Below are 42,436 nucleotides of genomic sequence, written 5' to 3'. Positions count from 1 at the left end.
CACACACCACGTGATCATTCCGGGGCCGTCGCCATGCCCGGAAGGCAGATCACGACCGTCACGCATCACGCATGATCAGCCACCCGACAGGCTCTGAGCCCCCGCCCCCTCCCTGTGCGCCCGTCCGACCGATTCAGCCCGATCCCCGACACCGAAGGATTCTCATGACGTCCGCGACCCACGCCGAAGTCGCCGCGCTCCTGGAGCGCGCCCACCGGATCGGCTCCGACGCCCGCAACACCAACTACGCAGGTGGCAACACATCGGTCAAGGCCTCCGGCACCGACCCGGTCACGGGCGGCGAGACCGAGCTGCTGTGGGTCAAGGGGTCCGGTGGTGATCTCGGCACGCTGACCGAGGCCGGTCTCGCCGTGCTGTGCCTGGACCGGGTGCGCGCGCTCAAGAACGTGTATCCGGGGGTGGAGCGCGAGGACGAGATGGTGTCGGCGTTCGACTACTGCCTGCATGGCAAAGGCGGCACCGCTCCGTCCATCGACACGGCGATGCACGCACTGGTCGAGGCCGCGCATGTCGATCATCTGCATCCGGACTCGGGGATCGCGCTGGCGTGCTCCACCGACGGTGAGAAGCTCACCGCGGAGTGTTTCGGCGACAAGGTGGCCTGGGTGGGCTGGCGCAGGCCCGGGTTCCAGCTCGGTCTGGACATCGCCGCGGTCAAGGAGTCAAACCCGCAGGCCGTCGGTGTGGTCCTCGGCGGCCATGGCATCACGGCCTGGGGCGAGACGTCCGAGGAGTGCGAGCACAACGCGCTCTGGATGATCCGCACCGCTGAGGCATTCCTTCAGGAGCAGGGCGAGGCGGAGCCGTTCGGCCCCGTGTGGACGGGCCGGGAGGCCCTCCCCGAGGAGCAGCGCGGGGAGCGCGCCGCCGCGCTCGCCCCGCTGATCCGCGGCCTGGCCTCAACCGACCGTCCGCAGGTGGGCCACTTCACCGACACGGAGCCTGTGCTGGACTTCCTCTCCCGTGCCGCACACCCGCGGCTCGCCTCGCTCGGCACCTCGTGCCCGGACCACTTCCTCCGTACGAAGGTCAGCCCGCTGGTCCTCGACCTGCCTGCGGACGCCACGCTGGACGAGGCGGCGGCACGCCTGAAGGAGCTGCACGGGGAGTACCGGGAGGCGTATCGCGCGTACTACGAGCGTCACGCGACCCCCGGCTCCCCCGCGATGCGCGGCGCGGACCCGGCGATCGTGCTGGTGCCCGGAGTCGGCATGTTCTCCTTCGGCAAGGACAAGCAGACTGCCCGGGTTGCCGGGGAGTTCTACCTCAACGCCATCAATGTGATGCGCGGCGCCGAGGCCGTCTCCTCGTACGCGCCGATCGAGGAGTCCGAGAAGTTCCGGATCGAGTACTGGGAGCTGGAGGAGGCCAAGCTGCGCCGGATGCCCGAGCCCAAGCCGCTGGCCACCCGGGTGGCGCTCGTCACCGGTGCGGGGTCCGGTATCGGCAAGGCCATCGCCCACCGACTGGTCGCGGAGGGAGCGTGTGTCGTCGTCGCGGACCTGAACGCGGAGAACGCCGCCTCGGTGGCGCAGGAGCTCGGCGGGCCCGACAAGGCTGTCGCGGTGACGGTCGATGTGACCAGTGAGGAGCAGATCGCCGGGGCGTTCAAGGCGGCGGTGCTCGCGTTCGGCGGTGTGGATCTCGTCGTGAACAATGCCGGAATCTCGATCTCGAAGCCGCTGCTCGAAACCACGGCCGGGGACTGGGATCGTCAGCACGACATCATGGCGCGTGGCTCGTTCCTGGTCTCGCGTGAGGCCGCCAGAGTGATGCGGGCGCAGAACCTCGGCGGCGACATCGTCTACATCGCGTCGAAGAACGCGGTGTTCGCAGGCCCGAACAACATCGCCTACTCGGCGACCAAGGCCGATCAGGCTCACCAGGTTCGGCTGCTGGCAGCCGAGTTGGGCGAGCACGGGATCCGGGTCAATGGCATCAACCCCGACGGAGTGGTGCGTGGTTCGGGGATCTTCGCGGCCGGCTGGGGGGCCCAGCGTGCGGCGACGTATGGAATCGAGGAGGAGAAGCTCGGCGAGTTCTACGCCCAGCGGACCCTCCTCAAGCGCGAGGTGCTCCCGGAGCATGTCGCGAACGCCGTCTTCGCGCTGACCGGCGGGGACCTCACGCACACGACCGGTCTTCACATTCCCGTCGACGCCGGTGTGGCGGCGGCGTTCCTGCGATGACCCGGATGAGAGTTCCATGTCTGTGACGTCACGAAGCGACGCGGTCTTCGCGGCCGTGGACCTCGGTGCCGGCAGCGGCCGGGTGATCACCGGCCGGGCCGGGCCCGGGAAGCTCGTGCTGACCGAGGCGCATCGCTTCCCCAATATCCCGGTCCGGCTGCCGGACGGGCTGCGATGGGACGTGCTCGCTCTGTACCAGGGGATGCTGGACGGTCTTCGGACCGCTGCGCGCAGTGGTCCGATCGCTTCGGTCGGCATCGATACCTGGGCGGTCGACTACGGCCTTCTCGATGCCGACGGGGCACTGCTCGGGCTGCCGTTCCACTACCGTGACAGCCGTAACGGCAAGGCGGCCGAGCAGGTGCTGGCCGAATGCGGGGCTCGGGAGCTGTATGCCATCAGCGGGTTGCAGCATCTTCCGTTCAATACGGTGTTCCAACTCGCCGCGCATCGTGCGAGTGCCCAGTGGGGGGCGGCACGGACAATGCTGTTGATCCCTGATCTGCTGGTGCGCTGGCTGACCGGCACGGTCGGCGCGGAGATCACCAACGCGTCGACGACCGGTCTGTTCGATGCATCTGCCGGGACCTGGTCCGATGCGCTGATCGGCCGGCTGGGTCTGGAGCGTTCCTGGTTTCCGCCGTTGCGTGAGCCGGGTGACGCGGCCGGGACGCTGTTGCCGCATGTCGCGGCGTACACCGGGCTGCCGGCCGGGACACCGGTGACGACCGTCGCCTCGCACGACACGGCGTCGGCGGTCGTCTCGGTGCCCGCGGCCGAGCCCGGATTCGCTTATGTGTCCTGTGGTACCTGGTCGTTGGCCGGGCTGGAGCTGACGGCTCCGGTACTGACGGAGGAGTCCCGGGCGGCGAACTTCACCAATGAGCGCGGGGTGGACGGCACCGTCCGCTATCTCCGCAACATCATGGGCATGTGGCTGCTGGAGGAGTGCCGCCGTGCCTGGAGCCGGAAGGGAACGGCTCCGGTCCTGGCCGGACTGCTCGCAGAGGCGGCCCGTGCCCGGCCGTTCGCTGCGGTGATCGACCCCGACGACGAATCGTTCCTTGCGCCGGGTGACATGCCGTCGCGCATCGACGCCCATCTTGTCCGCACCGGACAGAAACCGCCCGACACTCCCGGCGGGTACGTGCGATGTGTGCTGGAGAGCCTGGCGCTGGCGCATCGCAGGACGCTGCGGGAGGCCGCCCGTCTTGCGGGGCGGGAGCTGACCCGGATCCACCTCGTCGGCGGGGGTTCACGCAACGAGCTGTTGTGCCAGTGGACCGCGGATGCCACCGGCCTCCCGGTCACGGCCGGTCCCGCCGAGGCGACCGCGCTCGGGAACATCCTTCTGCAGGCACGCGCCCATGGCCTGGTGGGCGACCTCATGGACATGCGACGACTCGTCGCGCAGACGCAGGAATTGCGCCACTACACCCCTCAGGGAGATCAGCGGGCCTGGGACCGGGCTGTCGCAAGGCTGGAGCCGGCCTGAGTCCTGGACACCCCGACCGGGAGCCCGGGCCCCTTTGTGGAAGCCCGGGTACTCAATGGATGACGAAGGAAGGATTCCCAATGACGTTGTCAACCCCCCGTCGGTGACGCCTTGTGACTGGGTCATGCCGCTGTGGCGGCGGGGCTGGCGGTGACGGCCTCGAAGGTCCGGTGGTCGCGTATCAGGGCCCAGAGCGCGTTCAGGCGGCGTCTGGCCAGCGCGAGGACGGCCTGCTTGTGGGACTTTCCCTCGGCGCGTTTGCGCTGGTAGAAGGTCTTGGACTGGGGGCAGTGCACCGCGGCGACCTGGGCGGAGAGGTAGAACATCCGCAGGAGTCGGCGGCTGTAGCGTCTGGGCCTGCGCAGGTTGCCGCTGACCTTGCCCGAGTCGCGGGGGACGGGAGCGAGTCCAGCGACGCCGGCGAGCCGTCGCAGGATGCCGGGCGGCCAATCCTTCCAAGCCACGAACGCGGCACCCGCATGACAGCCACACCCGGCATCCCTGGGTGTCCCGATCTTACGAATGACCGCGATCAACCCACGAAGAAAGGTATGGAAACTCATGACTGATGTCTCTCCCACCGTGCTCGACGGCGTGCTCGCCCGCACAACGCGTCGCCGTACCCGTGTCGGCCTGGTCTCCGGTGGACTCGGTGCGTACTGGCCGCAGTTCCCCGGTCTCCTCGACCAGTTGCAGGAATCTGCGCGCTTCGTGACCGGGCGGTTCGAGGAGATGGGCTGCAAGGTCGTCGACGCCGGCTTCATCTCCGACCCGCAGGAGGCCGCCAAGGCGGCGGAACAGCTGCGCAGGGCCGACTGCGACATCGTCGTGACGTTCCTGACGACGTACCTCACGGCCTCGATGGTCCTGCCGATCGCCCAGCGCACCCGCACTCCGGTACTGGTCATCGACCTCCAGCCGACCGAGGCGATGGACCACCCGAACACCGACACGGGCAAGTGGCTGGCGTACTGCGGACAGTGCCCGCTGCCGGAGGTCGCCAACGTGTTCCGGCGCAGCGGTATCCCCTTCCGCTCCGTCTCCGGCCATCTGCACGACGAGAACGCCTGGAACCGGATCCGCCGCTGGGTCTCCGCGGCGCAGGTGCGCGGCGTGATGCGCCATGGCCGGCACGGGCTGATGGGGCATCTTTACCCAGGGATGCTCGATGTCTCCACCGATATGACGCTGATCTCCACCCAGTTCGGCGGACACGTCGAAGTCCTCGAATTCGACGACCTGCGGGTCCGTGTCGCCGCCGTGACGGACGAGGAGGCCGGCGAACGCGTTGCGCTCACTCGTACGGTCTTCACCCTCGACGACTCCGTCGACGAGGACGATCTCGCCTGGGCCGCCCGGGTGTCGGTCGGACTGGACCGGCTCGTCGAGGACTTCGAGCTCGACAGCCTCGCTTACTACCACCGCGGACTTGAGGGCGAGATCCATGAGCGGCTCGGCGCGGGCATGATCCTCGGCGCGTCGCTGCTGACCGCCCGAGGCATCCCGATGGCCGGGGAGTACGAGCTGCGCACCAGCCTCGCCATGCTGATCGCCGACACCATCGGCGCCGGCGGCTCCTTCACCGAGCTCCAGGCCCTCAACTTCCGCGACCGGGTGGTCGAGATGGGCCACGACGGCCCCGCCCACCTCGCGATCGGCGCCAAGGATCCGTTGCTGCGCGGGCTGGGCGTGTACCACGGCAAACGCGGGTGGGGCGTCAGCGTCGAGTTCGACGTCAAGCATGGTCCGGTCACCACGTTCGGTATCGGTCAGGAGGCGGACGGCACCTTTACGTTCATCGCCTCCGAGGGCGAAGTCGTCCCGGGACCCCTGCTGGAGATCGGTAACACCACCTCCCGCGTCGACTTCGGCTTCGACCCCGGCGAGTGGACCGACGCCTGGTCCGCGACCGGCATCGGCCACCACTGGACTCTCTGCACCGGCCACCGCGCCAAGGATCTCAAGGCCGCGGCCAACCTCCTCGGCATCCCGTTCCGTACCGTCACCGGCCCCAACGATCTCTGAACCGGTCTCCGCAGTCCCGGTCCGTCTCAGTTCCGTCTCCATCCGCCTCGGCCTGCATCGGTCCGTCTTCGTCCGCTCAGTCCGTCGTCCGGAAACCGGAAGCCAGACCGAGTTCTCGGTCGCCCAGCGGGGCGAAGAAGAGCGCCACATCGGCCTCGGAGACCTCGGCCAGATCCGCCGGACTCCACCGCGGATTGCGGTCCTTGTCGATGATCTGGGCACGCACGCCTTCCACAAGGTCGGGCCTGGTGAAAGCGGTGCACGAAGTCCGGTACTCCTGATCGAGCACCGCCTCGAGACTGTCGAGCCTGCGGGCCCTGCGCAGGGCGGAGAGTGTCACCTTGAGCGCGGTGGGCGACTTGGCCAGGATCGTCTCGGCAGCCTGCTTGGCGGCGGGGACACCGCTGTTGTCGAGGCGATCGAGGATCTCCTCGACAGAATCGGCCCGGTAGCACGAATCGATCCACTCGCTGTGCGCCGCCAGTTCACCGTTCGGCGCGGGTGAGGCGTACCGCCGTACCGTCTCCTCGATCTCGGCAGCCTTACCGCAGGCGGCGAGGGCCGTGGTGAGCTCGGCAAGGAGCTGCGACGGTACGAAGTGGTCGGCGAGCCCGCACAGCAGCGCATCACCCGCGCCGACCGCATCCGCTGTGAGCGCCAGATGAGTGCCGAGCTCACCGGGCGCGGCACCGAGCAGGTATGTCCCGCCCACATCGGGGACGAAGCCGATGCCGGTCTCGGGCATGGCGATGCGCGAGCGTTCGGTGACGATACGGACGTCGCCGTGGGCCGAGACACCGACGCCACCGCCCATCACGATACCGTCCATGATCGCGACATACGGCTTGGGGAATCGGGCGATACGGGCGTTGAGCCGGTACTCGTCACGCCAGAAGTCCATTGATGTGCCGCCGCCCGCGCGGGCGTCCTCGTGGATCGAGCGGATATCGCCGCCTGCACAGAGGCCGCGCTCCCCCGCACCGGTGATGAGGACCGCGGTGACGGTGTCGTCGAGCTCGGCCTCGGCGAGTGCTTCGTCGATGCGCAGCACCATGGCGTGGTTCAGCGCGTTCAGGGCGCGCGGGCGGTTGAGCGTGATGTGTCGGATGCGTCCCTCGGTGTGCAGCAGGACGGGATCCTCGTGGTTCATGAATGCGCTCCGGTCAGCCCCTGTGCCGTATCGCCCGCCGATCGCGGACGATCTTCCGCTGCCATTCTGCGGGGCGGGTCCCGGGCTCGGGCAGCAGGGGTACAGAGGCCACCCGGACCGGCCCTCGGCCCGGATTTTGCCGGACGTCCGCTGTGGCAGCCTGCCGGAACCGGTTCGACAATTGAGACACTCCGTACGGGCCGCGCCGCCCGGCTGCCCCGTCGGAAGACCTCCGGAGCAGGAATGACCGATCACGACCGGCAACCGAGTACACCCGTCCCGTCCCGCCCGCTGATCGAGAAGACGCGCAACGGCGAGACCGCGACGGCGCAGCGGCTTGCCATGAATCGGACGGGCAGTTTCGAGTGGGACATGGATGCCCACACGCTCGACATCGACGAAGCGGGCCTGCTGGTCTTCGGCCTGGACCCACTGACCTTCGACTCACGGCCCGAAGCCCTGGTGGAACGGCTCGAACCTTCGGAGCGGACCCGACTCAATGCGGCTGTCGACGAGGCGATCGAGGGCGGGCGCAACTCGTACAGTGTTCACTTCCGGGTACCGCTCGACGACGGCAGGGACCAGTGGACTCATGTCCAGGCGCGGATACTGCGCGGCGATGACGGCCGGGCGCACCGGGTCGTCGGGGTGGTACGGGACGCGACGGCGGAGGTCACCCATTCGACCTTCGTGCTGGACCTGGAAAAACGGCGACAGCGCCAGACCAGCATTGTTGAACGCACAACGAGTGCTTTGTCGCGTGCGGTGACCGTGGATGATGTGACCGCCGCACTCACCGGACCGGGTGGGCTGGACCGGCTCGGCGCGGATGGCCTCGCACTCGGCCTGATCGAGAACGCCAAGCTGAACGTCATCGTCCTGAGCGGCGACCCACTGGAGGCGATCGACGAGCTCGGATCCGCGGGGCTGGACCGGAGGTACCCTCTGGCCGACACAATTCTCAGCGGCCGCCCCCGGTTCCTGACCTCGGTCCCGGGACTCGTCCGCCGCTATCCCGTGCTGACTCCCTACGCAGGGCGGCTGGAATTCCGTGCGGCCGCCTACCTGCCGCTCGTCGCCCAGGCGCGTTCCCTCGGCACCCTGGCACTCTTCTACCGCGAGAACACGATTTTCAACGCTGATGAGCGCAATCTGTGTCTGGGGCTGGCTGCCATCGTGGCCCAGTCCCTGCAGCGGGCGACGCTCTTCGACGAGGAGCGCGAATTCGCCACCGGCCTTCAGTCGGCCATGCTGCCGCGGCGGATCCAGGAGATCGAGGGCGGCGAGATAGCCGTGCGCTATCACGCGGCCTGGAGCGGACGCCAGGTCGGCGGTGACTGGTACGACGTGATCGCGCTGCCGATGACTCGCTTCGGTATCGTCGTGGGTGACGTGCAGGGCCATGACACGCATGCCGCCGCCATCATGGGCCAGTTGCGCATCGCCCTGCGCGCGTACGCCGGCGAGGGGCATCCTCCGGCGACGGTGCTGGCCCGGGCTTCGCGCTTCCTCGCCGAGCTGGACACGGAACGCTTCGCAACGTGTACGTACGCCCAGGTCGATCTCGCCTCGGGAACCGTGCGTGTGGTGCGCGCCGGGCACTTCGGACCGCTGATCCGGCACATGGACGGCCGGGTCAGCAACCCCCAGGTGCGGGGCGGTCTCCCCCTGGGCATTTCGACCGACTTCGAGGACGAGGAGTTTCCGGAGACCCGTCTCGACCTGGTACCGGGCGAAACCCTTGTCCTGTACACCGATGGACTTGTGGAAGAACCGGGAGTCGATGTCGATACAGGCGTGCAGGATCTGATAAACGAGGTCAGCGCGGGGCCCGTGGGCGCCCAGGCACTGGCTGATCATCTGTCGGACCGGTTGTGGGAGCGTTGGGGTTCGGGAGACGATGTCGCCCTGCTGGTACTGCGGCGCAGCCCGGAACCTGGGTCCCCTCGGGCTCCGCGGTTGCACCAGTACGTCCACCAGGCGGACCCGGAGGGGCTGTCCGACGCCCGCACCATAGTGCGTCAGGCCCTCACCGACTGGGACATGGCCGAATTCGCCGACGACGCCGAGCTGGTGACCGGGGAACTGCTGGTAAATGTGCTTCTGCACACGGAAGGTGGGGCGGTACTCACTCTGGAGGTGCTGCCCGAGCCCGTCCGGCGGGTCCGGCTGTCGGTTCAGGACCGCTCGAGCGTGTGGCCGAGACGTCGCAGCCCGGGCGAGACCGCGACATCGGGGCGAGGTCTGCTGCTCCTGGATGCCGTCGCCGCCCGTTGGGGCATCGAGCCTCACGGCGAAGGGAAAGCCGTCTGGTGCGAAATCGGGCCGTCGGGGCCGCCCACCCCCACTCCCCCGTTGCCGCCCGCGGAGCAGGGGCAGGAGCAGGTGTGACGAGAACACAGAAGGGCGTGTCGCTGCGCGCGGGGCGACACACCCCTCGACCGGTGGTTCTGGCACATTCCTGCGCCAGGACCACTGGTCTATGTCAGTGGTGTGCGGTACGACGCTCGCGCACGGACCACATGATGCCGCCGCCGGCCAGCAGGTCGGCCACAGCCGCTCCTCCGATGACCGGGGTGGCGGACGAGGACCCCGTCTCGGCCAGGTCCGGCGCGATGGAGCTCCGGGACGCCGCGGCGGGGGCGGACTTTGAAGCTGCCTCGCTGGGCGTGGCGCTCTCCGCGGGCGCCTTCGACGGCGTGGCCTCGGACGGCGCGGGCGACGGGGGGTGCCCGCGCACCCGCCCCAGCACACGAAGTCACAACTGGACCCGCATAACCAATGGTTGAGCCATGACGAACAGTGCGGATGTCACAGAGGGCGGTACATGATGTGCAGTCCGACGAAGCCCTGATTCGGATGATTGAACCCCTCGGGCAGGGTTCCCAGAATTTCGAAGCCGAGCGCGCGGTAGAGCCGGACAGCGTAGGTGTTCGTCTCCACCACGGCATTGAACTGCATGGCTCGGAACCCCGATGAGCGAGCCCATTCCAGCGTGTGCACGCACAGAGCCCGGCCCACACCCTGCCCGGAACGCTTGGGGTCGACCATGTAGCTGGCGCTGGCGATGTGCGCGCCGTTGCCCATGTGGTTGTTGTTCATCTTTGCCGTGCCGAGGATGGTCCCGTCGTCGTCGACTGCGACGATCGTGCGGTTCGGTGACTTGAGGAACCACCAGGAGCGGGCGTCGCTCTCACCGAGATCGAGCGGGTAGGTGAAGGTCTCGCCCGCGGCAACGATTTCGTGGAAGAACGGCCAGATGGCGGGCCAGTCCTCGGCAGTGGCTTCCCTGATCAGCATGTAGGTCAGGATGCCGGTGCCGTTCTCCGCGCGCGAGTTGTTTAACGGCAAGGACGCCGGGATGCGCGCCTGCGCAGACCGAGCCGGGCAAACAGCCCAAGTGCGGCTTCCGGCACCGCTGTCGGCACACGTTCAGGATCGGGCGCCGGATCACGTACCGGGTCAAAATCGCGTACGGGAACGAAGGTTGATGCGGGCTCGGACGCCGGAGCGTGGCCGAAGACCTGAGTGGGTTCGCAGACCTGGGTGGGACCAGACACCGAGGCAGGTTCGGGCTCAGCGACGGGTTCGGGCTCAGGTTCATGCCCGCTCTCGAGCCCGTTCCCGGGGCCGGGGTGCCAATCGTCGCCCGGACGCGGAGCAGACCGGGTCTCCCGGGCGTTGTCCACCTCCATGATCAGGCCGAGCCGCCGGCACAACATCTCGTCCGGTTCGTCGGCCCGCATCAGGCACTCCATCGTCTCCCTCGCAGAAGGCGACCCCGTTGGCCAGAAGACCGGTTCGAGCCGGATCCTGGCGAGGTAGGCACGCTCGTACGGATCGTCGACCACCTCTGCCAACTGCACCGGGTCCAGCGTGCCCGCGAGCACGGCCGCGCGGACCCAGGGGTCCTCCGTGAGACTCAGCAGCCGTTCGACGCGGCGCGAGCGCCAGTTGCGCGCACGGCAGTCGGCACCTCCCTCCAAACGACTGCGCAGCCAGGCCGGGCTCTTCCCCACCAGGAGCTGAGGCTCCCTGGCGGCGAACTCCGCAAGCTCCCGCGCCAGATAAAGCCAGACCACCGCACGGTACCGGTTGAGATAGAACGTGATCGGCGTGAGGCATCCCGCACGGGCCAGCTTGGTGAAACGGTCCGGACTCATCCCGAGCAGTTGGGCGCCTTCCGCCGTCCCGACGGTGTGCACCCGCTCCTGCAGCGCTTCAGGGAACCCGTCCTGCGACCGCAGCCGGTCGACCTCCTCCCGGCGGACCCTCGGCCTTCCGCCACCCCGCTGCACCATCACGCGGACCAGACCCACATGTACAGCAATGGCGAACTCGCCGCGCTTCAGATGAAGTTCCTGGGCTGCCGTGCCCACAGCCACCGTACTTGCGGTCTTCGTACACACAGCTTCGGTAACAGTCACGATGTTCTCCCCCGTGAGGCTCAATTACTCTCTGTGAGCACCGTAACGCGGGAGAGACATCGTCCGCCCGGCCTGTGGATAACTCCCGTGGCCGGGTCAGGTCCGCTTGTTTCCTTCGCTTCCCGCCTGCCGCGCGGCGACACCGAGATGCTCTCCGACTCTGTTCACGAGCAACGTCATCTCGTACGCGACCTGGCCGACATCCGCTTCGGCCGCGCTCAGCACGCACAGACAGCTGCCCTCCCCTGCGGCCGTCACAAAGAGCATTGCCTCGTCGAATTCCACCATGGTCTGCCGGGCCTTCCCTGCGCGGAAGTGGCGTCCCGATCCGCGGGCGAGGCTGTGCAGCCCGGACGAGACCGCTGCGAGATGTTCAGCGTCCTCACGCGCCAGGGCTGTACTCGCTCCGGTCACCAGTCCGTCGTTCGACAGCACCAACGCGTGCCGTATGTGCTCGACCCTGCTCGTGAGATCGTCAAGGAGCCAGTCGAGTTCCCTGTCCAGCGCCATTTACCCGCTCCTCCCCGCTCATGCGTTCCCCGTGCCCCACGTTTCGCGTAAGCCTCGCGCACTGGTCACGTACGGGCAAGCACTCCTCGGTCATGTGGCTTGGTCCTGGCCTCTTGGCGCGCAACCGATGTGCGCCGGGAGGATCAGCTCACCGAGTCGAGGAGCCGGGCGGTGTGCATCCGGCCGGCGTATTCGACCATACGGATCAGGACTTCCTTGCCGGAGTCCCGGTCGCGCGCATCACACAGCACGACGGGCGTGCCGAGGTCGAGATCGAGGGCACGGGACACCTCGCGTTCGCCGTAGGCGCGAGCGCCCGCAAAGCAGTTGACCGCTACGACGAAGGGGATGCCGCGGTGCTCGAAGTAGTCGACAGCCGGGAAGCAGTCCGCCAAACGTCGGGTGTCGGCGAGGACGACGGCCCCGAGCGCCCCTTGGGAGAGCTCGTCCCACAGGAACCAGAAACGGTCCTGTCCAGGTGTGCCGAACAAATAGAGCGAAAGACCGGACCGGATGGTGATGCGTCCGAAATCCATGGCGACAGTCGTCGTGGTCTTCTGATCGACCCCGTCGGTGTCGTCGACCGACTGTCCGGCCTCGCTGAGGAGTTCCTCCGTCCGCAGCGGTCGGATCTCGCTGACCGCACCGACCAGTGTCGTCTTTCCGACCCCGAAGCCTCCGGCGACCAATATCTTCAGTGCAAGGGCATCGGTCTCCGCGGCCTCCCCGGCCGTCGCCCCGTGGGTGTTGTCAGCGTGCTCGGAAGGCATCGATCACTTCTCTCACCAGTGAGTCCCAAGACGCTGAATACGCAGGTCAGAGCTGTCTTGAAGGGCTCGGATTCCGTGAACCGTCAGCATGAGTACGGCGACAGCATGGCAAAAGAGAACCTGCCCCGTGGGGCGGGATCGCTTTTTTAGCGATGTGATCGTTCCCGCTCACTGACTGCCCGGATGAGTCCACAATCCGATGCGTCCGACTGACTGCGTCTCCCGTTCCCGGTCGTGGGCACACAGGCCGCTCACAAACGCATGGGCCCACGGACGGCAGCAGTGCGGCGCTTACACTGGGTGCTTTCGGGTGCGAGGCATGGCCCACGCGGACAGGGAGAGCAAGAGTGTCGACAGCTGCCGACGGCGGTTTCGAGGATCCGCCCGCGGAGGTACTGGTGGAGGCGGCAGCCGCCTTCGGCCTGCTGGCGACGCCTGCGCGGCTGCACATCGTGTGGGCCCTGGCCCAGGGCGAGAGCGATGTGACCGGCCTCGCGGACCGGGTGGGCGGCACCCTTCCTTCGGTGAGCCAACATCTGACCAAGCTGAAACTGGCCGGTCTCGTACGGTCGCGCCGCGAAGGCCGTCGGCAGGTGTACCTGGTCGACGACCCCGACGTGGTGACCGTCGTCCGGCTGATGGTCGGCCAGCTCGCCGAACGCGCCGGACACGCGCCCGCGCACCCTGTACGCCTCAGTGAGCTCGGTGCCTGAGGGCAGTGCCGCCGCAGGTCCCGGCAGCACCGATCCTGACGAGTCGTCCGCCGTCGTCGTGCCGATAGCGGGCGCGTCGGTCGGCCGGAGCGCCGCCCCTGACATCGCGCCGCCCGCTTCCCCGGTTGCCGCACCGACCTCCTTGCAGGTTCTCCGCTCGCTGGACAGCGGGCCGCGCGGGCTGCTGGAGGGACAGGCGGAGGAACGGCTGGCACGGTTCGGCGAGAACACCCTGCCGGCCTGGCGTCCGGTCTCCTGGCCCCGCCGTTTCATACGCAGCCTGCGGGATCCGTTCACCTCGGTGCTCCTGTGTCTGGGTCTGGTCTCGGCAGCGGTGGCCTCGTGGGGCACCGCTGCCGTGACTCTGGCGCTCGTGGTCGTCAGCTGTCTGTTGCGCTCCGCGGAGGAGCATCGAGCCGACCGTTCGACGGCCGCGCTTCGGGAGTTGGTGGCGACCACCGCGACCGTGCTGCGCCGCACCGGCCCGGATGCCGCGCCACAGGCACGCGAGATGCCGGTCGGGGAGCTGGTGCCGGGCGATGTGATCAGACTCGGTCCGGGAGATCTCGTGCCTGCCGATGTGCGGCTGCTGCGCGCGAGCGGCCTGACTGTGCATCAGTCGGCCCTCACGGGCGAGTCGGTGCCGGTCGCCAAACAGCCCGTCGATGCTCCGGACCGACACCGCACCGCCGACGCCGGGCCCGGTGGCGAGGCCGGGCTGTTCGCGCGACCCGAGCTGTGTTTCCAGGGCAGCAGCGTGGCGTCGGGCAGTGGCACGGCGGTGGTGACGGCCACGGGTGCGCGCACCCGGTTCGCCGCCGCGCAGGACACTTCGGCACGCCGCCGGGGCACCAGTGCCTTCAACCGTTCGGTGCAGGGGATTTCCTGGACGCTGATCCGGTTCATGCTGCTCACCCCGCCCCTGGTGCTGATGGCCAACGCGGCACTGCGCGGCCGCGGTCTGGAGACGCTGCCGTTCGCCGTCGCCGTGGCGGTCGGGCTGACTCCGGAGATGCTGCCGGTGATCGTCACGACAGCGCTGGCCAGGGGTGCTTCGCTGCTCGCCCGGAACCACGGGGTGATCGTCAAACGGCTGCCCGCTCTGCACGATCTCGGTGCGATCGATGTGCTGTGTCTGGACAAGACCGGAACGCTCACCCAGGACCGACCGGTCGTCGAACGGTCGCTGAACGGTGCGGGCCGGTCCGATCCCGAGGTGCTGCACTGGGCCGCGGTGAACGCACTGTGGACGCTGCAGCTCGCTGATCTGCCCGCCCCCGACGCACTGGACGAGGCGGTTCTGGACGCCACCGAGGAGCAGGAGGAGGCGCTGTCCGCATACGACGGGGTGGCCGCGTTGCCGTTCGATCCGGTGCGGCGCCTCGCCACTGCGGTCATCCGCAGCCCCGGGAGGCTCGGCACCCACACCGTCGTCACGAAGGGAGCAGTGGAAGCGGTGCTCGACCGCTGTGCCCTGGACGATGCCGAACGGAACCGGCTGAGGGCCCTGGCCGCCCGCGAGGCCTCGAACGGTCTGCGGCTGCTCGCGGTGGCCCGGATCGATCGGCCCGCCCGGCTCGGTTCGTACACGACCGCCGACGAACGGGGACTGGCCTTCCTCGGGTTCATCGCACTGCGGGACGCGCTCACGCCGAGCGCCGCGGAAGCGCTGGACGTGCTGCAGCACAGGGGTGTCGCCGTGAAGGTCCTCACCGGCGACGATCCGGGGACCGTCGCCCGTGCCTGCCGGGATCTGGGTCTCGATCCGGGCGAGGTCGTCTCCGCGGAACGGATCGACGCGCTGTCGGACGGGGAGCTCGCGGAAGCCGCCGACCGGGCCACCGTCTTCGCCCGCTGTACGCCCGAGCAAAAGGCCCGGATCGTCTCGGCGCTGCGTACCTTCGGGCACACCGCCGGATTCCTGGGCGACGGCGTCAACGATCTACCCGCAATGCACGCGGCCGATGTCGGCATCTGCCCACGGAACGCGGTCGACGTGGCGCGGGAAACCGCCGATGTGGTGCTTGCCGAGAAGGACCTCGCGGCCATCGATCATGCGATCACGGCCGGTCGGCACTGCAGCGGGAACATCGCCACGTATCTGCGCATCACGCTCTCGTCGAACCTCGGCAACGTCATCGCGATGCTCGCCGCGGGGCTGATGCTGCCGTTCCTGCCGATGCTTCCGGCACAGGTCCTGGTGCAGAATCTGTGCTTCGACGTGGCGCAGCTCGCCTTCGCGTTCGACCGGCCCGCACCCGCGGTGCTGCGGCGGCCCACGGTGCTGCGCCCGCGCGATTTCCTCCGCTTCATCACGGGCTTCGGTCTGCTGAACGCCACCGCGGACCTGGCGACGTTCGCCGTGCTGGCCTACACATTGCGCGGTTCGGCGACGTCGGGCGGGCAGGAAGCCTTCCACTCCGGCTGGTTCACCGAGAACCTGCTCACCCAGGCTCTGGTGATGCTGCTGCTCCGCACGGGCCGCCGCACTGCCGAGGGCCACAGCGGCGGCCCGCTGCGGGCGGCAGCGTCCGGCCTTGCGGTGGTCGGCCTGCTGCTGCCGCTCACCCCAGTCGGTCCGCTGCTGGGCATGAGCGCGCTGCCACCGCTCTATTACTTGTTGCTTGCAACGGTGCTGGCCCTGTACGCATACGGACTGCGGGCGGCCCGTGCCCGCTACGAACGGAAGTGGAGATTCTCGTGACCCGCTCGCACATCGACACCGTGGAGTCCGGCACGAGTACCGGGCCTTCCCACCACTGCGGGAGGGTCAGCCGTACGAGAGGTCCGCGCACGGGTCGTCGTCGGCCGACCGCGCTCCGTCGGCGACGGTGGACGGCACGGCGGAGGGGGCCGGCCTCTCGGGTGCGAACGATGGGTTCTGGACGTAGGAACTGCCGAGGATCACCTGGATTCCGGCGGCGTCGGACGCGGCCGTCCGGGCTCCGGCGAAGAGCCGTGCGATGGTCTCTGCCTCGTTCCGCAGGCCCGGTCCGTACTCGATGACGGTCGAGGCGTAGTCCTGGCTGCTCGCAGTGGCCGTGGTGGTCACGGTGAAGCCTCGGGCGCGCAGGAGTTCGGTGGCCTGGGCCGCGAGCCCCGTGACCGTGGTGCCGTTGTAGACGGCGATGCTGATGCCCGTGCCGGAGACCGTGGCAGCGACCGCGGGCGATGCCCCGTCGCTCGCCGCCCCTTTGTCCTTGACCGATCCCCTGCCGCTGGCGTCCTGGCCGTCGACCGTACGGTCGGCCTTCAGCGCTGCCCAGAGCGCGTCGGCGTCCGGTTCGAGTATCGCGACGCGCGAGCCCTCGTAACGCCAGGGGACAGTGACGAACTTGGTGTTGTGCAGGTCGATGTTCTTCATCGACATGGCGAATGACAGAAGCCGGTCGGCCGACCCGAGCCCGGGGTCGACGGTCATCGCATCGGTAGCCGCGTCGGCGAGGGGCAGCAGTGCAGTGGGGTTCAGCCCCCGGGACTTGACCTTCTTGATGAGGGAGGCCACAAATGCCTGCTGGCGCTTGATCCGACCTATGTCCGAGCCGTCACCGATGCCGTGCCGGAGCCGGACGTAGTCGAGTGCTCGCTGCCCGGAGACGGTCTGTGGGCCCTTCGCGAAGATCCGGGCGCCCCGCGTGGACCGCTTCGGGCTGAGGTCGCGCTGATAGATGTCCTGGGGCAGACACACCGGAACGCCCCCGACGGCCGAGGTCAGTGCGGAGAACCCGGCGAAGTCGATGACGACGGTGTGGTCGACACGCAGGCCGGTGAGGTGCTCGACGGTGTTCTGGGTGCAGGCCGGGTTTCCCTCGGCCGTCTCTCCGACCGAGAACGCTCCGTTGAACATCACGTCGTGCTGCGGCGCGGTCCAATCGCCGCCCGGCTTCTTGCAGGCCGGGATATCGACCAGGGAGTCACGGGGAATGGACACCGCGACCGCGTGTTTGTGGTTGGCGTACACATGGAGAAGGAATGCGGTGTCGGAGCGTCCCACCGCACCCGTGCCGCCGCCCAGCTTGCGGTTGTCGCCCGAGCGCGAGTCCGATCCGATGACCAGGACGTTCTGCCCGTTCGACGAGCCGGGCGGCCGGTCGCCCGAGATCCCGTCCGCGCTGAAGGTGTCGATCCCGTTCAGTTTGAGGTAGGCCGACCCGACGCCTGCGACGAGCAGCACGAGGAACGACAGCCCGAACATGGCTGTTCGTCGCAGTCGACTGCCCCTTCGTCTGTCGGCTGCTGTCTTGTGACTTCCTGTCATCGGCCACCCCGTCCGTCCGGCCTCCATGGTGGAAGACGTGCTCCGCCACCCCCTGATTGCACAATTGCGCAACGCAGCAAGTATCGCTTTTCGGCTGGATCACCGGACCTGCCACAGCCAGCCTGAAGCACTGCCCGCGAACGCCGAGCGGAAACACCGGCCAGGACACCGAAAGGAAGGGCAGGACACAAATGTTGCGCAACGGCCTCGAACCCTGACACCTACTGATTGCGGCAATTGCGGTGATCGCACTGTTCGGCTCGAAAAAGCTGCCTGACACGGCTCGCGCCCTGGGCAAATCCATGCAGATCCTGAAGAGTGAGGCGAAGACCACGAAGGAGACCTATGCGAGCCCCAGTACCGAGCCGCGCTCATGAGGCACCGGCTCACCAACGTACGGCTCCCCTCCCCGCCACCACTTCAGGATTTGCGCAATCAAGGGAACCACGGGCGTGGCATCGTCGTTGACCCGGGTGACGGCCGAAGAAGCGTCGATCAACGCAACACTGAATCACTGAATCACTGGAGGAAGTTCATGGGTGTGACCCTGGCCAAGGGCGGCAACGTCTCCTTGTCGAAGGAGGCGCCCGGCCTGACCGCAGTGACGGTCGGCCTGGGCTGGGACGTTCGGACGACGACGGGCGCGGATCACGACCTGGACGCGAGTGCGCTGCTGTGCTCGGATGCCGGCAAGGTCCTCTCCGACCTGCACTTCGTCTTCTACAACAATCTGACAAGCCCGGACGGTTCGGTCCAGCACACCGGCGACAACCTGACCGGTGAGGGCGAGGGCGACGACGAGTCCATCAACGTGGACCTGGCGGCCGTCCCGGCGGATGTCGCCAAGATAGTCTTTCCGGTCTCCATTCATGACGCGCAGAGCCGCGGGCAGAGCTTCGGCCAGGTCCGTAACGCATTCATCCGCGTGGTGAACCGGGCGAACGGCGTCGAGCTGGCCCGTTACGACCTCAGCGAGGATGCCTCGACCGAGACCGCCATGGTCTTCGGCGAGCTGTACCGGCACGGCGCAGAGTGGAAGTTCCGTGCGGTCGGCCAGGGTTACGCCTCGGGCCTGGCCGGTATCGCATCCGACTACGGGGTCAATGTCTGACCCGGAGGAACCGTACGGGCGATGAGTGCGGGCCTCTCTCCTCCCCTCCCTCCGCGGCGAGGAGAGAGGCCCGCGTCCTCCGCTCGCTGCCTGGCCGCGTCACCGAAGTACCCCTACAGAGCCCGTAGACCGTTGATCACCTCGCGGAGGATGTGTTCGTCCGGCAGCTGTGCGGGCAGTACGGGGCGGCTGACGCGTACATAGCCGGCTTCGAGCAGATCGCCGAGGAGTACGCGTACGACTCCAACCGGAAGGTCGGCATCTGCGGAGAGCTCTGCGACGGACTGGGTCTCCGACCGGCAGAGGGTGAGCAGGGCTCGGTGCTCGGGACCGAGCAGGGATCCCTCGGAGCCGTCCGGCGCGTTGTCGTCGGAAGTGACGAGCGCGATCAGATCGAAGTGCACGCCGGTGGGGCCCGGTTCGGTCCGGCCGCCCGTCACGGCGTACGGGCGGACCAGCGGGCCGGCTTCGGCGTCGTACCACTGGCTGCCCGGACGTGCGTGCGGGCCCGGGGTCCGCGGGATGCCTCCCGGGCCCTCGTCGGTCATGGACACGGCCGTCTCCGCCCTTCTCAGCCAACAGCCGACGGGGGTGCGGCGAACCGCGGCGGGGTACGAAGATGCTCACCGACACGTTTGACGAGCCGAGCCATCTCGTAGGCCACCAGTCCGATGTCGGCAAAGGCCGCGCTGAGTACGGCGAGGCACGATCCGGCGCCCGCTGCCGCAACGAACAGAAACCCCTCGTCCATCTCCACCATGGTCTGGCGTACGTTCCCGGCCCGGAAATGGCGCCCCGCGCCCTTGGCCAGGCTGTGGAATCCGGAGGCCACGGCGGCCAGATGCTCGGCGTCCTCACGGCTCAGGGCGCTGGAGGCACCCACCGCGAGGCCGTCGCCGGAGAGCACGACGGCGTGACGGACCTCGCCGACCCGTGCCACCAGATCGTCCAGCAGCCAGTCGAGTTCACCCGAGGTTTGACATACCCCGGCGCTCTCGTTCGCGATCATGCATGGTCTCCTTCGCTGCGTGGACGGGGGTCGGTGGTGCCCGGGTGGGGCAAGGGTGTGCCGGGGACGGTGCCGCTGCCGCGCACCCAGCCGTTGCGGTAGGCGGTCATGCGGTCCCGGGCCTGCTCGGGCGTGCGCTCCGGGGGTCGGCCCGTGTCATTCGGGTCGCCGCGTGGCAGATCGTCGGGGCGGGACTCCTCGCGCAGTTGCGGAACGAGGTTGGCCTGCCGCACACGGCGTGGCAGGGCGCCGTCGTCGCGCTGCTCTGCCGAGATGGCCTTGGCCTTGTGCTCGTCCATTCCGCCCGTACGCCCGCGCAGCGAGGTGACCGCGGCAGCGGGCTCTGTACGGGACTCGAGCCCGGGTACCGGTACCGGCGCCGGGAAGGCAGTGGTCCGCGGCCTCACCGCACGGGGTCCGGGTCCGAAGGACGGACGGTCCCGGTCGTCCCGGCGCTCGACCGAGGTGTTCCCCGGCGCGGCCGGCGCCTCGGCCGCCGGAAGTGCAGTCTGCAGCAGTTCCGTTGGCAGCAGAACCACTGCGGTCGTCCCGCCGTACGCGGAGGTGCGCAGCTGAACCTTGATGTGGTGGCGTACGGAGAGCCGGCTGACGACGAAGAGGCCGAGCCGGTCGCTGTCGAAGAGGTCGAGGGGCTCCGCCTGCTCGATGCGCCGGTTTGCCTCGCCGAGGAGTTCGCCGCCCATGCCCAGGCCGCGGTCCTCGATCTCCAGGGCGTAGCCGTTGCCCACGGGCTCGCCGCTGACGCGCACCTTGGTATGTGGCGGTGAGAACTGTGTGGCGTTCTCGATGAGTTCGGCCAACAGGTGAGTGAGGTCGGCGACGGCCGTGCCCTTCACCGCGGCGTCGGGCAGTTGCCGTACCTCCACGCGGGCGTAGTCCTCGATCTCGGAAACGGCTGCGCGTACGACGTTGGTCAGCGGTACGGGCATCCGCCAGGCCCGTCCCGGCGCCGCACCGGACAGGATGATCAGGCTCTCGGCGTGCCGTCGCATCCGGGTGGTGAGGTGGTCCAGCCGGAAGAGATCGCTGAGCTCGTCGGGATCGTCGGCGCGGCGCTCCATGCTGTCGAGGAGGTTGAGCTGACGGTGGACCAGCACCTGGCTGCGGCGGGCGAGGTTGACGAAGACTCCGGAGATGCCGTCGGCGAGTTCGGCCCGTTCGACGGCGGCACTGAGGGCTGCCCGGTGCACTGTTCCGAGTGCCTCGCCGACCTGGCCGATCTCGTCGTGGGCGGCCGGGCCGTGCGGGGCCTCGGCCCCGATGTCGAGTTCCTCGCCCGTCCGTAGCCGTTGCATGGCGCGCGGCAGTTTACGGCGAGCGATCTCCAGAGCGCTGTTGCGGAGATTGACGAGTTCGACGACGAGCCCGCGGCCGATGCGCACGGAGATCACCAGTGAGGCGGCGACGGCGACAAAGCCGAAGAGGACTGCGGCTCCTGACGGGCTGAAGAGTCCTCGGGCGAGCGGGTTCGCCCGGTCGGCGGCGCGTTGGCCTGGCGTGGTGTCGATGGTGCGCAGCTCGCTCCGTACACGGTTCGCTGCTTGTTCCCAGTCGGCAGCGGCCACTGCCTTCGCGGCCTCGCGTCCGGCGGGCGCGGCGAGCACCTTGTCCTCGGCGGTCTGGATCTGCCGGTAGGCGTCCCCGGCGGTGAGCCTCTGCCAGGTGGCCCGCTCGGTGGCGGGCAGATCTGCGCCCGCGGTCTCCATGAGGTTCCTTCGGGAATCCACCGCTCCGGTGAACAGGCGCAGTTGGCCGCCCTTGAGCGTTCCGGTGCGAGCGGCCGTGGCCAGCAGGGCATCCTCGCGGGCCAGCATCTCGTCGGCGCGGGAGAGTTCGAGCAGGACTCGGGCGTCGGAGCCGAGTGCGTCGTCCTGAATTCCGGTGAGGGCGCCACAGACGCCGAAGGCCGCGGACACGGCCGCGGTGTACTGGTCGTACACGGCGTTCTCGTCGCCTGCATCGCTCCTGTCGGCGCGCAGTCGATGGGTGAGGCCGAGGAACCGGTCGAGCCGTTCGGCGACGGTGGGTGGCAGGTTGCCGGTGTCGGCGATGGTGTGGCGGCTGTCGAGGCGCAGGGCGGCGAGCGCGGTGTCGGTGCGCTTGGTCTGGCGCTCCAGCGCGGCGGCCCGGGCGCTGCTGGGGGCCGCGGACTGGAGCATGGCCGCCCGGCGCTCGCTCTGGAGTGCCGCGACGGCGGTGGATATCGGAGCCCGGACCTCGTCGTCGACCTGCTGCAACTGGCGTAGCCGTGCCACGTCCTGGGCAGTGGTGACCGTGGCGAAACCCCACAGGGCGAGCAGCGAGACGACCGGCACCATCAGCAGCGAGATGATCTTCGCGCGTACGGTTCCGGGACGAAGCGTCCGCCGTCCGCGCGGCGCGGATGCGTTGTGCGCCGGCAGCGCTACGTCATGCTCGGCACTCTCGTCGGCCGGCGGGCCCGCGTGCGCGCGGCGTCCGCGCGCCGCTGGGGCGGGGGGCCGGGCGGCGGCCGTCGCACCGGTTTTTGGGGTCGTGCGGGGTGGGCGCATGGCCTCCTCGTTCCGGGTGTGGAGCTGGGTGTGTCGCAGTGCCGGCCGGCTGGGTACAGGGGCGTCAGGGCGTGGTGGCGGGCGATACGCCGTGGTCACTCACGTCGCCACGTCGTGCCCGGAAGACAGGCCCGCGCTTGGTGAATTCGTGTGGTGCGGCTGCGGATGAGCCCGTTTCGGCGGGTCCCGCGGTGCGTTCGGCGAAGACGTAGGCGGCGCGTTCCCCGGCCGTCGGGGAGAGCGCCACGAACGCCGAGGTCAGGAAGAGGTACGAGCCGAGGCCGACAGCCAGGGGAAAGATGAACTGCATGGTCGTGGCCCCTGGGAGTTCCCTTCCGGAGGGCGCGACCTGCACGGAGACCGCCAGCATTCCGGTGTAGTGCATACTGCTGACCGCCGCGCCCATGACGAGGGAGGCCAGCGCAACGGCTCGGGACGATTTGATGTTGAGAGCTGCCCACAGCGCCGCCGTGGCGGCTGCGACAGCGATGGCGACGGAGAGTACGACCCGCAGCGGGTCGTACTGGATCGTGCCGTGCAGACGGAGTGCCGCCATGCCGAGGTAGTGCATGCTGGCGACGCCGAGTCCGGTGGCGAAGCCGCCGAGCAGCAGTGCCCTGGTCCGGTCGCGGCTGTAACCGACGGCGAAGACGCCGCCGCCGACCACCACCATGGCGCCGAGCAGGCTGAGCAGGGTCAGCGGCACGTTGAAGCGGATGTCGGTGCCGGTCACACCGAAGCCGAGCATGGCGATGAAGTGCATCGTCCAGATGCCCGAGCCGATGGCGGATGCGGCCGTGATCAGCCAGTTGCGGCGCGAACGGCCGGTTGTGTCGAGTGCCCGGACGGTGCAGCTCAGTCCGAGTGCCGCGCCGATGCATGCCATCGCGTACGAAAGCGCAGGTGTCAGCCAGCCGAAGGTGGCGTGGTCCAGGTGTCCCATGGATCGAGGACGCTAGTCGCGATGGGGGCGCATGCCCCGGGCGCATTTCGAAAGCTGCTGAAATATGACAGAGAAATGTTCCCGAACGATCACGCAGTGCTCGAACATGCACCGCATTTCCCGATGTTTCGCTCCGGTGGCCACTACGCGATCATGTCCGTATGGCCCATGACCACACACACGTCCAGGACTTCTTCACAGCCCGCGCTGCAGACTGGGACAGCCGGTTTCCCGACGACGGGCCCTCCTACGCCGCCGCCGTCAACTCCCTCGCACTGGGCCCCGGTGACGCGGTACTCGACGCCGGCTGCGGTACGGGCCGGGCGCTGCCCGCCTTGCGCGCGGCTGTCGAACCTCGGGGCACGGTCCTGGGCGTGGACCTCACAGCGGCGATGCTGGAGTCGGCGGTACGGGCGGGACGTGACCGGAGCGGAGCACTGCTCCTCGCCGATGTCGCCCGTCTTCCCCTGCAGTCGCAGTCCCTCGACGCGGTGTTCGCGGCCGGGCTGAGCTCCCATCTGTCGCATCCCGGAACGGACCTCGCGGAGTTGGCGCGGGTGGTGCGGCCCGGCGTGCAACTGGCTCTCTTCCACCCCATCGGGCGTGCCGCCCTGGCCACGCGCCACGGCCGCCGCGTCACGGACGACGACCTGCGCGCCGAACACAACCTCCGCCCGCTGCTGAAGCGTTCGGGCTGGCGGCTCGACGCGTACACCGATGAGGACGACCGCTTTCTCGCCCTTGCCGTACGGTCGCTCTGACCCGCGAGCCTCTCCGCTCCCGCTCAGTCGGCCGGAGCGTCGGGGCGCCGCTTGTGCGGAACCGGACAGCCGCGGACACCCGGGGTGGGGAACGTACCGAGGCCGGAAACCTCGTAGCCGTCCGGGTAGCCCTTGATCTCCGGGTTCTGCCGGGCGTAGTGCGGTGTGGCACGTGGCGGCAGCAGTCGCACGGCCCGCGCTCTCAGGCGCAGTGCGCCGCGGGTGAGGTGACGAGCTGCGGAGCCCGGGCGTTCGTATCGGAATGCACGCAGCAGCGAATCATCGAGGAGGGCGAGGGCGGCTTTCCGCGCAATGGCGGCGAAGGGGCTCGGATACCAGGAGCCCATCAGGTCCAGCGTGGCGTCGGAGACGCGGCGTCCCCCTTCGTCCCAGCCGAAGTGCTCGGCCTCGTAGGTGTCGAGGGTGCGCTCGAAGTCCTCGTACGTCTCCGGCAGGTCCTTGATGCCCATATGGGCTCCCAGGGTCCGGTAATAGGTGGCGCACGCCCGGAGTTCGTGGTCGGACAGCCGACGCCAGCCGTAGCTGTCCAGCCACCGCTTCGGGGTGACGACAAAGGTGCACAGCACATAGCGCATGTCGTCGTTGCCGATGTCGTAGCTCCGGTGCATCTGATTGATCCGGCGGATGGCCGTGCGCCCCGGGTCACTCTCGAAGCCGTGCTCCACGACGGTGTCGAGGAGGAGTGCGGTGTCGTCGTAGCGCTTCTGCGCACGGTCCGTCAGTTCTGCGGTCTCTGCGAGGAGTCGGCCGATGCTGGGGACGGCATAGGTGCGATACAGCGCCAGTTCGAGGGCGCGGGTGATGTCCCAGGGGAATTCGTAGGTTGCCGTGATCCGGTAGATCCGGAGGAAGTCCCGTTCCGGATCGAGGCGCTGGATCTCCTTCAGCCGGTCGTACCGCTTCACCGTGCTGCCCCCTTACCTCGGTCGAATGTCCAACTCTACGTTGACGACCGCGAGCCCCATGTCTGGACCACTTCTTCCCTTGTCAGGGCCTCGACGAGTGGGTTACCGACTGGCTAAGGTGCGCCGACGGACAACCAGGACGGACGAGGAGGGTGCCGTGGCCGGGACGAGCGACACAGTCGCCGACGACGAACTGTACGTGCTCACCGCGGTGCTGCTGACACCAGCGCAGTTCCCGAGCGTGCTCGGTGACGACTACCCCGCCGCGTGTGCGGCGCTCGCCCTCGAACCGTACGCCGAGGGATACGGGCTGGTCCTCGGCCAGGACGGCAGTGGTGCGCGCTGGACCGTCGTCGTCGAGGACGTGTCGCTGGTCGCCGTCGCGATCGCGGCCTGGGACTGCGGAATGGAGTACGACCTCTCCCCCGAGGACCGTTCGGTGGTCTGCGCGCTGCCAGGCTGGCCCCTCGCGGTGAGGGTCGCCGCTCCGGGCGTGGCCGCCCCGCACGATCCACTGCCGGACCCGGGGGCCGGGGGCACCGATCCGGCGCCGCTGGTCCCGCCGGACACGGAGTCGTGGGGGCCTGCCCAGCGGCGCATGGGCGCGGACGAGATAGCACACCAGTGGGCGGCTTGGCGCGAGCAGATCGACGACGCGACGGCCTTCATCCCTCCTGGCGGGGCGGACAGCGCCGGGGGCGAGGACAGCGACGGCGCCGTCGCGGACGTTGAGAAGGACGGTAGCGTCGCCGATACCGGGTCCGAAGGCGAGGACCAGGACGCCGACGAGTTCAAGGCTGCAGCAAAGGCTGAGCCTAAAGCTGAGGCCGAGGCCGACTCTGCGGCTGGAAGTGCGGGCGAGACCGAGGCTGGAGCCGAGGTCGAGAACGAGAGCGACGGGCCCGGCGCCACCCCCGAGAACCTCGCAAAGGACACACCTGCCGGAATGCACACCGGTGTACGGCGGGCGCTTGCGGAGGCCCGCGCCTATGCGGACACCCCGCCGCCGCCCGGCCGCGTCCGGTCGTCCTTCGCCACGGGCGACGCCCGAATGCTGCGCGCCGACGGCCCCGGCTGGTCACTGGTCGCCAGGACCGATGACATCGCCTTCATCCTGCTGGACGAGGAACCGGGCGAGGTGCTGCCGGTCAAGCGCGGCGCGCAGTTGCCCAGCCTGTTGAAGGCACTGGACGCGCTCGCCGTACGGCCGGCCTGAGCGCGGCTTTCGGTACTCGGCAGAAGGCCGACAGTCGGCCACCGGTCACCGGTCACCGGTCACCGACCGTGGTTCGGTCCAACCACGTCTCAGAAGCGCTGCGGGCTACACGGGCCCCAGCGCCCGGTGCGGCCCGCCGGGCAGCTCGACCTCGATCGGGTCGCCCGGCCGGACGACTCCGCCGACCGCGACGATGCCCATGACCCCGGCCTTGCGCACGATCCGGCCCGCCTCGTCCCGACCGACGACCTTCTTGAGGAGCCCGTCCTGGAAATTGTCGATCTGCAGGCACGGGTTGCGCAGGCCGGCGACCTCGACGACTGCCTCGTCGCCGAGGTGCAGCAGAGTACCGACGGGCAGGGCGAGGAGATCGACACGGCTGGTGGTGACGTTCTCCCCGAGATCGCCCGGGGCGACCTCGAAACCGGCTGCCCGCAATTCGCTGAACAATTCCTCGTGGATGAGGTGAACCTGGCGCAGATTCGGCTGGGTGGGATCCTGTGCAACGCGGGACCGGTGCTTGACCGTGGCTCCCGCGTGCACGTCTCCGTCCACGCCGAACCCGGCCACCAGGGTGACACTCTTCCGGTTCGGCTTGGTGAACGAATACTCCTCGTTCCTGCTCACCGCGGTCACTTTCCCGCTCACTGCGGAGCCCCCCTGTCTGTCAGCATGCGGTCAGCGGCCTATTTCCTTGCGGGTGATCCTGCGGAGCCTGCGTCGCTGACTGGGATCCAGCAGCAGATATGCGACCGCCGGAACTCCGATCAGGACCAGCAGCGACAGCCAGAATCCGATGAACGGCATCAGGATGACTGCCGCAACGACTCCCCCGAGGGCGATCTTTGCGCTGTTCGACATCGTCCACGCCTCCTTCGCGGCCCGAAGCCGCTCCTGCTGTGAGAACGCCTGTGCCCGCCCATCGGTTCCAGCCGGCCGGAGTCCTCACCTCAGGGGTTCGCCGACCTCGTGCATGTGCTGGAGTGCCTGCCGGTAGGACTCGATCAGTCCGGTCTCCGCGTACGGCATGCCGAGCGCCTCGCAGTGGGCGCGCACCATGGGCTGTGCCAGGCGCAGATGCGGGCGGGGCATGCTCGGGAAGAGGTGGTGCTCGATCTGGTAGTTGAGCCCGCCGAGGAACCAGTCCGTGAGGACGCCGCCGCGTACGTTGCGCGAGGTGAGGACCTGACGCTGGAGGTGGCCCCAGCGGTCGCCGTTGGGATCGGGCATCTCCATGCCCTTGTGGTTCGGTGCGAAGGCCATGCCCAGGTGGAGACCGAACAGCGCATGGTGCACCAGCGCGAAGACGACGGCCTTCCCCGGGGACATGACGGTGAACAGCAGTGTTGCGTAGAGACCAAGGTGGGCGACCAGGAGCAGTGCCGAGAGGGCGCGTTCCCGGGCGGGCTGCTGCCGCAGGTACTGGAAGCCGGAGATCTTGAGCGCGATGCCCTCGAGGAGCAGCATCGGGAAGAACAGCCGGGCCTGGTTACGGGTGAGCCAGCGGGCGAAGCCTTCGCGCTGGGCGGCCTGCTTCTGGGTCCAGACCAGGGCACCGACGCCGACGTCCGGGTCCTTGTCGATGTGGTTGGGGTTGGCGTGGTGGCGTACGTGCTTGTCGTTCCACCATGCCTCGTTCATGCCGAGCAGCAGATTGGCGTGCAAGAGGCCGACGGCCCGGCTCGCCCTGCGGTCGCCGGTTATCTGGGCGTGTCCAGCATCGTGTCCGACGAACGCGGTGCGGGACCAGAAGACCGCCAGTGGCAGTGCGAGCAGCAGGGTCCACCAGGTGTTGCCGAGGAGGAACACGCCGGTGAGCACGGCACTCAGGGCAACCAGGTTGGCGGCGATGCCCGTCGCGTACCAGCCGGTGCGCCGCTCCAGGAGTCCCTGCCCCTTGACCGCACGCAGGAGGGGCGCGAAGTCGCTTCCCTGGCTCTGGGCGGTTCCGGTACCGCCGGCGTCTACAGCACTTCCCGCACCGTCACGGGTGCCTTCCACGGCGGTGGCTACGGCCTGGGGCATGAGGTCTCCGGTCTCTGAAAAGCTGCGCTGACCTGTAGAAACGTACGGTGACCAGAGGTGCGGCAACCATGACGCCACCACCCCGGAATTTCCGGGGGTCAGCCCCCTCCCCCAGGGGGGTGCCGGCTACACCCCGGGGCGCGACGCACAGTCGTGCCCAGCAGTCGTGTGGGGCGGCCGAGCCCTCCGAAAGTGGGCTGGATCACGGCGATTCCGCTCACGGGGGTACGTATCGGTGGGGTACCCTCGGCGACCCGACCCCACTAGTCAAATTTGAGGAATTCGGCATCGCTGTGCACAGTCTCCCTGCGGCAACGCTCTCCGAGATCTCCGCACTCTCCGGTTGTTCCGTGGTCTTCCTGCCCGCGGATCCTTCTCGCACCGGCCGTATCGCCTTCTGGTATCCGGACGGCAGCAGTCCGCCCGATGCTCCCGGTTCCGTCGAGGAGCTGGCCGTCGTCGGCGCCGACGCACGGGTTTATGCCGTACCGGCGCTGCTGCTTCCGGTCCGGGACGCGCTGCCCGTACTGACACGGGCACGGGCCTCGGCGCATGCCTCCGGCGCCGCCGCGTTCTGGGGCGCCGCCGCGCTCCTCGCTCTGCAACTCGCCGCCCGTGGCTTGCTGTTGCCGGGGCTGAGTGCGACGGATCACGATGCCTGGCGGGCCGGGCCGCTGACCGCCGACGATCAGTTGCGGATCCGTACGCTCGCGGCCTCGATGCCGCCCCTGGCCCATGCGGTGCCGCTCGACGGAACCGCGCAGCCCGTGCTGCTGCCCGAACCCGAGCAGCTGCTGCGCGCGTTCCTCGACGCGGTGGCGGACGGCCTGCCGCGCACCCGCGCCGCGGCCTTCGCCACCGGCAGCCCGGCATTCGCCGTCGACGCACCACAGCATCTGCCCGGCCAACGGGCCTGGGCCACCGATGTCGCGGCCGGGCACGATGCGGGCGTCCGGCTCTCGCTGCGGGTGGAGGTGTCGGGGCTGACAACCCAGGACGAGGACGGCGAGCCGACCGCCGGGCCGTCCTTCCGTGTCGTCCTGCAGATCCACAGCGTCAGCGATCCGGCACTGGTCGCCGATGCCCCCGAGATCTGGGCGGGTACCGCGCCGACCGCTGCCGCCTTCGGGCCCCGGGCCCGGATGGATGCCCTGCTGGCGTTGCGCCGGGCCGCCCGTGCCTGGCCACCGCTGACTCCGTTGTTGTCGGCCGCCGTGCCCGACTCCATCGAACCGGCCGACGAGGAGCTCGGCGAACTCCTCGGCCCCGCCGGACGGGCGCTCGCCGTGGCCGGGGTCCAGGTCCACTGGCCCAAGGAACTGGCCCGCAAGCTCACCGCGCGCGCGGTGATCGGTCCGCCCGACGACGGGGAGACCCAGGAGCGCCGGGGGTTCGACCGCACCGGCTCGGACACACCGCCGCTCCTGTCGGCCGATGCGCTGCTGACGTTCAACTGGTGGTTCGCCCTGGGCGACCAGAGGCTCAGCCGCGCCGAGCTGGACCGCCTGGCCGAGGCCAACAGGCCGGTGGTGCGGCTGCGCGACCAGTGGGTGCTGATCGACCCCGAGGAGGCACGGCGCGCCCGCGAGACCCAGGACCGCAAGGTCACTCCGATCGATGCGCCCGGAGCAGTACTCACCGGCTCCACCGAGGTCGACGGCCGCCGTGTCGATGTCCGGGCCACCGGCTGGCTGGAACAGCTGCGCCGCCGGGTGGCCGACCCGGAATCCGGCGGACAACAGGGTGAGCGGCAGACGGCAGGGCAGCCCCCGGCACTCGCCGCAACGCTGCGCGACTACCAGCTGCGTGGCCTGAACTGGCTGCACACCATGACCTCGCTCGGCCTCGGTGGCTGTCTCGCCGACGACATGGGGCTCGGCAAGACCATCACACTGATCTTCCCTGTCAAGTCAGCATGTTGAGTCGTTGAGGTCCGGGCAATAGTTGGCGCGGAAGGCAGCACAGCCGTTCGCGTCCCGATGACGAACACGTAGCTCTCGTGGCCATCCAGGCCGCACGCGGCAGCGGGAACATCACCCAACTCGCCGCGTCGCACAACCGGATCGCGGCGGCCGCCGGTGTCCCGCTTTGGAATGTAGGCCAGTCCCGTCCCGGCCTGTGACGCGACCACGAACCTTTCCGGTGGATTTGCTGCCCCCTTTTCCCGAGTGCGGCAAAACATCACCGGCATTCAAGGCAAGCTCGCCCACGAGTCAGGCGGGCACCGGGAGCGTAATTGGCCATATGGGGAACGGCGGAATGCATGACACGAAATTCGGTCAGCCGCAAGGACATAGATGCAACAAGTAAGTCAAGACTTACCTTTAGGGAACTTTGACCGTATGGTACAGCTCGAATCGAAGGAGCCCTTGTTGTCAAACATGAATGATTCTGCTGTGCGTGCGGTTGAATCGGAGCAGGGTTATGTGTCCTCCTTGTATGAGCTGCTCACCGAGCGGCTCTCCGAGGCGCAAGTAAACCGAGCGAGTGTGCTGAAGGCTCCGGCGGACAGCGCCGGTGAGGCATACGAGAGAGAAATCGCCGCCGAGCGTCTGGCCAAGGAGATCGGTCGGCTGGAGGGCGCCGAAAAGGGGCTGGTCTTCGGGCGCATCGACTGGACGGACGGCACGGCCCTGCGGATCGGGCGGATCGGACTGCATACGGAGGAGGATGACCTGCCTCTGCTCGTGGACTGGCGCGCGAACGCGGCGCGGCCCTTCTACGAGGCGACGCCGGTCCACCCGATGGATCTGCGCCGGCGCCGGCACCTGCGCCTGGAGGAGCGCACGGTCGTCTCGGTGAGCGACGAACTGCTGGACGGGACCCCGCCGACCGACGAGGACGCCGTGGGGGACGGCCCGTTGACCGAGGCTCTGTCGGCACGGCGTACGGGCCAGATGCACGCGGCTGTCGCGACGCTGCAGGCCGAGCAGGACGAGATCGTCCGCTCCTCCCACCGCGGGGTGACCGTGGTGCAGGGCGGGCCCGGCACCGGCAAGACGGTGGTCGCCCTGCACCGGGCGGCCTACGTCCTGTACGCGTTCCCGCGCGCCGCGGAGGAAGGTGTCCTGGTGGTGGGCCCGAACGCCCGGTTCCTCGACTACATCTCCCAGGTCCTTCCCTCGCTCGGAGAGAACGACGTCGATCTGGCGACCTGCCGGGAACTGGCCGGAGTGTCCCCGGACACGGCGGACCCGTTCGACACGGCGCGTCTCAAGGGCAGCTCCGACCTCGCCGACGCCCTAGCCGGCCTGCTGCGCGCCCACCAGGCCCCCGCCGGTGACTTCACCGTGCGAGTCGGACAGGAACTGGTTCACCTGTCCGACGAGGAAGTCGCCACGGCACGCAACGCCGCCGTGGCGGCCGCACAAGGGCACAACCCCGCGCGCCAGGTGTTCAAAGAGCTCCTGGTCGACGCCGTCACCGACGCGATGCAACGAGACATGGGCGACCTCCTGGAGCAGATCGACGCCGATGCCGAAAGGATGACGGGCCTGAACCTCGACCGGTTCACGGGAGCCGCCCAGCGCCGTACCGAAGGTGCGGCCGACCCGGGCCCGGCCCACGAGCTGGACCTGGATGCCATCCGAGCCGATCTCCTCGACGACGCCAGCGTCGACCGAGCGGTCGAGGTGCTGTGGCCGCGGCTGGTACCCGGTGACCTCGTGAAGGCGCTCCTGACGGACGCCGGCGCTCTCGCCGAGCGCCTGCCCCGCCTCACCGCGCAGGAGCGGTCCCTTCTGCTGCGCGGTCCGGACGACCCGTGGACCGATGCCGATGTGCCGTTGCTGGACGAGGCGGCAAGCCTGGTCGACGGCCCTCCAGAGCGGACGTACGGGCACGTCGTCGTCGACGAGGCGCAGGAACTGACCGCCATGCAGTGGCGGATGATCGTCCGACGCTGCCCGGCAAGGGCGATGACGCTGGTGGGTGACTTCGCCCAGGCAGGCCCGGTCGCGACAGCACGCGACTGGAAGGAAGCACTGAGCCCCCACGTCGGACCGCGGTTCAAACTGCACAACCTGACCGTCAGCTACCGCACCACGCAGGAGATCCTGGAGAGCGTCCGGGACCTGCTCACGCGGATCGCTCCGGACCAGAAACCCACACGGTCACTGCGAAGCGGTGAGAGCCCTCGCACCGTGACCACACCTGAGGACGGGTTGGTCACCGCCGTCGTTGAGGAACTCCGCGCCCAGAGCACCGCGCACCCGGGCGAGCTTCTGGGAGTGATCTGCGCGGACACCAGGGTGAGCGAGCTGACGGCCCAGGGCATCGCTCACCACGCACGCATCGTGCCGGCGTCCGAAGCACGCGGCCTGGAATTCGACGGGGTCGTCGTCATGAACCCCGCGGAAATCATCACGGCCCGCCCCGGTGGGGAAAGGGACTTGTACGTGGCCCTGACCCGGGCCACCAAACGCCTCTGCACCATCACCGCCCAGCCCGCCTGATGACGCGGCGCCCGGCCCGTCGCCGCGGGCGCACAAGTGCCCCAACGCGCCGTCAACGTGCGCACCGGCGTAGCCCTGATCTCCCTGCTCAGCCTGATGTCCTGCCCTCCGGCTTGCGTCGTACGTGATCCACCGAGGGAGCCGGCTACCGGTTCCTGCAGACTGAGACCGACGGAGTCTGCGACCTGCTCTACCCGTCCGAGGGGTTCGCCTCGGACGGGTGGGCGACCACCAGGCTGTAGTGGATTCGCAGTGCGGGATACTGTCCCGCACTACCGCTCACCGGCTACCTGATGGTCCCGCCCGCAGCGGAGTGACGTTGCTCGGGCGCCCGCTGAGCACGTCCCGCAACTCCTCGTTCTCCAGGGTCAGTCGCGTGTTTTCCGCCAGGAATCCCTGGACATCGTCGCGAAGCCGGACGATCTCCTTGTTCTTGTTGGCGATGGTGGTCTTGAGGTCGGAGATCTTCCTGCGGAGCCGGACTTCGGCATCCGGAGTACCGCCCCGGGCCCTGACTCGGTCGTAGAACTTGTTCTTGAGGTCGGTGTGCCGCTGAGTCAGGGCGTTGCGGGGAACATCGGCCTCGATGGCGAGGGCGACGATGGTGAGCGCTCCGTTGGAGCGTTCAGGGGTGCCGTCGAGGATGCGGTGCATGGCGGCGCGAATGCGGTCGCGTTCGTCGGGTGCCGGGCTCATGCCGTGGTGTCCTCAACAGTGAAGCGGGTGCGGTCGTGTTCGTCGGCTTGGTCGCGGAACTGCTGGGCTGCCGCGAGACCGCGGTCTGCCAGCGGACCGGGAACGTGGTCGGCTTCAATCTCCAACTGCTGGGCCCGTTCGCGAAGCGCGATTGCTTGCCGGTCGGTCCGGACAATGTTTCCGCAGTTCGGGACACAGCGGTCAAGGATGGGCTCGGAGAGTCGGCCGTCCTCCTGACAGGGGGCTCTGTCGCTTCTGAACAGGCAGAGCAGGAGGGCTCGGGGATTGTCGTAGAGCACGCTGCCGTCCCGAGCCAGGTGGCGGCGGGCCAGTGTGTGTTTCACGGGGAAGTCGCTTTTGACCAGGCCGCCTTGGAACATCGGGCCGGTGGTGGCTTGGAGGAGAGCGCGGCGGGCCGCGGGACCGGAGATACCCTCGCCGGCCTCGAATCGCTCAGCCAGGTCGGCGGCGGCGTCAGCGGTGGCCAGCGCGGTCTCGACGTCGACGAGCTGGTGAATGCCTGAGCGGCTGCGGCTGCCGTAGCGGCCCGACTCGTCGGAGTTCAGCACCGTGCGCATGTGGCCGTACTGGATGGCGAGGGCGACCAGTCCTCCTGGTCGGCGTGCGATGTGCCAGGCGAGGCTCCGGCGGAAGCGTCCGAGTCCGATCTTCCCGTGCGGGTCGGGTGGGATCACTTCTCCTGGAAGGTCATGGGCGTCGGCTTCCGCGTTGGCCCAGGTCACGAAGTCCTCGATCCGGGTCCGAATGGTGTCGACAATCAGCGAGCCTGTCCGCGTGTTGGGGTGGGTCCGGTTGTGGACGGAAGCGCCGAAGAGCAGGTCGCCCTCGGGGACGAGTCGCTCGAGGACTCTGATCGCGTTGACGACCGGGGCGATGGCGACCCAGGGGACGGCTCGTTCGGCGCCGCTGGGAAGGTAGTTGCCGGTGTCCGGGTCGGTGGCGGTCTTGAAGTGCCTGCTGCGGATCAGCAGATGCGGCTCGTCGTCAAGATCGTCGTCCAGCTCATCCTCGTCATCGAGAGACTCGTCGATGTCTTCGGGCTGGATGCGCATCAAGTGTCGCCCTTGCCCATCTTCTGGATCAGGACAGCCGCCCGAGCGCATCGCGAGCACTTCCTGAGTGCGGGCGCCGGTCAGGTACGCGCAGACTATGAACACGGCCGTGATCAGGTGCCTCAGGAGTTCGCTGGTTTCGGTGTAGTCGATGCGCGAGCGCCAGGGGCGGCCGGCGATCCGCCCTGTGGCCGTGACATCCAGCGGGCAGGGACCAGGATCGGCGGCGACCAGGGCGCCGAGTCCGCGGTCCCGGTAGGCCAGTGCGACCTGCTTGAGGGAAGCACCGGTGACACCGGCAATGTACTGCCGGGCCAGAGCGGTCTTCCCGTTCTGACGGGTCGAGGGCAGCGGGCGTCGGTCGACGAGGTGCCCGGTGAGATAGGTGCGCAGGGACTTCCGGCCCTCGGGGGTACTGGGTTGTGTGAGGGCCGCCTGGCTGAGGCGGACAGTCTCCTCGTGGGCGGCGATGATGTCGTCGGCCAGGTCGTCCACCAGGCGCAGGGCCCAGATCAAGAGCGGGCCCATGACCTCTTCGCTCAGGGGCTCTCGCGCATTCTCCGGGCCGCGGGGCGAGGCTGCGGGCAGGTAGTCGTCCATGCCTTCCTCGTCCCACGGAGGACGGCGGATTTCGATCGGCCGTGCGCTGAGCTGGTCGAATGCCCACAGCCGTGTCACGGCGGTCAGGGCATTCCTCACGGCACCCCGCGTAGCGATCGTCTCGCGAAGATGCGCGGCGTAGCGGCTGAACGTGTCGCGGTTCAACTCCGCGAAGCTGGTGAGGCCTTGCTTGTGCAGCCAGTCGGCCATCCCCAACCACTGGTAGACCGTGTTTCGGGCGGTTCCGGGTGCAAGGCGGGTCCGCATGCGATTGCCTCGGTCGCGTACGAAGGTGTTGCGAAGTTCGCCGTTGAAGAATGTCCAGGTGATCAGCCTGAGCTCCTCGCGGAAGTCCTCGGGGCAGGAGGCCCAGGCGAGCCGGCCACGTTCCATGCTGGGGTCGTCGATGAGTGGCGCGAGAGGCCAAATCGCATCGCTGTAAAGGCTGTTGAGATGAGCGTGGCGGGCGATGACCAGGTGAGCGGGAAAGACCGGGGTGTCCGCTCCGGGCAGCGGCAGCAGATAGGGGTCGGCTTCGAGGGGAGCCGTCATGGGTTCAGCTATCCGTTCAGCAGATTGTCGATGATGGTGCGGTCGAGGTCGGTGATCCTCGTGCGGGCCTGCTGCCAGGCGCCTGGGCCGACTTTCCGCTGCAGGTCTTCAAACCGAGCGTGAGCGTCACCCCACCGCCGTTCCCAAGCGGGTGCCGGGAGCACGGTGCGGGCGTTGACCAGGGCCTGGTGCAGCAACACCAGGAGCCGCCGTTCGCCGCGCCCCCGCATGCGAAGACGAAGCACCGCGGCGTACGAGCGGACGAGGCGTTCGCCGCGCGGGACATCCTGCCCCCGCTGCCCGCTCCCCCGCCGCTGCCCGCGGAGCCCGGCCCTGCGCCGTCGCTGGACACGGAGACCGAACCGGAACCCGGCGTCGATCCGGCGGTTCTGGAGATACTGGCGACGGACAGTGCGGCGCGCGCCCACCGGATGCTGGCGGACGCTCTGTCCCCCGGCCATGAACAGCAGCCGCTGCCAGCTGGTTTGACGCCGCGCCAGGATGCCGTACGGCTGGTCGCGGACGCCCGGCGCGACACGTCTGGCAGCCGGATCGGGGCGGCCGCGAGCCGAACTCGATGCGGCGGTGCGTGCCTGGCAGTTCGGCGGGGCGGCTGCGCTCACCGTGCTGGACGAGGAGTGGACGCCGGATCCGGAGTCCCTGGCCAGGGCCAGGGCCAGGGCCCGGCTCGCCGAGGCGTGGGAAGAGGGAGAGCAGCCCCGGCTGCGGGCGGCGGGCAATCGCTGGACCGCTGTGGAAGACGGTGTACAGCTGCGCTACGGGCGGGACGGGCGCTGGTGGCCGTACCGCAAAAAGAGCGGGCTCTGGTATCCGGCAGGTCCGGCGGACGACGATCCGGCGGCGGCGCTGGGAGGTTCAGGCGTGTCGGACGGCTGAGGTCGTCGTTGGGGCCGCTCAGCGGCGAACGGGTGGGGCCGGGCAGGACGGCCGGCCCCCGCTCGTCGTCGTGTTCTGCCCTTGCGTTCAACTCGATGTCACCATGCATTGAACGAGAGGGCGGAGTCTGGCGGCCGTACGAGCTGTTTGTGCCTCAGGAGGCCCCATGTCCACGCGTGTTGCCCGTCGCTCTCTTGCCGTCGGCCTGCCGCTCGCCCTGCTCGCAACGGTATGTGTCGCCGGAACGGCAACGGGCGCGCAGGACCGGCACGAGCGTCCGGAACGCACCGTGCGGGTCACCGGGAGCGCCGTGCTCGGCGACGTCCCGCTGGCGGGGTTCAGCAACGGGCTGCTCCCGGGGACGGTTGCCGACGACCGTGGTGTGATGCTCGGCGGTATCGGCAGCGACATCTATCCGGCGGGCCGCAAGGGCGAGTTCTGGACGGTGACGGACCGCGGCCCCAACGGCCAGATCAAGATCGACGGGAAGAAGCGTCGCACCTTCCCGGTCCCCGGTTTCGACCCGGCGATCGTCAAGGTACGAGTCAGCGGCAAGCACATCCAGGTGCTGCGGGCCATTCCCCTGACCACCCGGTCCGGCGCCGCCGTCACCGGTCTGCCGAACCAGCAGGGCCGCGACGAGGCCCCGTACACGTACGACGCGAAGACGCCGCTCGCGTACGACCCGAACGGCCTGGACACCGAAGGCATCGTCCGCGCCGCCGACGGCACCTTCTGGCTCGTGGACGAGTACGGCCCCTCGCTGGTGCATGTCTCCGCCCGCGGCCGGGTGCTGACCCGCTACGTCCCGCAGGGGCTCGGGCTGACGGGCGCCGACTATCCGGTCGTGGAGGCACTGCCGGGTGTACTCCTGCACCGAAAGATCAACCGCGGTTTCGAGGGGCTGGCCCTGCTGCCGGGCGGCGATCTGGTGCTTGCGGTGCAGAGCCCGCTTTCTCTGCCCGACCTGGACGCGGGCGAGTCGTCGCGCAATGTGCGGCTGCTGCGTTTTTCGACGAAGAAGCGTGCGGTCACGGCGGAGTACGCCTACCGGTTCGACGCGGTGGATGTCGTGGACCCGAGCGAGGACGACACCTCCGAGCTGAAGATCTCCTCGGTTGTCGCGGTCGGCCGGGACGGCATCCTGGTCGAGGAGCGCACGGACAAGGCGGCCCGACTGCACCGGGTGACGCTTCCGCACGGCTCCGGCATCCTGGGCTCCGCCTGGGACGACCCGGCGACGTCTCCCTCGTACGAGGAGCTCACCAACCCGTCGGCGTCGGGCGTGCCGGTGCTCCGCAAGAGTCTGGTCGTCGACCTGGGCAAGGTCGCGGGCGTGCCCGGAAAGGTCGAGGGTGTGGCGGTGACGGGCCGGGACACGCTCGCTCTGATCAACGACAACGACTTCGGGATGACCGATGGCGCCGAGGCGTTCGACGCGGACGGCCGCCTGGTCGACAGCGGCATCGAGACGTCGGTGACGCTGCTGAAGCTGCCGCGCCCGCTCCACGGCTGACCCCGTACTCGCATACGAGAGCGCTGCCGACCCCGGCTTCAGAAGGCGAGCGCGCGCAGTTGAGCACGCGTTCCCCGTTCGCCAGCTCCGCGCCCGGTTTCTCTCGGCGGCCCGGTCCCTGTGCCGGAGTCGTCCGCGTCCATGATCCGGCGGCTTCCACCACCCACGCACCTGAGTTCGAGCTCCTGCCGTCTTCCGCCGCTCGCGCGACGCCCGTACGGTGTGCCGTGCTCGGCGCGGCGCTCTCCATCGGCCTGGTGTACGTGCTCACCACCTATGCGATGTCCGTGCACTTCGGACCGGACCACTTCGCCGGATTCGGCGCTTCGGGGGCGGCGTCGTGGGACGGCGTGGCCCGCGCCTCGTTCGGACTGTTCTGGGTGCTGCTCTTCCTGGCCGTGGTCAACTCGACCGTGGCCAACGCCAATGCGTGCGCGAATGTGTCGACCCGGACGGCGTTCGCCCTCGGCCGCATCGGGGTGTTCCCGCAGGCCTTCGCGCGGCTCCATCCCCGCCGCCGCTCCCCCGTCACCGGAGTGGCCGTGCAGTTCGTGATCGCGGTCGGCGTGGCGCTCGGACTGGGTTTCGCCTACGACCCGGTGACTGCGTTCGTGCTGCTGGCCACCGTGATCGTGACGGTGATCACCGGTGTGTACGTCATCGTGAATCTGGCCTGCGCGGGGTACTTCCTACGACGACGGCGCGACGCGTTCAACCCCGTACTCCATCTGCTCTTCCCGGTACTGGGCATCGCGGCGTTCGTTCCCGCGCTGCTGACGGCCGCAGGAATTCCGGCCTTCGACTTCGTCTCCGAGCTGAGTGCGCCCGTCTCGTACGCCGGTCCGGTGGTCGGTGTCTGAATGCTGATCGGGATCGTTGTCCTGGTGGTGCTGGTGCGCAGACATCCAAAGCGGGTGGCACAGACCGGACGGATCCATCTTGACGAAGCCCCGGGGCCGGCCAGGGAGCCCGAGACAGGAGCAGTGCAGCGATGAACGACCCCCGTATTCTGACCGTCCGCCCCAAGGAGGGCGATTACGCCTGGACCTTCGGCGGAGCGGCGCCGGTCGCCCGTATCGAGCCGGGGACGTTCCTCGATGTGTATACGGAGGACTGCTTCGCCGGCCGGGTACGTTCCGAGAAGGACCTGGTGTCCGAGGTCTGCGAGTTCCCCTTCCTCAACCCGCAGACCGGTCCCTTCCATGTGATGGGTGCGGAGCCCGGTGACACGGTCGCGGTGCATTTCGTGTCCGTCGAACCGGCCAGGGACTGGGCCGCCTCGACGACAGTTCCACTGTTCGGGGCGCTCACCTCCACGCACACCACCGCGTCGCTGCAGGCTCCGCTGCCCGAGGTGGTATGGATGTGGCAGCTCGACCGGGCGCGCCGCACCTGTCTGTTCAGCGCCAGGGACAGCGGCATCCAGGTGAAGCTGCCGATAGATCCGATGCACGGCACGGTCGGGGTGGCGCCGGCCAATCTGGAGGTACGGTCCGCGCTGGTGCCCGACGCGCACGGCGGGAACATGGACACACCCGAGATGAGGGCAGGCGTGACCTGCTATCTGGGCGTCAATGTCGAAGGTGCGCTGCTGAGTCTCGGGGACGGCCATGCCCGTCAGGGCGAGGGCGAGACCTGCGGGGTCGCCGTGGAGTGCGCGATGAACACGGTGGTCCTGGTCGAGTTGCTCAAAGGAGTCACGACACCGTGGCCGCGGATCGAGTCCGACACCCACCTGATGTCGACCGGCTCCGCCCGTCCACTCGAAGACGCCTTCCGCATCTCGCAGTTGGACCTGGTGCAGTGGCTGGCGCGCGACTACGGTCTGTCCGAACTCGATGCCTATCAGCTGGTCGGCCAGGCCGGCGAGGCGCCATTGGCCAATGTGCGCGACGCCAACTACACCTGTGTGGCGAAGATCCGCAAGGAGTGGCTGCCCGCAGGTGATCCCCATCGCGGACTCCACCGCCATCTGCGGGAGACTGCAACACTGCTGTCCAGCCCCTGACCCCCTTCCCGCACAGGAGTGTTCATGCACCGCAGAAGGATTCTGCAGGGCGCCGCCGCGACAGCGGCCGCCGCACTGATCCCGGCCTCCGCCCGCGCCGCCACTTCCACGGCGGCAGGCGAAACCGACTATCCACTCGCCCACTGGACACCCGCGTCCACGTCCAACTACACGGCGTCGACCCGCCCTTCGGCCTATCCCATCCAGTTCGTGATCATCCATGTCACCCAGGAGACGTTTCCGAGCACGATCGGGATCTTCCAGAATCCCGCGAAGCAGGTCTCCGCACACTATGTGGTGCGCTCGGCGGACGGCTATGCCGCCCAGTGCGTCCGGGAGCAGAACATCGCCTGGCATGCGGGCAACTGGGACTACAACACGCGCAGCATCGGCATCGAGCACGAGGGCTGGGTGGACCAGCCCTCGTACTTCACCAACGTCATGTACGAGAAGTCGGCGCTGCTGACCGCGTCGGTCTGCGACCGTTACAGCATCCCCAAGGACCGTGCGCACATCCTCGGCCATGCCCAGGTCCCGGGCACCGACCACACCGATCCCGGTCCGAACTGGGACTGGGTGCGCTACATCCGTCTCGTCAATCTCTACTCGGCCGGCTGAGCGCCTTTCGCCACCGCGTCCGATCACTCTCCGCACCGCGGTTGTCGCAGGCGTCGACGGCGGCCACGATGGGGTGTGTACGACGCCCCTGGACGGGAGGGTGAGTTGACGGACCCCTGGGTGGCCCTGGCAGCCGATACGGACGCCGGTGAACGGCACAGCCAACTGCTGCACGCACACGAGGTGTTCACCACGGCCGGACGGCTGGAGCGGCCGGTACGTCCGGTGGTCGGTGAGTCGTGGCGGCGCTCGGCCCGGGCCCGGGTCAGCCCGGACGGTGCGGCCTTGGTGGAGCTCGGAACGGACGACCTCGGGCCGTACCGGGACGGGCATCCCCTGGCCCCCGCCATGCCGCTGATCCGTGAGCTGATGAGCGCGTACGCGACGGACGGCGAACATCTACTCGCGGTCTGCGACGCGCACGGCAGACTGCTGTGGGTCGAAGGACACGTGATGGCCCGACGGGCCGCGGGGCGGATGAACTTCGTGGAGGGCGCCCGCTGGGCCGAGTCCGTGGCCGGGACGAACGCGCCGGGTACGGCCATCGCCGTGGACCGGCCGGTGCAGGTCTTCGCCGCCGAGCACTTCCTGCGGCCGGTCCAGCGGTGGACCTGCGCGGCGGCGCCGCTCCACGACCCGCGCACCGGACGGGTCCTGGGCGCCGTGGACATCACCGGTGGGGACCGGCTCGCGCATCCGCACAGCCTGGCGTTCGTGCAGGCGGTGGCACGCGCCGCGGAATCGCAGCTCGCGCTCCTCGCACCATCGCCGGCCGGGGAGACCGTACAGCTCAGTGCGCTGGGCCGGGACGAGGCGCTGCTCGTCGCGGAAGGCAGCAAGATCCCGCTCAGCAGGCGGCACAGCGAGATCCTGGTGACGCTGGCCCGCCATCCCGAAGGCCTCGGGGGCGACGAACTCCTCGTCGAACTGTACGAGGACGAGTCGGTGACCCCGGTAACGCTGCGGGCCGAACTCTCCCGACTGCGGCGACTGCTCGGCCCCGAACTCCTGCTCTCCCGCCCCTACCGTCTCTCCGCGCCGGTCGACGCCGATTTCGACACGGTGGCGCGCAGACTGGCATCCGGCGCGGTGGCCGCGGCACTCAGCGCCTACGCGGGTCCGCTGCTACCGGGCTCGCAGGCGCCAGCCGTCATCCGCCTGCGGCGCCGGCTCGACGAGCAGCTGCGGGCAGCACTCATCGCACGCGGTGACCCGGGGCTGCTGGCCGACTGGGCGTACAGCCCATGGGGCGAGGACGATCTCGCGGTCTGGCAGGCGCTCGCCGCGGCCGTACCCGCGGGACAGCGCCCCGCACTCCTCGCCAGGGCCAGGGCGCTGGACGTCGAGCAGCGATAGCCGCTCCCCGCAGCCCACGCAACGGGGTTGCAACGTCGCACTGCCTACCCTCACGCCGAGGGCCGTCCAACGGCGGGCGGCACCGGATCCGGAGGCCACAGAGATGACCCGTTACGCTGCGCCGGGCACCAAGGGCGCCATCGTCTCGTACGAGTCCCGCTACGACCACTGGATCGGCGGCGCGTATGTCCCGCCCGTTCGTGGCCAGTACTTCGAGAACCCCAGCCCCGTCAACGGCAGCCCCTTCACCGAGATCGCCCGCGGAAGTGCCGAGGACGTCGAAAGGGCCCTGGACGCGGCACACGCCGCGGCCCCCGCATGGGGAGCCACCGCGGCAGGCGACCGTGCCTCGGTCCTCAACAGGATCGCCGACCGGATGGAGGCGCACCTGGAGGAACTGGCGGTCGCCGAGAGCTGGGACAACGGCAAGCCGGTACGCGAGACCCTGGCCGCCGACATCCCCCTGGCCATCGACCACTTCCGCTATTTCGCCGGTGCGCTGCGCGCCCAGGAGGGATCGCTCAGCGAAATCGACGACGACACGGTCGCATACCACTTCCATGAG

Annotated in this window: 33 protein-coding genes and 4 pseudogenes; 19 read left to right on the top strand and 18 right to left on the bottom strand. The window is 68.9% G+C overall.

The window, feature by feature from the left end:
• Window positions 1-164: 164 nt before the first annotated feature.
• Window positions 165-2,210, top strand: coding sequence for a bifunctional aldolase/short-chain dehydrogenase (locus tag ABTZ94_RS14285; RefSeq protein WP_351200884.1), 2,046 nt, complete (start codon window positions 165-167; stop codon window positions 2,208-2,210).
• 16 nt (window positions 2,211-2,226) lie between these two features.
• Window positions 2,227-3,705, top strand: a complete 1,479-nt coding sequence (locus ABTZ94_RS14280; RefSeq protein ID WP_351200882.1) for a rhamnulokinase — start codon at window positions 2,227-2,229, stop codon at window positions 3,703-3,705.
• A gap of 122 nt (window positions 3,706-3,827) precedes the next feature.
• Here the strand turns inward: ABTZ94_RS14280 and ABTZ94_RS14275 are convergent.
• Window positions 3,828-4,133, bottom strand: a pseudogene (locus ABTZ94_RS14275) (transposase); the annotation flags it as partial.
• 133 nt (window positions 4,134-4,266) lie between these two features.
• On the opposite strand from ABTZ94_RS14275, the gene ABTZ94_RS14270 reads away from it, so the two are divergent.
• On the top strand, window positions 4,267-5,730 hold the full coding sequence (locus ABTZ94_RS14270; protein WP_351200880.1) for an L-fucose/L-arabinose isomerase family protein: 1,464 nt from the start codon (window positions 4,267-4,269) through the stop codon (window positions 5,728-5,730).
• A 76-nt stretch (window positions 5,731-5,806) separates the two neighbouring features.
• Here the strand turns inward: ABTZ94_RS14270 and ABTZ94_RS14265 are convergent, their stop codons facing one another.
• Window positions 5,807-6,880, bottom strand: coding sequence for an enoyl-CoA hydratase/isomerase family protein (locus ABTZ94_RS14265; protein WP_351200878.1), 1,074 nt, complete (start codon window positions 6,878-6,880; stop codon window positions 5,807-5,809).
• A gap of 243 nt (window positions 6,881-7,123) precedes the next feature.
• Here ABTZ94_RS14265 and ABTZ94_RS14260 point away from each other — a divergent pair, with 243 nt between their 5' ends.
• Window positions 7,124-9,271: a SpoIIE family protein phosphatase gene (locus ABTZ94_RS14260; RefSeq protein ID WP_351200876.1), complete on the top strand. Its 2,148-nt coding sequence runs from the start codon at window positions 7,124-7,126 to the stop codon at window positions 9,269-9,271.
• Window positions 9,272-9,365: 94 nt separating this feature from the next.
• Here the strand turns inward: ABTZ94_RS14260 and ABTZ94_RS14255 are convergent.
• The 5 genes and pseudogenes from ABTZ94_RS14255 to ABTZ94_RS14235 all read right to left on the bottom strand — a co-directional run.
• Window positions 9,366-9,608 (bottom strand): annotated as a pseudogene (locus ABTZ94_RS14255) (LAETG motif-containing sortase-dependent surface protein); the annotation flags it as partial.
• Between the two features lie 83 nt (window positions 9,609-9,691).
• Window positions 9,692-10,180: a GNAT family N-acetyltransferase gene (locus ABTZ94_RS14250; protein ID WP_351200893.1), complete on the bottom strand. Its 489-nt coding sequence runs from the start codon at window positions 10,178-10,180 to the stop codon at window positions 9,692-9,694.
• A 41-nt stretch (window positions 10,181-10,221) separates the two neighbouring features.
• On the bottom strand, window positions 10,222-11,307 hold the full coding sequence (locus tag ABTZ94_RS14245; protein ID WP_351200874.1) for a DUF6397 family protein: 1,086 nt from the start codon (window positions 11,305-11,307) through the stop codon (window positions 10,222-10,224).
• A gap of 96 nt (window positions 11,308-11,403) precedes the next feature.
• Entirely contained in the window at window positions 11,404-11,817 is a 414-nt protein-coding gene (locus tag ABTZ94_RS14240) for a roadblock/LC7 domain-containing protein (protein ID WP_351200872.1), read from the bottom strand.
• Window positions 11,818-11,960: 143 nt separating this feature from the next.
• Window positions 11,961-12,587 carry a GTP-binding protein gene (locus tag ABTZ94_RS14235; protein WP_351200870.1) on the bottom strand — a complete coding sequence of 209 codons (627 nt, stop codon included), beginning with the start codon at window positions 12,585-12,587 and terminating at the stop codon, window positions 11,961-11,963.
• 347 nt (window positions 12,588-12,934) lie between these two features.
• On the opposite strand from ABTZ94_RS14235, the gene ABTZ94_RS14230 reads away from it, so the two are divergent.
• Window positions 12,935-13,300, top strand: coding sequence for an ArsR/SmtB family transcription factor (locus ABTZ94_RS14230; RefSeq protein WP_351200868.1), 366 nt, complete (start codon window positions 12,935-12,937; stop codon window positions 13,298-13,300).
• A complete protein-coding gene (gene mgtA / locus ABTZ94_RS14225) occupies window positions 13,284-16,004 on the top strand; it encodes a magnesium-translocating P-type ATPase (protein WP_351200866.1) in 2,721 nt (906 codons plus the stop codon). The genes ABTZ94_RS14230 and mgtA overlap by 17 nt, the downstream gene beginning before the upstream one ends.
• Before the next feature lie 66 nt (window positions 16,005-16,070).
• Here mgtA and ABTZ94_RS14220 read toward each other — a convergent pair whose 3' ends face one another.
• Window positions 16,071-17,558 carry an LCP family protein gene (locus ABTZ94_RS14220; RefSeq protein WP_502967242.1) on the bottom strand — a complete coding sequence of 496 codons (1,488 nt, stop codon included), beginning with the start codon at window positions 17,556-17,558 and terminating at the stop codon, window positions 16,071-16,073.
• A gap of 242 nt (window positions 17,559-17,800) precedes the next feature.
• On the opposite strand from ABTZ94_RS14220, the gene ABTZ94_RS14215 reads away from it, so the two are divergent.
• Window positions 17,801-17,935, top strand: coding sequence for a twin-arginine translocase TatA/TatE family subunit (locus ABTZ94_RS14215; RefSeq protein ID WP_502967241.1), 135 nt, complete (start codon window positions 17,801-17,803; stop codon window positions 17,933-17,935).
• 158 nt (window positions 17,936-18,093) lie between these two features.
• Window positions 18,094-18,669: a TerD family protein gene (locus tag ABTZ94_RS14210; RefSeq protein ID WP_189280859.1), complete on the top strand. Its 576-nt coding sequence runs from the start codon at window positions 18,094-18,096 to the stop codon at window positions 18,667-18,669.
• A 113-nt stretch (window positions 18,670-18,782) separates the two neighbouring features.
• On the opposite strand, the gene ABTZ94_RS14205 is transcribed toward ABTZ94_RS14210, so the two are convergent.
• The 4 genes from ABTZ94_RS14205 to ABTZ94_RS14190 form a co-directional block, all read right to left on the bottom strand.
• Window positions 18,783-19,217, bottom strand: coding sequence for a DUF742 domain-containing protein (locus ABTZ94_RS14205; RefSeq protein WP_351200889.1), 435 nt, complete (start codon window positions 19,215-19,217; stop codon window positions 18,783-18,785).
• A 23-nt stretch (window positions 19,218-19,240) separates the two neighbouring features.
• Window positions 19,241-19,678 (bottom strand): roadblock/LC7 domain-containing protein, encoded by a 438-nt coding sequence (locus tag ABTZ94_RS14200; protein WP_351200861.1) that lies wholly within the window; start codon window positions 19,676-19,678, stop codon window positions 19,241-19,243.
• Window positions 19,675-22,230: a sensor histidine kinase gene (locus ABTZ94_RS14195; protein WP_351200859.1), complete on the bottom strand. Its 2,556-nt coding sequence runs from the start codon at window positions 22,228-22,230 to the stop codon at window positions 19,675-19,677. The genes ABTZ94_RS14200 and ABTZ94_RS14195 overlap by 4 nt, the downstream gene beginning before the upstream one ends.
• 64 nt (window positions 22,231-22,294) lie before the next feature.
• A complete protein-coding gene (locus ABTZ94_RS14190; protein ID WP_351200857.1) occupies window positions 22,295-23,173 on the bottom strand; it encodes an MHYT domain-containing protein in 879 nt (292 codons plus the stop codon).
• 161 nt (window positions 23,174-23,334) lie between these two features.
• Between ABTZ94_RS14190 and ABTZ94_RS14185 the strand changes: the two genes are divergently transcribed.
• Complete coding sequence (locus tag ABTZ94_RS14185; RefSeq protein ID WP_351200855.1) at window positions 23,335-23,934, top strand: class I SAM-dependent methyltransferase; 600 nt, start codon at window positions 23,335-23,337, stop codon at window positions 23,932-23,934.
• Between the two features lie 23 nt (window positions 23,935-23,957).
• On the opposite strand, the gene ABTZ94_RS14180 is transcribed toward ABTZ94_RS14185, so the two are convergent.
• Window positions 23,958-24,860, bottom strand: a complete 903-nt coding sequence (locus ABTZ94_RS14180) for an oxygenase MpaB family protein (RefSeq protein WP_351200853.1) — start codon at window positions 24,858-24,860, stop codon at window positions 23,958-23,960.
• Between the two features lie 157 nt (window positions 24,861-25,017).
• On the opposite strand from ABTZ94_RS14180, the gene ABTZ94_RS14175 reads away from it, so the two are divergent.
• Window positions 25,018-26,076, top strand: a complete 1,059-nt coding sequence (locus ABTZ94_RS14175) for a hypothetical protein (RefSeq protein WP_351200851.1) — start codon at window positions 25,018-25,020, stop codon at window positions 26,074-26,076.
• A 105-nt stretch (window positions 26,077-26,181) separates the two neighbouring features.
• Here the strand turns inward: ABTZ94_RS14175 and ABTZ94_RS14170 are convergent, their stop codons facing one another.
• The 3 genes from ABTZ94_RS14170 to ABTZ94_RS14160 form a co-directional block, all read right to left on the bottom strand.
• Window positions 26,182-26,712: an MOSC domain-containing protein gene (locus ABTZ94_RS14170; RefSeq protein ID WP_351200887.1), complete on the bottom strand. Its 531-nt coding sequence runs from the start codon at window positions 26,710-26,712 to the stop codon at window positions 26,182-26,184.
• Window positions 26,713-26,754: 42 nt separating this feature from the next.
• Window positions 26,755-26,937, bottom strand: a complete 183-nt coding sequence (locus tag ABTZ94_RS14165; protein ID WP_351200849.1) for a tail-anchor membrane protein — start codon at window positions 26,935-26,937, stop codon at window positions 26,755-26,757.
• Window positions 26,938-27,021: 84 nt separating this feature from the next.
• Window positions 27,022-28,101, bottom strand: coding sequence for a fatty acid desaturase family protein (locus tag ABTZ94_RS14160; RefSeq protein WP_351200847.1), 1,080 nt, complete (start codon window positions 28,099-28,101; stop codon window positions 27,022-27,024).
• A 293-nt stretch (window positions 28,102-28,394) separates the two neighbouring features.
• Between ABTZ94_RS14160 and ABTZ94_RS14155 the strand changes: the two are divergent.
• A pseudogene (locus tag ABTZ94_RS14155) lies at window positions 28,395-29,999 on the top strand (SNF2 helicase-associated domain-containing protein); the annotation flags it as partial.
• 483 nt (window positions 30,000-30,482) lie between these two features.
• On the top strand, window positions 30,483-32,555 hold the full coding sequence (locus tag ABTZ94_RS14150; protein ID WP_502967240.1) for a HelD family protein: 2,073 nt from the start codon (window positions 30,483-30,485) through the stop codon (window positions 32,553-32,555).
• A 279-nt stretch (window positions 32,556-32,834) separates the two neighbouring features.
• Here ABTZ94_RS14150 and ABTZ94_RS14145 read toward each other — a convergent pair whose 3' ends face one another.
• Together ABTZ94_RS14145 and ABTZ94_RS14140 are read right to left on the bottom strand one after the other, a co-directional pair.
• Window positions 32,835-33,251, bottom strand: a complete 417-nt coding sequence (locus tag ABTZ94_RS14145) for a hypothetical protein (protein ID WP_351200843.1) — start codon at window positions 33,249-33,251, stop codon at window positions 32,835-32,837.
• Window positions 33,248-35,476, bottom strand: coding sequence for a site-specific integrase (locus tag ABTZ94_RS14140; protein ID WP_351200841.1), 2,229 nt, complete (start codon window positions 35,474-35,476; stop codon window positions 33,248-33,250). Before ABTZ94_RS14140 ends, ABTZ94_RS14145 begins: the two co-directional genes overlap by 4 nt.
• A gap of 248 nt (window positions 35,477-35,724) precedes the next feature.
• Between ABTZ94_RS14140 and ABTZ94_RS14135 the strand changes: the two are divergent.
• From ABTZ94_RS14135 to ABTZ94_RS14105, 7 genes and pseudogenes are all read left to right on the top strand, one after another.
• Window positions 35,725-36,373 (top strand): annotated as a pseudogene (locus tag ABTZ94_RS14135) (SWF or SNF family helicase); the annotation flags it as partial.
• A 166-nt stretch (window positions 36,374-36,539) separates the two neighbouring features.
• Window positions 36,540-37,889, top strand: coding sequence for an esterase-like activity of phytase family protein (locus tag ABTZ94_RS14130; RefSeq protein WP_351200839.1), 1,350 nt, complete (start codon window positions 36,540-36,542; stop codon window positions 37,887-37,889).
• A 227-nt stretch (window positions 37,890-38,116) separates the two neighbouring features.
• A complete protein-coding gene (locus ABTZ94_RS14125) occupies window positions 38,117-38,749 on the top strand; it encodes an APC family permease (protein WP_351200837.1) in 633 nt (210 codons plus the stop codon).
• A 131-nt stretch (window positions 38,750-38,880) separates the two neighbouring features.
• Window positions 38,881-39,897 carry an acetamidase/formamidase family protein gene (locus tag ABTZ94_RS14120; RefSeq protein WP_351200835.1) on the top strand — a complete coding sequence of 339 codons (1,017 nt, stop codon included), beginning with the start codon at window positions 38,881-38,883 and terminating at the stop codon, window positions 39,895-39,897.
• A 24-nt stretch (window positions 39,898-39,921) separates the two neighbouring features.
• Window positions 39,922-40,515, top strand: coding sequence for an N-acetylmuramoyl-L-alanine amidase (locus ABTZ94_RS14115; protein WP_351200833.1), 594 nt, complete (start codon window positions 39,922-39,924; stop codon window positions 40,513-40,515).
• A 105-nt stretch (window positions 40,516-40,620) separates the two neighbouring features.
• Window positions 40,621-41,871, top strand: coding sequence for a GAF domain-containing protein (locus ABTZ94_RS14110; RefSeq protein ID WP_351200831.1), 1,251 nt, complete (start codon window positions 40,621-40,623; stop codon window positions 41,869-41,871).
• A gap of 103 nt (window positions 41,872-41,974) precedes the next feature.
• Window positions 41,975-42,436, top strand: a 462-nt coding sequence (locus ABTZ94_RS14105; protein ID WP_351200829.1) for an aldehyde dehydrogenase family protein, incomplete at its 3' end; no start/stop codon positions are given.

This window comes from Streptomyces sp. NPDC002785 (assembly GCF_040295565.1).
Classification (GTDB): domain Bacteria; phylum Actinomycetota; class Actinomycetes; order Streptomycetales; family Streptomycetaceae; genus Streptomyces.
This window is presented reverse-complemented; position numbering and strand designations above follow the sequence as displayed.

What these genes read in the sequence shown, in the direction of transcription:
- ABTZ94_RS14220 (WP_502967242.1), bottom strand. Translation starts at nt 17,558, where the DNA reads ATGACAGGAAGTCACAAGACAGCAGCCGACAGACGAAGGGGCAGTCGA.
- ABTZ94_RS14195 (WP_351200859.1), bottom strand. Translation starts at nt 22,230, where the DNA reads ATGCGCCCACCCCGCACGACCCCAAAAACCGGTGCGACGGCCGCCGCC.
- ABTZ94_RS14260 (WP_351200876.1), top strand. Translation starts at nt 7,124, where the DNA reads ATGACCGATCACGACCGGCAACCGAGTACACCCGTCCCGTCCCGCCCG.
- ABTZ94_RS14150 (WP_502967240.1), top strand. Translation starts at nt 30,483, where the DNA reads ATGAATGATTCTGCTGTGCGTGCGGTTGAATCGGAGCAGGGTTATGTG.
- ABTZ94_RS14240 (WP_351200872.1), bottom strand. Translation starts at nt 11,817, where the DNA reads ATGGCGCTGGACAGGGAACTCGACTGGCTCCTTGACGATCTCACGAGC.
- ABTZ94_RS14130 (WP_351200839.1), top strand. Translation starts at nt 36,540, where the DNA reads ATGTCCACGCGTGTTGCCCGTCGCTCTCTTGCCGTCGGCCTGCCGCTC.
- ABTZ94_RS14145 (WP_351200843.1), bottom strand. Translation starts at nt 33,251, where the DNA reads ATGAGCCCGGCACCCGACGAACGCGACCGCATTCGCGCCGCCATGCAC.
- ABTZ94_RS14165 (WP_351200849.1), bottom strand. Translation starts at nt 26,937, where the DNA reads ATGTCGAACAGCGCAAAGATCGCCCTCGGGGGAGTCGTTGCGGCAGTC.
- ABTZ94_RS14185 (WP_351200855.1), top strand. Translation starts at nt 23,335, where the DNA reads ATGGCCCATGACCACACACACGTCCAGGACTTCTTCACAGCCCGCGCT.
- ABTZ94_RS14265 (WP_351200878.1), bottom strand. Translation starts at nt 6,880, where the DNA reads ATGAACCACGAGGATCCCGTCCTGCTGCACACCGAGGGACGCATCCGA.
- ABTZ94_RS14200 (WP_351200861.1), bottom strand. Translation starts at nt 19,678, where the DNA reads ATGATCGCGAACGAGAGCGCCGGGGTATGTCAAACCTCGGGTGAACTC.
- ABTZ94_RS14205 (WP_351200889.1), bottom strand. Translation starts at nt 19,217, where the DNA reads ATGACCGACGAGGGCCCGGGAGGCATCCCGCGGACCCCGGGCCCGCAC.
- ABTZ94_RS14140 (WP_351200841.1), bottom strand. Translation starts at nt 35,476, where the DNA reads ATGACGGCTCCCCTCGAAGCCGACCCCTATCTGCTGCCGCTGCCCGGA.
- ABTZ94_RS14235 (WP_351200870.1), bottom strand. Translation starts at nt 12,587, where the DNA reads ATGCCTTCCGAGCACGCTGACAACACCCACGGGGCGACGGCCGGGGAG.
- ABTZ94_RS14115 (WP_351200833.1), top strand. Translation starts at nt 39,922, where the DNA reads ATGCACCGCAGAAGGATTCTGCAGGGCGCCGCCGCGACAGCGGCCGCC.
- ABTZ94_RS14250 (WP_351200893.1), bottom strand. Translation starts at nt 10,180, where the DNA reads ATGCTGATCAGGGAAGCCACTGCCGAGGACTGGCCCGCCATCTGGCCG.
- ABTZ94_RS14210 (WP_189280859.1), top strand. Translation starts at nt 18,094, where the DNA reads ATGGGTGTGACCCTGGCCAAGGGCGGCAACGTCTCCTTGTCGAAGGAG.
- ABTZ94_RS14285 (WP_351200884.1), top strand. Translation starts at nt 165, where the DNA reads ATGACGTCCGCGACCCACGCCGAAGTCGCCGCGCTCCTGGAGCGCGCC.
- ABTZ94_RS14280 (WP_351200882.1), top strand. Translation starts at nt 2,227, where the DNA reads ATGTCTGTGACGTCACGAAGCGACGCGGTCTTCGCGGCCGTGGACCTC.
- ABTZ94_RS14190 (WP_351200857.1), bottom strand. Translation starts at nt 23,173, where the DNA reads ATGGGACACCTGGACCACGCCACCTTCGGCTGGCTGACACCTGCGCTT.
- ABTZ94_RS14120 (WP_351200835.1), top strand. Translation starts at nt 38,881, where the DNA reads ATGAACGACCCCCGTATTCTGACCGTCCGCCCCAAGGAGGGCGATTAC.
- ABTZ94_RS14270 (WP_351200880.1), top strand. Translation starts at nt 4,267, where the DNA reads ATGACTGATGTCTCTCCCACCGTGCTCGACGGCGTGCTCGCCCGCACA.
- ABTZ94_RS14160 (WP_351200847.1), bottom strand. Translation starts at nt 28,101, where the DNA reads ATGCCCCAGGCCGTAGCCACCGCCGTGGAAGGCACCCGTGACGGTGCG.